This is a genomic window from Streptomyces sp. NPDC058401, assembly GCF_042722885.1.
In the GTDB taxonomy this organism is placed as follows: Bacteria; Actinomycetota; Actinomycetes; order Streptomycetales; family Streptomycetaceae; genus Streptomyces.
This window is the reverse complement of the sequence record NZ_JBHXKA010000034.1, coordinates 1-56,594: the sequence shown is the minus strand read 5'-3', so window position 1 is coordinate 56,594 and position 56,594 is coordinate 1. Positions and strand designations below refer to the sequence as shown.

Sequence of the window (56,594 nt, the reverse complement as noted above, 5' to 3'; positions counted from 1 at the left end):
CGAGGCCGGCGGCGGCGCCGTCGGCGTTGTGCAGGGCGTTGTGGATCCGGCCGAGGGAGGTGCCGGCGTCGAGGGTGGCGCTGACCCCGCGGGCGGCGCCGACCGCGATCTCGCCGTACTCGGTGCGCAGTTCGACCGTGCCGCTCAGGGCTTCGGCGATGTGCAGGTCGCCCTTCTGGGTACTGATCCGGGCGGGGCCGCCGAGGCGGCCGACCGAGACGTCACCGGCCGCGAGGGTCAGTTGGGCGCTCGCTGCCTCGTCGAGCTTGACCGAGCCGCGCGCTCCCTCGAAGACGACGTCGCCGAGGCGTCCGACGCCCCGCAGTTCGGCGTCGGCCACCTTCGCCTCGACGCGGGAGCCGGCGGGCAGCTGGACGGTCACCTCGACGGCACCGGAGGCGCCCAGGAGCTGGTTCTTCGCCGGGACGGCGATCCGCAGGATCCCGTCGCCGAACTCGACCGAGGTCTGCTCGGCCGCCTTCACGTCGCGGCCCTTCGAGGCATCGGCGGGCCGGACCTCGACCGCGGTGTCCGCGCGGTCCGAGGCGATGAAGCGGATGCTGCCGGCGGGGATGTCCAGCACGGCGGAGATCGGGGTGGCGGTGGCGAACTTCTGCATGATTCTCTCCTGCGACTTGTTGTTTCCGATAGATGGAAAGCTACGTTGCTTTCCATATCCCAACAAGTAACTGACTACCGAGAAAGTCCATCTATGCAGTTCAAGGCCATCAAATCGTTGCGAAGGCTGAGAGTTAAATGCAACGACGAGGGCCCAAGCGTTGCAATGAACTAGAAGTGAAAGCTACAGACCCTCACCACGCGGCGATGAGGGGCAACTCCGGTTCGTGCTGCCGCCAGGCCTCGGCGAGCCGGACGAGGCGGGCGGGGCGGCGATCCCGCGCACGGCTGCGATCTTGTCTTCGCCGACGTCGAACGCCACGGCGCCCAGGACTCGGTCGCCTCCTCGACGATCCGGCGGGCGGACGCGGGGTCGACTTCGCCGCCGCCGCGGCGCGTGGCGGTGATGCGGCCCCGGGCCCGGTGGAGGTGCTGCTGGCTCGCGGACTCGGTGATGTCGAGGATGCCGGCGATCTCGGCGTGGCCGTAGGAGAACGTCTCGCGCAGGATGTAGACGGCCCGCTCGACGGGTGACAGTCGCTCCATGACGGTCAGCACGGCCAGGGAGACCGATTCGCGCTGCTCGAAGGTGTCGGCCGGCCCGAGCACCGGGTCGCCGTAGAGAACCGACCGGTGTCGAAGCGATCCACGGCAGCGCTGTCCATGCGGGTCACCCTAGGCAGCTACGCGACCGCCTTCTCGGCGGGGGCGATCGGCGCGGCGGCCAGGTGGCGCTTGCGCTGTGGCATGCAGAAGGTCGGGTGCGAGGTGGTCCACAGCGAGACCTTGAGGATGCCCGCCTTGATCCGCGCGGCCTTCCGGCCACCCGTGTACGTCGGCTTCGCCTGCGCTTCGGCATCGACCAGCTGCAGGATCCCGTCCCGCCGCCCGAGGCTGATGTGGTTGCCCGGGTACGCCAGCCTGACGTGTCCGGTGTCGCCGCCGGTCAGCGTTCCCACGATGGCCTTCGCGGCCTGCATGCCGGTGAAGCCGGCCGAAGCGCAGGACATCGGCAGCGGGTGGCCGTTCTCGCCGAGCGTGAAGACGCTGTCGCCGGCGGCGTAGACGTTCGGGTGCGAGAGCGAGCGCATGGTGCGGTCGACGAGGATCCGGCCGCTCTCGGTGACCGCCAGCCCGGCGGCGGCGGCGATGGGGTCGACCGCGAACCCGGCCGTCCACACGGTCGCGTCGGACGCCAGGGCGGCGCCGCCGGCGCACAGCACCCGCGCCGCCTCGACGGCTTCGACGCCGGTGTGCTCCAGGACGGTGATGCCCAGCCGGTCACAGGCCCGGCGCAGGTGACTGCGGGCTCCGGCGGAGAGCCGGTGGCCCAGCTCGCCGCGGGCGACCAGGGTGACCGACAGGCCGGGCCGGGATTCGGCGATCTCGGTGGCGGTCTCGATGCCGGTCAGCCCGTCGCCGACGACCACCACGCTCCCGCCCTCCCGCAGACCGTCCAGGCGTTCGCGCAGGCGCAGCGCCGAGGGGCGGGAGGCTACGTCGAAGGCGTGCTCGGCCGCGCCGGGGACGCCGCGGTCGTCGCCGTGGCTGCCGAGGGCGTAGAGGAGCGTGTCGTAGCCGAGTTCATCGGCGCCGCCGTCGGTGGTGAGGTCGGTGCCGCCGTCGGCGCCGGCCACGGCGACGACCCGGCGGTCGGGGTCGACGGCCGTGACCCGGGCCACGCGCAGCCGTATCCCCGTGCCCGCGAAGACGTCCGCGAGCCTGCGGGTCCCGATCTCCCGCCCGGCCGCGAGCTGGTGCAGCCGCAGCCGCTCGACGAAGTCCGGGACGGCGTTGACCACGGTGATCCCGGTGTCCGCCGGGGACAACCGGCGGGCCAGGGTCCCGGCCACGTAGGCCCCGGCATAGCCGGCACCGAGGACGACGATGCGGTGCTTCATGTGATGCTCCTGTCGGGTCGCTTGGCTCTCGGGGAGTCGAGCGGGACAGCGCCCCGATTCCCGACAGGAACGCCATGTGACACGGGTCACATGGCGGGAGAACGCGCGGGGACCGATGAGTTTCCCGGCGGTCCGCAGTCTTAGATCATGAAAGGTGCGCCACGGCGGCCCCGTACACAGGGCCGCGGTGCGCGCCGGACAGATCCGCCGAGAGCCGGCCACGAGATTCCGAGGAACCGCAGATGCGCACCCTGATCAGCTCCGCCTTCATCTCCCTCGACGGTGTCGTCGAGGCCCCCGGCGGCGAGCCCGGGTACCGGAACTCGGGCTGGACCTTCAAGGACGTCGAGTTCCTGCCCGAGGCGTTCGAGATCAAGGGGCGGGAGCAGAAGGAGGCCTCGGCGATGCTGCTGGGGCGGACGAGTTACGAGGCGTTCAGCCCGGTGTGGCCCGCCATGGAGGACTTCGCGGACTACAAGGTGATGCCGAAGTACGTCGTCTCCACGACCCTCGCCGAGGACGAACTGGTGGCGGACTGGGGCGACACCACGATCCTGCGCTCGCTCGACGAGGTCGCCGCGCTGAAGGAGACCGAGGGCGGCCCGATCATCGTCCACGGCAGCGCCGCTCTGAACCGGGCGCTCTCCGACGCCGGCCTGATCGACCGTTACCACCTGCTGGTCTTCCCGCTGCTGCTCGGTGCGGGCAAGCGGCTCTTCAGCGCCACCGACAAGGACGCGCAGAAGCTGAAGCTCGTCGAGCACGCGGCCTACGCCAACGGCCTGCAGCTGAACGTCTTCGACGTCATCCGCTGAGCCGTCCGCAGGCCGGAGCGCGAACGAACGAAAACGGCGCCCCGCCGGTGACGGCAGGGGCGCCGTTCGCGTACGCACGCAGGCGCGCGACTCAGCCGAACAGCCGGTGCAGCTCCTCGTGGAACCCGGGGAAGGTCTTGGCCACGCAGGCCGGGTCGTCGAGGGTGATGCCGGGGGCGCGCAGGCCCAGTACCGAGAAGGACATCGCGATGCGGTGGTCCCGGTGGCAGTCGACCGTCGCCGGGGCGGGGGTGCCCGGGTGGACGGTGATGCGGTCCGGTCCCTCCTCGACCCGGATGCCCAGCGCGCGCAGGTTCCCCGCGACGGCGGCGATGCGGTCGGACTCCTTCAGCCGGGCGTGCGCGATGTCGGTGATGGTGACCGGGGCGTCCGCGAGCGGGGCGATCGCGGCCATGGTCATGAAGGTGTCCGAGATGTCGCCCATGTCGACGGTGAATCCGCCGCGCAGCGCGCCGGTGCCGGTGACCTCGGTCCAGTCCGCGCCCCGGGTGACCCGGGCCCCGGCGCGCCGCAGCACCTCCACGAACGCGGTGTCGCCCTGCAGGCTGCCGGCGCCCAGGGACCGGACCCGTACGGTGCGGCCGGTGACGGCCGCAGCCGCGAAGAAGTACGAGGCGGTCGAGGCGTCGGGCTCGATGTCGAGGTCGGTGGGCCGGTAGCCGCCCGGGTGGACCGTGATCGCGCTGCCCTCCTCCTCGACCCGGGCGCCGAAGTGCCGCATCAGGGACAGGGTCATGTCGACGTACGGACGGCTGACCAGCCGCGGCACGTCCACCGTGAGCGGCCCGCCCATCAGCGGGGCGGCCATCAGCAGCCCGGAGAGGTACTGGCTGCTGAGCCCGGAGTCCAGCTCGATGCGGCCGCCGGCCAGCCCCCGCGCGGTCAGGGTGAAGGGCAGGCCGGAACCGCGCACCCGCGCCCCGAGCCCGCTGAGCGCCTCCAGCAGCGGCCCCAGCGGGCGCGCCCGCAACTGTTCGGAGCCGTCGAAGGCGATCTCCCCGCGCCCGGTGGCCGCGAAGGGCGGCAGGAAGCGCGCCGCGGTGCCGGCGTCGGCGCACCAGACCCGGCCGGGGCCGGCCGGTCCGGAGCCGCGCCCGGTGACCTCCCAGACCTCGCCCGATCCGTCGCCGTACCCGGAGCCGTCCCCGTAGCCGTATCCGCTGTCGCCGATGTCGCGCACCCCGGTGCCCAGGTCCGTCAGCGCGGCCCGGAAGGCGAGGGTGTCGTCGCTGATCAGGGGCGCGCCGAGGCGGCTGCGGCCGGGGGCGGCGGCCGCGAGGAGCAGCGCCCGGTTGGTGATGCTCTTGGACCCGGGGATCCGGGCCTCCAGCACGGTGGTGGCGGCGCTCATCTGGCGTCGGCCTTTCTCTGGGACCTCTGCTGGGCCCGCTGCGCGCGCTCGACGCTCGCGCGGGCGGCCGCGGCGACCTTCGGCGCCGTCAGGCCGTGGAGTTCGTACAGGGACTGGTACGGGGCGGACGCGCCGAAGGAGTCGATGCCCAGCGAGGTGCCGGCCGCGCCGACGAGAGCGTACCAACCGAGGCTGGACCCGGCCTCGACGGAGACCCGGGCGGCCACCTCGGCGGGGAGCACCTCCTCGCGGTAGGCCTCCTCCTGTGCCTGGAACCACTCCAGGCAGGGCATGGACACGACGCGGGTGGCGAGGCCCCCGTCCTGCAGGATGCGGCGGGCGTCGAGCGCGATGGGCACCTCGCTGCCGGTGGCGATGAGGATGGCCTCGGGGCGCCCGCCCTCGGCCTCGGCCAGGACGTACCCGCCGCGCGCGGCGCCTTCGGCGGGGGACAGCCCGCTCTCCTCGGTGCGCTCCAGCACGGGCAGGTTCTGCCGGGACAGGCACAGGCCCGCCGGGCGGTCGTCGTTCTCCAGGATGGTGCGCCAGGCGACGACGGTCTCGTTCGCGTCGGCGGGCCGGACCACGTCCAGGCCGGGGATGGCGCGCAGCGACCAGAGGTGCTCGATCGGCTGGTGGGTGGGACCGTCCTCGCCGAGCCCGATGGAGTCGTGGGTCCAGACGTAGGTGACGGGCAGCTTCATCATGGCCGCGAGGCGGACGGCGGGGCGCATGTAGTCGGAGAAGACGAGGAAGGTGCCGCCGTAGGGGCGGGTCCCGCCGTGCAGGGCGATGCCGTTGAGGATGGCGCCCATGGCGTGCTCGCGGATGCCGAAGTGCAGGGTGCGCCCGTACTGGTGGCCGGAGTAGGCCTCCGTCGCCAGCTCCTCGGGGATGAAGGAGGGTTCGCCCTTCATGGTGGTGAGGTTGGACTCGGCGAGGTCGGCGGAGCCGCCCCACAGTTCGGGCAGGACGGAGGCGAGGGCGTTCAGCACCTCGCCGGACGCCTTGCGGGTGGCGATCTGGCCGCCGCCGGGGAACACCGGCAGGTTCTCCTGCCAGCCCTCGGGCAGCCGGCGCTCGGAGAGCCGGTCGAAGAGCTCGGCGCGCGCGGGGTCGAGGGCGCGCCAGTCGGCGAGGGTCTTGTCCCACTGGCGGTGGGCTTCGGCCCCGCGGTCGGCGACCTTGCGGGCGTGGGCCAGGACCTCGGCGGGGACCTGGAAGGAGAGCGCGGGGTCGAGGCCCATCGCGGCCTTGGCGGCGGCGGCCTCCTCGGCGCCGAGGGCGGATCCGTGGATGCCGCCGGTGTTGCGCTTCTTCGGCGCGGGCCAGCCGATGATCGTGCGCAGCGATACGAGGGAGGGCCGGTCGGTGGTCTCGCGGGCGGTGACGAGCGCCCGGTGCAGGGCCTCGACGTCCTCGCGGTATTCACCGCCCGCCGTCCAGTCGACCTCCTGCACGTGCCAGCCGTACGCCCGGTAGCGGGCGAGGGTGTCCTCGGAGTGCGCGATCTGCCGGTCGTCCTCGATGGAGATGCGGTTCTCGTCGTAGAGGACGACGAGGTTGCCGAGGCGCTGGTGCCCGGCGAGCGAGCTGGCCTCGTGCGCGACGCCCTCCTCCAGGTCGCCCTCGGAGGCGATGGCCCAGACGGTGTGGTCGAAGGGGGAGGCGCCGGGGGCGGCCTCCGGGTCGAACAGGCCGCGCTCGCGGCGGGCGGCCATGGCCATGCCGACCGCGTTGGCGAGGCCCTGGCCCAGCGGACCCGTGGTGGTCTCCACGCCCGGGGTGTGCCCGTACTCGGGGTGCGCGGGGGTCAGACTGCCCTCGGTGCGCAGGCCCTTGAGGTCGTCGAGGGTGAGCCCGTAGCCCGACAGGTAGAGCTGCGTGTAGAGGGTCAGGCTGGCGTGGCCGCAGGAGAGCACGAACCGGTCGCGGCCGGCCCAGCGCGGGTCCTGGGGGTCGTGCCGCAGCAGCCGCTGGAAGAGCAGGTAGGCGGCCGGCGCGAGGCTCATGGCGGTACCGGGGTGTCCGTGTCCGGCCGCCTCGACCGCGTCCACGGTCAGGGCGCGGGCGACCTCGACGGCCCGGCGGTCGGCGTCCCCCCAGAGCAGGGCGGACGCGGTGCCCTGCGGGGCGGTGGCGACGGTCATGACGGGCCTTCCTGTTCGGGGGATTCGGGTACGGGTGTGCGTGCGGGTCCCGCAGGTCCCACCGCTTCTTCGGGTACGGGGCCTGCGGTGCGTTCGGTTGCTGCGCCCCCGACGCCCCGCCCCGCCGGGCGGACCGATCCGCCGTGGCGGACCGCGCGGGCACACCGGATCGCGCGGGCCCGGGCGTAGCGGACGGGGGCGCACTTCACCGGGAGATCCGCTCGTAGGCGGCCCGGAGCAGGTCCTCGTCCGGGGCGGCGAGCAGGGCGGGGCGGCCGATGGCGTCGAGCACGACGAACCGCAGCCGGTTGCCCCGGGTCTTCTTGTCGATGCCCATCGCGTCGCGCAGCGGGGCCCAGGCCCCGCCGTGGGTGGTGGGCAGGCCGGCGGCGCCGAGGAGGTCGCGGTGGCGCTCGGTGTCGGCGGCGGACAGCCGGCCGTCGAGCCGGGCGAGTTCGGCGGCGAAGACCATGCCGGCGGCCACCGCGTGGCCGTGCCGGACCCGGTAGCCGGCGACCCGCTCGATGGCGTGGCCCAGGGTGTGGCCGTAGTTGAGGTGCTCGCGGCGGCCGTCCTCCCGGAAGTCCTCGGTGACGACCTCCGCCTTGACGCGGATGGCGCGCTCGACGAGCTCCCGGGTGTGGACGGCCGCGGCGGGGTCCTCCTCGACCAGGCGCAGGATCTCCGGGTCGGCGATGAACCCGGCCTTGATGACCTCGGCGAGGCCGCTGACGTAGTCGGCGGGCGGCAGGGTGTCCAGCAGGTCCAGGTCGCACAGCACCCCGGCGGGCGGGTGGAAGGCCCCGACGAGGTTCTTGCCCTGGGGCAGGTTGACGGCGGTCTTCCCGCCGATGGCGGCGTCGACCATGCCGAGCAGGGTGGTCGGCACCAGAACCAGCCGTACCCCGCGCAGCCAGCCGGCGGCGGCGAACCCGGCGAGGTCGGTGGTGGCCCCGCCGCCGACGGCCACGACGGCGTCGGAGCGGGTGAACCCGGCGTCCGCGAGGGCCCGCCACAGGCCCACCACGACGGTCATGTCCTTGGCGGCTTCGCCCTCGGGCACTTCGAGGGAGACGACGATGCGTCCCTCGTCGGTGAGCTCGCGGGCGATCCGCCGGGCCGTCGGCAGCAGCGTGCGGGAGTGCACGACGGCCACCCGCAGCGGTTCGGAGCCGAGGACGCGGCCGGTCTCGCCGGTCAGCCCGTGGCCGACGACGGCCTCGTAGGGCCGTTCGCCGCCGACGGGTATCCGGGTGCTCCCCGCCAGCACCGGCGTGTTCAGCGTCGGGGCGCTCACCGGACGGCCAGGTTCTCGAGGTAGCCCCGGTGGTTGCGGGCGGTCTCGGCGACGGAGTCCCCGCCGAACTTCTCCAGCGCGGCGTGCGCGAGGACCAGCGCCGTCATCGCCTCGGCCACGACGGCCGCGGCGGGCACCGCGCAGACGTCGGAGCGCTGGTGGTGGGCGACGGCCGGCTCGCCGGTGGCGACGTCGATGGTCGCCAGGGCGCGCGGCACGGTGGCGATGGGCTTCATGGCGGCGCGCACCCGCAGGGGTTCGCCGGTGGTCATCCCGCCCTCGACCCCGCCGGAGCGGGCGGTGCGGCGGCGGACGGCCCCTTCCGCGTCCCGCTCGATCTCGTCGTGGGCGAGGGAGCCGGGGACCTTGGCGAGGCCGAAGCCGTCGCCGAACTCGACGCCCTTGATGGCCTGGATGCCCATGAGGGCGGCCGCCAGGCGGGAGTCGATGCGCCGGTCGCCGTGGACGTAGCTGCCCAGGCCCGGCGGAAGTCCGTACACGAGCACCTCGACGACTCCGCCGAGGGTGTCGCCGTTCTCGTGGGCCCGGTCGACCTCGGCGACCATCGCGGCGGAGGCCTCCGGGTCCAGGCAGCGCACCGGATCGGCGTCGACGCGTTCGGTGTCGCCGGGTCCCGGGACCACGCCCTCGGGGGCGGCGGCGGCGCCGAGGGAGACGACGTGGCTGACGATGGTGATCCCGTACGCCTGCTGGAGGAAGGCGCGGGCGACCTCGCCGACGGCGACGCGGGCGGCGGTCTCGCGGGCGCTGGCCCGCTCCAGTACCGGCCGGGCGTCGTCGAAGCCGTACTTCTGCATCCCGGCGAGGTCGGCGTGGCCGGGGCGGGGCCGCGAGAGCGGGGCGTTGCGCGCCCGGCCGGCCAGCACCTCGGGGTCCACGCCGTCGGCGGCCATCACCGTCTCCCACTTGGGCCATTCGGTGTTGCCGACCTGGACCGACACGGGCCCGCCCTGGGTGAGGCCGTGGCGGACGCCGCCGAGGAAGGTCACCTCGTCCCGCTCGAAGGCCATCCGGGCGCCCCGGCCGTGGCCGAGGCGGCGCCGGGCGAGGGAGTCGGCGACGGCCTTGGTGGAGATCTCCACCCCGGCGGGCAGGCCTTCGAGGACGGCGGTGAGGGCGGGGCCGTGCGATTCGCCCGCGGTGAGCCATCGCAAAGTACTCAAGGGTGATCCTCTGTCATGCGGCGTGGTGGGCCGGCGGGGTGGGCGTGCGGACCCGGCCGGTGGGGCGGCCGGGTCCCCGTGGAGGGGGAAGGACGGCGGAACGGGTCGTACGGGGATCCGCGGGCCGGGGTCAGACCCCGACGGCCACCGGCGGGGCCTCGATGGGCCCCATCCGCTGAACCCGCCACCCGGCGCCCAACAGGCCCTGGGCCACGGTGACGGCGGTCCCGCGGGCGACCATCAGCTCGACCAGGCCGCTCTCGTCGCCGGGCGAGTGGTCGATGGTCATGTCCTCGATGTTGACGCCCAGTTCGGCGGCGTTCGCCAGGAGCCGGGCGAGTTCGCCGGGCTGGTCCCCGATCAGGACCCGGACCGGCGCGCAGGCGGGCACGGGGTGGCCGTGCTTGCCGGGGATGCGGTCGCGGCCGCTGATGCCGCGGCCGAGCAGGTCGGCCAGGAGCGTGGTGCCCTGGGCGCGTTCGTCGGCGTCGTTGGTGGCGAGGCCCCGCAGGGCGGCCACGGTGACCTGGAGGTCCTCGGCGAGTTCGGTCAGCACGTCGGCGACCGCGGTGGCGTTGGACTCCAGGATGTCGCTCCACAGCCGGGGGTCGCCCCCGGCGATCCGGGTCACGTCGCGCAGCCCCTGCCCGGCGAGGCGGCAGGCGTCCTCCGGGAGGTGCTGGAGGCGGGCGGCCATCAGGGAGGCGACCACGTGCGGGGTGTGCGAGACGCGGGCGACGGCCCGGTCGTGGACGTCGCTGTCCATGACGACGGGCACCGCCCCGCACAGGGAGACCATCATGAGCGCCATGTTGAGCGCCTCGCGGCTGGTGTGGGCCGTGGGGGTCAGCACCCAGGAGCGGCCCTCGAAGAGGGTGGCGCAGGCGGCGAGCGGGCCGGAGCGCTCCCGGCCGGCCATGGGATGTCCGCCGATGAAGCTGACGGGGTCGGCGCCCGCGGCGAGGACCCCGATCTCCGGCTCGGTCTTGACGCTGGCGACGTCGGTGTACGAGTGGGCGAGGCCCAGCTTCTGCTGGGCGGCGAGCACGGTGCCGACCTGGGCCGGCGGGACGGCCAGTACGGCCAGGTCCACGGTGTTCTTCGGGGCGCCGACGGTGCCGGCGCCGAGCGAGGCGGCGGTGCGGGCGGCCGAATCGTTCTCGTCGATGAGGTGGACGGCCACCCCGCGACGGGACAGGGCCAGTGCGATGGAGGTTCCGATGAGGCCCGTCCCCACCACCGCGGCGGAGCGGATCATCTGGGATCCCCGGCGGTGACCAGGTCTCGGCGCAGGGCTGCCGCACCGCCCAGGTAGACGTGCTTGATCTCGCGCTTGGTCAGCTCCGTCTCGGCGTACGCGAGGATCCGCACGACCCGGGGCAGGGCCCCGGCGATGTCCAGTTCCTGCGCGCACATCATGGGCACGTCGGTCACGCCCAGTTCGCGGGCGGCGACCGCCGGGAACTCGCTGACCAGGTCGGGGGTCGCCGTGAAGAACAGGCTGACCAGTTCCTCGTGGTCGAGCCCGTTGGCGGCGAGCATCTCCTGGAACAGCGTTCGGACCCCGTCCAGCAGGTGGCCCCGCTCGTCGACTTCCAGCTGGATGGCACCGCGCAGGGCACGCACGGACATGGGCTTCTCCCTTTGCTTCAGAACGGTACGTCGATCGGTCGCGCGGGATCAGGCGGCGGCCGGTACGGCTTCGCGGCGGGGCTCGCCGGCCACCTGGCGGTTGCGGTACAGCTCGGCGACGCGGAAGGCCAGGTCGAGCGACTGCTTGCGGTTCAGGCGCGGGTCGCAGGCGGACTCGTAACGCTGTCCGAGGTCGGTGAGCCGGACCTCGGCGCCGCCGCCGACGCATTCGGTGACGTCGTCGCCGGTCAGCTCGATGTGGATGCCGCCGGGGTGGGTGCCGAGCGCGCGGTGGACCTCGAAGAAGCCGGTGACCTCGTCGAGCACGTCGTCGAAGTGCCGGGTCTTGTGGCCGCTGGGCGCCTCGAAGGTGTTGCCGTGCATCGGGTCGCAGATCCACGCGGGGCGCGCGCCCTCGGCGGTGACCTTGCCGATGAGCTCGGGGAGGATCTCGCGGATGTTGCGGGCGCCCATCCGGGTGATGAAGGTGAGGCGGCCGGGCTGGCGCTCCGGGTCCAGCTTGTCGATGAGGCGCAGGGCCTCGTCGGCGGAGGTCGTGGGGCCGAGCTTGACTCCGATGGGGTTCTGCACCGTGGAGGCGAACTCGATGTGGGCGCCGTCGAGCTGACGGGTGCGCTCGCCGATCCAGATCATGTGGCCGGAGACGTCGTACGGCCGGCCGGTACGGGCGTCGACGCGGGTGAGCGCGGCCTCGTAGTCCAGGAGCAGTGCCTCGTGGCTGGCGAAGATCTCGGAGGAGTGCACGGCGGCCGGGTCGGCGCCGCAGGCGGCGAGGAAGGTGAGCGCGTCGTCGATGTCCCCGGCGAGGCGCTCGTAGCGCTCGCCGACCGGGGAGGCGGCGACGAAGTCGCGGTTCCACTCGTGGACCTGGCGCAGGTCGGCGTAGCCGCCGGTGGTGAAGGCCCGTACCAGGTTCAGGGTGGCGGCGGAGGAGTGGTACATCCGCTTGAGGCGCTCCGGGTCCGGGGTGCGGGACTCGGGCGTGAAGGCGAGGCCGTTGACGGAGTCGCCGCGGTAGACGGGCAGTTCGACACCGTCGCGGATCTCGGTGGGCTTGGAGCGGGGCTTGGAGTACTGCCCGGCGATCCGGCCGATCTTCACCACGGGCACCGAGCTCGCGTAGGTGAGGACGGCGGCCATCTGGAGCAGGGTCTGCACCTTGTCGCGGACCTGGTCGGAACTGACGGCGTCGAAGGTCTCGGCGCAGTCCCCGCCCTGGAGGACGAAGGCCTCGCCGCGGGCGACGTCGGCGAGCCGGTCGCGCAGCCGGTCGCACTCGCCGGCGAAGACCAGGGGCGGGTAGGAGGCGAGGTCGTCGAGCGCGGAGCGCAGGGCGACGGGATCGGGGTAGGTCGGCTGCTGGGCGGCGGGCAGCAGCCGCCAGGTGTCGACGGCCGTGGCGTGCGTGGCGAGGGTCATGGTGGCTGTGCCTCGATCGGTTTCGGTGGGAAAGGGAAGAGGTGTGGGCCTGTCGCCGCCCGGGATGGCGGCCCCGGGTGCCGGGGGTCCGTACGGTGGTGCGGCCGTACGGACCCCCGGTGGGCAATCCGTTTCAGGAGCCTGTCTCGCCAGGTGCCTAGACCGGCTCGTGGACCTCGGAGGTCCGGGCCGAAGGCGCCTGGGCCTCGGACGGCTGGGCCTCGGCTTCCTCACCGGCGGCCTTGTGGCCCTTGGTGAGGCCGAAGAAGAGCAGGCCGCCGACGCCGAGGACGGCGATGACGATGCCCATCGGCACGGCGCTGTCCTCGCCGGCGAGGCCGACGAGCGGGACCACGGCCGCGCCGATCAGGTGCTGGGACAGGCCCAGCAGTGCGGCGGCCGAACCGGCCACGTCGCCGTGGTCCTGGAGGGCCAGGGCGAAGGAGTTCGGCAGGACGAGGCCGACGCTGGAGACGACCAGGAAGAGCGCGACGAGCAGCGGGGCCAGACCGGCGTCGGTGAGGACGACGGCGAGCAGTGCGAGGCCGCCGACCGCGGAGACGGCCAGACCGGTGGCGAGCAGGGCGCGCGGGCCGGTCTTGTGCACGATGCGGCCGCTGACCTGCGCGGCGATGACCAGGCCGAGGGCGTTGACGCCGAAGACGACGCTGTAGCCCTGCGGGGACATCCCGTGGATGGACTGGAGCACGAAGGTCGAGCCGGAGATGTACGCGAACATCGCGGCGAAGGCGAAGCCGCAGGCCAGGTTGTAGCCGACGAACACCCGGTCGCTGAGCAGCCGGCGGAAGATCGGCCCGGTGGCCTTGAGGCCGCCGCTCACGCGCCGTTCGGCGGGGTGCGTCTCGGGCAGGGCGCCGGCGACGCCGATGAGCATCAGGGCGCCGATGATGGCGAGGGCGACGAAGATGCCCTTCCACGAGGTGACGAGCATCAGCTGGCCGCCGAGGACGGGGGCCAGGATCGGCGCGATGCCGGTGATGAGCATCAGCATCGCGAAGAACCGGGCCGCGGCGGGCCCGGTGTGCCGGTCGCGCACGACCGCGGAGGCGATGACGATGCCGGTGGCGCCGCCGAGGCCCTGGAGGGCGCGCAGCCCGACCAGCGTCCAGATGTTGGGGGCGAAGGCGCACAGCAGGGCGGTGACGGCGAACAGCGCCAGACCGGCGATGAGCGGGCGGCGGCGGCCGAGCGCGTCACTGACGGGTCCGGCGATGAGCTGGCCGATGCCGAGGCCGAGCAGGCAGGCGGTGAGGCTGAGCTGGGCTGCCGAGGCGCTGGTGCTCAGGTCCTCGGCGATCTGCGGAAGACCCGGCATGTAGGCGTCGTTGGCCAGCGGGCCGAGAGCGGTGAGTGCACCGAGGATGATGGCGAACCGGACGATGCCGGCGCTCTTCGGTGTAGCGGATGAAGTCATGTGTCTGATCCCCTCCGGGGGACGCGGAATCAGTAGGCGACGGTGATGCGGGCCTGGATCGCGTCGCCGCGCTCCAGTTCGTCCACGAAGGCGACCGCGTAGTCCGCGATGCTGATCTGGCTCTTGCCTTCGGCGTCCACCAGGAGCTGCTCACCGCCGACTCGATAGGTCCCGGTGCGCTCACCGGGCTCGATCTGGGCGGCGGGGGAGATGAACGTCCAGTCCAGGGAGCCGGCCTGGCGGTAGAGGGCGAGCGCCTCGCTCTGGGCGAGCGCGTTCTGCTTCCACACGGCCGGGAAGTTCGGGTTGTCGATGACCTTGACGCCCGGGGAGACCTCCAGGCTGCCGGCGCCGCCGAGGACCACGACACGGCGTACGCCGCTGCGGGTGAGGCCCTCGATGAGTGCGGTGGCCGCACCGACGATGATCTTGTGGTCGTCGTCGACGCCGAGCTTGGGGCCGACGGCCGAGGCGACCGCGTCGTAGCCCTGCGCGGACAGTTCGGCCACGGTGTCCGCGTTGGTGGCGTCGCCGGCGATCACCTTGAGGCCTTCGTGGCTGGTGCCCGCGATCTCGCCGGTGCGGGTCACGCCGGTGACGGCGTGGCCGCGGGAGAGCAGTTCGCCGGCGATGGCGCTGCCGATGTGTCCGCTGGCTCCGAAAAGCAGGATGTTCATGGTGGTGCCTCTTCTTCCTCGGTGATTCTTCGGGGGTGGTACCGGACGAGGAGTCGTTGCGAGGGCTAGTCCTCTTCGAGGAAGTCGGGCTGCTCGCGGATGATCTCGTCCCAGAGCAGCTGGAAGCTGAACCAGCCCAGCTGCTCGTTGCCGAAGCCGTCCCCAGCGGCGACGGCCTGCTCATGGGTGAAGCTCTTGGGCGTGCCCGCCGCCCGGGCGAGCAGCTGCACCTGGGCGCAGCTGTCGTAGGTGAAGAACCAGTGCACGGCCTCGTCGAGCGATCCGCCGACGGTTATCAGGCCGTGGTGGCGCAGGAGGATCGCGCGGTTGTCTCCCAGCTTCTCCGCGATGTCGCGGCCGAGTTCGGCCGAGACCGAGGGGCCCTCGTACTCCTCGTAGAGGACCTGGCGGTTGTAGAAGGCGGCGGACTCCTGGTCGATGGGGTCCAGCAGGCGGCCCAGGGCTCCCAGCGCGCGGGAGTGCGCGGTGTGGCCGTGGGCGGCCGCGGTGGCGCCCGGCGCCAGCTCGTGGATGGCCGAGTGGATGACGAAGGCACTGGGGTTGACCCGGTGCTTGCCCTCGACGACGGTGCCCGCCGAGTCCACGCAGATGAGGTCGGCGACGCGGACCAGGTTGAAGGAGACGCCGAAGGGGTTCACCCAGAAGCGGTCCTCGTGCTCCGGGTCGCGGACCGAGATGTGGCCCGAGATGCCCTCACCGAAGCCGTACTTGCCGAACAGGCGCAGCGCGGCGGCGAGCCGCTGCTTGCGGTGACGGCGCGTCTCCTCGTGGGTGGCGAAGACCGGCTCGCTCGGGATCGGCAGGCCGGTGTGCGTGTCCGCCAGGTAGGCGGGCCGGTCGGTCTCGGTGACGCTCATGCTCGGGGGTCCTCATCTCCGGAATCTCCGGGTCGTTTTCCGGTGTCGGTACGGGTGCGGGTGCGGGCGGCGGCCCGGCCGGGAGCGGGGTGGTCCCCCGCTCGCGGCTAGACCGTGAGCAGGACGTCCTCGTTCTCCTGGGTCGCGGCCGTGACGGTCTCGGCGTGCTGCAGGATCGCGCCGACGATGTCCTGGCTGCGGTCGACCAGGGAGGGGATCCCGAAGGTGAAGAAGAGCGAGCCGGCGGCGATGTTGCCGAGCCCGTAGAGGCGCGGGTCGGGCCGGCCGTTGGTGGTCAGCTGGCTGGTCGGGCGCGCTATGTGCAGGCCGCCGTGCGGGTGGCGGCTGGCGACGCGGCTGCGCATCAGTGAGGTGACCAGGGGCGCGGCGCTGGTGGGGATGCGCCCCTCGGAGGCGTTGACCGCGCTGATGACGCGGTCGGCCGTGAAGTCGTGTCCCTCGGCGGTGACGACGTCGAAGCCGGCCTCGGGGTTGGGGGTGATGTTCTGCAGGCCGGCGACGATCTCCAGCTTGTCCGCCTCGACGAGGTCGAGGAGGACGCCGGCGCTGCCGGGCGGCATGGGGCAGCACAGGCTCATGATCGTGCGGTAGTGGGCGCGCAGCAGCTGGACCTTGTCCTGTTCGCGCAGCATCGGCCAGACGTCGGGGCCGGTCTCGGGGACGGCGCGCTGGAGGATGCGCAGGCCCATGTGGGGGGAGTCGACCTCTTCGATCTGCCGGCGCAGCCGGTCGACCGGGTCCTCCAGGTCGACGCGGATGATCTCCGAGACCACGGCGTCGAGGTCGGCGCCCACGTCGCGGAACTCGGCCCGCATGATGGTGGCGATGTCCTCGAGGGAGATCTCGGGGTGGACCGCGGCCAGCTCCTCCATCCGGTGCGGGGTGAAGTGCCGCAGCTCGAAGGGGACCGCCTTCTGCCGTACGCCGGGCAGGACCCCGCGCCGGGACAGCAGGCTGATCTTGCCCTGGTGTCCCTGGGCGGCCAGCGACAGGATGATGTCGATGGCGGTCAGGCCGCTGCCGATGATCGCGACGTGCTCCCGCTCGCCGACGTCCGCCAGCTTGTTGACGATCGGGTACGGGTCCCCGACGAAGCCGGGGGTGTCGCCGAGACCGTAGACGTCCTTGGGGCTGTCGCCGCCGACGCACAGGATGGCGTAGTCGAAGGCGCGGGCGCGGCCGTTGCCGGTGCGCAGCAGCACGCGGTTGGCGGCGCGGCTCGCGGAGGTGACGCCCTCGCCGACGAGGTCGACCCGCCAGCCCTGGCGGCGCAGTTCACCGAGCGCGGCGTAGGCCGTCTGCTCCAGGTACTCGCCGTACACGGTGCGGGGCGCGAAGCGGCTCCCGGACCAGCGGTCGACTCCGGTGCGGACCCCTATGACCTTGTCCCGCGTCTCCAGCCAGTTCTCGAAGTGCTGGAGGTCGCCGGCGCGCACGGACATGTCGTCGGGGGTCGCGTTGACCTTGAGGGTCTCGGTGTCGACCTGGTAGGCACGCCCGCGCCACAGGTGCGGCGACGGTTCGAAGACCGTGAGGCTGCCGGGTTCGCTTTGTGTTCGCGACAACGCGTCGATCAAGCAGACTGCAGCCGCGCCTCCTCCGACGATACCGATCGAGAATCCACGGGACATGTGTCAGTCACCTATCAATTCGTGGAAGGCGCGGGGTCGTCGTGCGCCGGCCTTGCTGTCCGCGATCACGGTGGCCCTTTCCTCGCCTACTCCGGGGATTCAGTGGGAGCCGCCGGCCGCCCCCGGTGCGGCGGGGGCGGAGCCGGTCGGCCAATGGTTTGGGTCTCTGCTACCGGGGTCAGTGCGACTTGGGTCTGTGCGACTTGGGTCTGTGCGACTCAGGCGGCGGAGTTCTTGAAGTTCTTCATCGAGACGGTGTAGTCACCGCGGTTGGCGCGGTAGTCGATGCAGTACTCCTGCGGGTACCAGCCGCCGATCTGCCACTGCTGCGGCTGCTTGATGGGCCAGCAGCGGCTCGGGTTGACCCCGGTGGCGATGCCCTCGAACCAGGCCTTCGTGATCATCGGCTCGAGGAAGCTGATCTTGGCGTCGTAGGCGCCGTAGATGAAGGTCTGGGTGAAGGCGGTGGAGTGCCATTCGGGCGAGTTCAGGTCGACCAGGTGGTTGCCCATGGCCGCCTCGGCCACGTTGTTGTTCACGTAGTCCGCCGGCAGGTACTGCGGGGGGATCGGCTCGATGGCCGTCGCGTAGTCGTCGCAGTTGATGGCCAGGCCGCACGGACCGCTGCGGATGGCGTCGCGCTCCGCCTTGGACTGCGTGTAGAAGTGGAAGTCGAAGTGCGGGACGGTGTAGATGTGCTCCGGCCCGTGGCCCATCGGGTTGTAGTTCAGCAGGGCCCACTTGAGCGGCATCCCGGGCAGCGAGGTCAGCTGCGAGGGCAGCTCCAGCGGGCGCTCGTGGCCGCCGACGCACTCGGTGTGCTCGTTGACCGTGCCGTTGCCGTCCATGTCGTAGCAGTGGTGGCCGTCGGTCATGGTGGTCGGCAGGTTGGTCAGCGTGTTCTTGGGGAAGACGAAGCCGACGGTCTGCGGGGTGGTGCCGTTGATCTGCGCGTACGTGCGCACGGTGCCGTTGCCGAGCGCGCTCGGGGCGCCGTACGAGGCGCAGGGCCCCGCGTAGGAGAGCGTCTCCTGGAGCAGGACCTGCGCGGCCCACTGCGCGACCTTGACGGTGCGCTCGCGGGTCGGGGCGTCCCGCGTCACCAGGCAGACGGTCACCGAGCCCGAGGTGCGTGCCGCGGCCTCAGCGGTGGAATCCGTGGCCTGGGCCGGGTTCCCGGGCAGGATCAGCAGGGTCAGGGCTGATATGGCCAGGGCGGCTCCGAGGAGCACCCGCCAGCTCAACAGCTTCTTCGCGCGCACTTCACACCTGTTCCAGTTCGAATCTGTGGAATCCGCCCTGAAGGAAGATCAGGGGGGTCTGGGTCTCGCGGGCACCCATGGCGACGACTTCGCCGATGACCATCACGTGGTCGCCCGCCACCACGTGGTCGCGCAGGCTGCACTCCATCCAGGCGGCCGCGTCGAACAGCAGCGTCCCGGTGGCCTCGCCCGGCGCTCCCGCCACCTCGGTCAGCGCCTGGTCGCGCTCGGGCCGCCGGCGCGCGAACGCGCGGGCCGTGGACTCCCCCTCGGCGCCGAGGATCGAGATCCCGACGACTCCGGTCCGCAGCAGCTCGGCGAAGAACTCCGAGTCGTGACGGAAGCTCAGGGACACCAGCGGCGGTTCCAGGGAGACGGAGGTGAGCGAGTTGACGGTGATCGCGTTGTGGGTGCGCACGCCGTCCTGGTCGGTGTAGGTGCTGACGACGCACACCCCGGTGGCGAAGGAACGCATCACATCGCGCAGGTCGTGGTTCATGGCCGGGCCTCTCTGCTGGGCGCGGACGGGTGCGCGCGGCGCGTCGGCCGCGGGCACCCGTCCGTACGCGGGCTTAACGGTCAGTTGTCCTGGGCCCAGCGGCCGCGGGTCCAGCCGTCGAGGTCGTAGTCGTCCAGGGCCCGCTGGACGAGGTCGCCGTAGTTGTCCAGCAGACCGGCGCCGCGCGACCAGTTCAGGGTGTCGAGGCGCACCTGGTCGGGACCGCCGGCGTAGTTGAGCTCGTACAGCTCGTGGCGGGCGCCGAACTCGGTGCCGATCGCGTCCCAGGCCAGCTTGAAGAGCTTGGTGCGCTCCTCGGCGGTGGCGCCGGTGCCGCGGTAGTAGCGGTCGAGCAGCGGACGCAGCTCGGGGTTCTGCAGGTCCTTGGCGCTGGACGGGGTCATCAGCAGCGCGCCCGCGAGGTGCTCCTCGAAGAAGCGGTGCGTGCGCTCCCAGCTGAGCGGGGCGAGCGCCCGGTAGCCGGCCGAGTAGTCCATGCGCGGCAGGACGGTGCCGGCGGGGCCGGCCTCCGGGTCCAGGGCCATGGCGGTGGTGACGGCCCAGGTCTGGTGGCGCCAGGCGAGCAGCTCGCCGAGGCCGGCCTGGACGCCGCGGAAGCCGTCGGTGCCGTTGATGCGGGTGCCGCGGTCGAGGACGCCCGCCATGAACTCGAGCTTGACCGACATGCGGATGGCGCCCTGGAAGAAGCCGCGGGAGAGCAGGCCGGAGCGCGGGAAGTACTGGTGGATCTTCTCGGTGTCCCGGTAGATCAGGACGTTCTCCCACGGGATGAAGGCCTTGTCGAAGACCAGCACCGCGTCGTTCTCGTCGAACCGGCTGGAGAGCGGGTTGTCGAACGGGCTGGTGGCCTGGCCCTCGTAGGAGGTGCGGCAGACGACCTTCATGCCGGGGGTGTTCAGCGGGGCCAGGAAGGCCAGCGCCATGTCCTCGGCCTTGCCCTTTTCGAGGTTGGCCAGGTGGATCTGGCCGACGAAGGCGACGTTGCTGAGCGCCGAGGCGGTGGCCATGAGCTTGGCGCCCTCGACGACGATGCCGTCCTCGCGCTCCTCGACGACCTTGAGGTAGACGTCGCGGATCTCGTGCGCCGACTTGTTGCGGTCGACCGGCGGGTTGACGATCGCGTGGCTGATCGAGAGGCCCTGGCGGGCGTACTTCTCGTACCAGGCGCGGGCATTGTCGCCGAAGGGCTCGTAGAAGTCGTGGGTGACGGCCAGGCCGGCCATGAACGACGCCTTGTAGTCGGGCGTGCGGTTCATGAAGCCGTAGCTCAGGCGGGCCCAGTGCTCGATGGCGTCGCGGGCCTTGATGAGGTCCTCGCCCGAGTGCGCCGGGGTGAAGAAGCGGTGGACGCGGTACCCCGTGTACCGGTCGACCGTCGTCATCAGGTCCTTGGTGTCCGGGTGGTGGAGCGCGTCATAGAGGTGCGCGGTCGACCGCGCGGCCATGGCGAAGGCCGGGTGCGTCGTCACGTCCTTGACGAGCTCGCCGTCCACGAAGACCTGGCGGCCGTCACGCAGGCTCTCCAGGTAGGAGTCGCCCGTCATGAGGTCGTTCGGAGCCTCATCCACTATCGGGACCTGACCCATTTTGGTGTCCTCTCCAGGGGTAATACACGCGACCGCTGCCGGGCGCACAGTTCGATTGATCCGAGCGTAGGCTCGGCCGCCGATCCGCTCTTGCGGGGCTGCGCACGGACAATTGCCCATCTACGCCAACCCTGGCGCCATCACATTCCAGGGGGTACGTCAACAACCAGGCAAGGAAGCCTTGTTGACCTCACGGAGAAGGGGCAGTCGCGCTTCTCAATATTGCGGAATGATGAATTCCGAATGCCCTGAAATAACTTCGGCCCGACCTTGATCCAGATAATTCGGATACGCAGCCGGGCCCAAAGAAAAAGAATTGCAAAAGATGTCCGGCGGCTGGTCAGGCGGCGGGACGGGTCTGACCGGCGGAGGCTGCGTCGATACAGGCGGCCTCGGCTATCAGGATGATCTTCTCTACGTGCGGCAGCAGCCGCATGCCCGCTTCGGTGAGCTGGACCCGGCCGCCGGCGCGATGGAACAGCGAGGCCCCGATGTAGTCCTCGAGGTTCTTGATGTGCGCGGTGACGCTGGGCTGCGAGTAGTGGAGGTTGCGAGCGGCACGAGTAAAGCTCATCTCGGCGGCTACTTCACGGAACGAGCGTAACTGCTGGAACTGCACGGCAGGGGCTCCCTTCTGCGAGGCTCAGAGCCTCGGAGAGTAGAAACATACCACGGTGCAGGTATAACTGCAGTACGACGATTCGCCGTTCACCTTCCCGTACGACTGCGGACATACCTGTGGCCATGCCCGCAGGGAGGGCATGGCCACAGGTCAGCCGCTGCTTCGTGGTTGACAGCGGGTTGGGCGTAGTGGACTAGTCGGACATCTCCATCGGCGAGAGGAGGTCCCGGGCGATCTGCGGGAGCAGACGGTCGATGAGGAGCCCCGTGCGCGCGGATCCGTCGGCCGCGCGCGGGATCGCGTCGACGGCCACCGCGTGCGAGAGCACCCACGGCATGCGCCGCTCACAGGCGGCCAGCGCGGCCTGGCGTCCGCCGGCCTCCTGGTCCTCCTCCAGGAGCGGTACGAAGGCCACCACCAGCGTCTCGCCCACCTCGGGCAGCCGGGTGCGCATCACCGCGATGTCCTGGACGCAGGGCAGGTCGAGGAGTTCGAGTTCGAGCGCGAAGAAGGCCGTCTCGAAGTCCTCCACCAGCACTTCGTCGTACTGCTGGTCGTCGAAGGAGGGCAGGTTCACGCGGACATCTCCTGTTGCATCGACTGCTCCAGCTGCAGGTTCAGGGTGATGATGGGCAGCACCGCGTCGAGGAGGTCCCCGGTGCGGATGCGGCCCGTCGGGCTGTACGGGATGGTGTCGACGGCGATGACGTGCGCGGGCAGCGACGGCACCCGGCGGGCGCAGGCCGCGCTGAGCGCCTGGTAGCCGGTGGCCTCGCGGCCGACCGCCACGGCGATGAAGGGCACCACGATCGCGTCGCCCAGCACCGCGCTGCTGACCCGCATGACGGCGGTGTCGCGCAGGCAGGGCAGGTTGAGCAGGTCCGACTCCAGCCGGAACAGCTCGGTGTCGACCGCCGAATCGCGGACCACCACGGGCACTTCGGTGACCCGCCCGGTGACCAGCAGCCGCCCGGTCTCGTCCACGTACCCGGAGTCGTCGGTGACGAGGAAGCGCTCCGCGCCCCAGCCGAGGTCCAGCTCGGCGACCTGGGTCTCGCCGTCCAGGTAGCCGTCCATGACCTGGTGTCCCGCGAAGGCGAGGCGGCCGCTCTCGCCCTGCTGCACCGGCTGCCCGTCCTCGCCGAGGACGGCGACGGTGGTGCCGAGCGTGGTGTGGCCCGAGCGCGGCGGCGAGACCAGCAGCTCCTCCGGGCCCATGACCGCGGTCAGCCCGGTCTCCGCGCTGCCGAGCGCGGTGTGCAGCACCGGGCCGAGCCGCTCCCAGGCCGTGTTGACGGTCCACCGGCCCAGGTGGGCGCCGGGGGTGAGGAGGAAGCGCAGGTGACGGGTGCGCGGCGAGGGCTCGGCGTTCTCCGGCAGTCCGAGCACTCCGTGCAGGGCGGAGGGGGTGATCACACCGGTGCTGACGCGCTCGGCGACGAGCAGGGAGGCCAGGGTGTCCGGGCCGGCTCCCTCCGCGAGGACGACGGTGGCGCCGATGCCGAGCATCGTGCGGGCCAGCGCGAGGGCCGTGGGCTCGGTCGGCGGGGCGGAGGCCAGGTGGACGTCGTCCCGGTTGAGCCCGAACTCGTCGACGAGGTCGACCAGGTGGCGGCCCTCGGAGGGGGTGCGGCGCACGGCGATCCGGGAGGGACCCTCACTGCGGGCACTGACCGCGAAGGACTCGTACGGCCGGGGCGCGGGCAGGGTGCGCAGGGGTTCGGCCGAGGTCAGCAGGTCGAAGTTGAGCGCCTGGTGCTTGCCGGGGGCGGCCGGGGCGCCGGGAGCCGTGATCCCGTCCAGCAGGACGTGCACGGCCTGCGGGCCGCTGGGCCACACGAGCTGGTCGAGGGTGGCCCGGTGCTCCGAGGTCACGAAGACCACGGACGGCTCCAGCCAGGACAGCACCTGGCCCAGATCGTCCGTGCCGCTCTGCGGGTCGAGACCCGTGCAGGAGACGCCGAGGGTGGCGCAGGCGCTCATCGCGACGGTGAGCTGCCAGCTGTTCCCGGCGAGGAAGACCGCCCGGACCGCGCCCTCGGCGGGCAGGTGTTCGGTGAGTCCGGCCGCCGTCCGCTCCACGGTCTCGGCGAACTGGCCCCAGGTCAGCCGCACCTGGCCGTCGACCAAGGCATCCCGCGTCACGCCGCCCGCCGCGTGCCGGCGGATGTCATCGAGCTTGATCATGTGGGTTCTCCGTGGTCGGTCAAGAGCCTCGTATGTGGCTCGGGGCCGCGCCCATGGAAACAAACCTGCATGAAGGTAGGCAACCGTCATCGGAAGATCTGATGTCGTCGCCCGAAGCACCGAATCGGTTGCGGAAATGCCTCCGCCGGGCGTCGAGGACGCCCGGCGGAGGTGAGGCAGGGGGAAAACTGGTTCCACAGGACGGATCGTCCGCGGGAGGCGCTAGTCCTGAAGATCGTCCGGATCGACGAGTTCGGTCTCCGCCCGCTCCCGCAGGTGCTTCTCCAGATCGGCCACGACCCGCTCGGCACGGCCCGGGGCCATGTCCAGTTCGGCCAGCACCGTCGGCAGGGCGATGATCGGCATGATGTGCCTGAGCAGCACGGATACCCGTACTTCCAGGTCCTCCCAGTCGGTCAGCACCTCGGAGAGCACCTGCACTCCGGTGAAGGCGCCGACGAAGAGGTTGGCTACCGCGTCCAGGTCCACGTGCGCGTGGAGTTCACCGCACTCCCGGGCCTGCCCGAGGGCGAAACGGTTGTGCTCGATCCAGTCCTGGTAGGGCCGCAGGCGGTCCGCGTGGTGACTTCCGCGCTCCAGCGAGAGCCTCAGGCTGCCCTGCACGATCGGGTCACTGCGGATCTGAACAGCGAAGAGCATGCCCTTGTCGATCAGTTCCTGGAGCCGGGTGCTCCGCGGCACGAGCGGGAAGCCGAGCGTGTCGATCTGGCTGGCCAAAACGGCCTGGGCCAGCTCTTCTTTGCCCTTGAAGTAGTAGTAGAAGGCGCCCTTCGTGAGACCGAGCCGCTGGTACACGTCCGCGATCGTGGACCCGTTGAAGCCCTTCTCCGCGAACACGGCGCCGGCCGCCTCGACGATGAGCTGCCGGGTGCGCCGAGAAGCCTCTCTCTGAGACACCCTCGCTCCTTCCACGATGCTGGCGGCCAATCATGCACCTCCTCGGGGGTACGAGCATGTCACCGAAAACAGCCGTTGCAAATTATACCAGGCAGCACGTATCTTGCGGCGACCGGGACATACCATCAGCGGCTCGAATCTGCCTTGGAGCCCGAGGGGGAGTTCATGTTAATCACGTCATTTCCGACTGAAAACGCCCAAAGACCATCGGTCGGGGTCTCAGATACAAGGCCTCCGGCCGTACCGAACTGGCTTGTACACCGCCCAGACACCTCCGAGGTGTTCCTCTCCGACTGGGAACGAACCGGTACCGACCGGTTCAATGTGTCACTGCGTTGGCCGGAAAACCATCCTTTCCATACCGCGCTGCACGGTTTTCGTTCGCCGGCCGTGATAGCGGAGGCCATCCGCCAGACGGGGATCCTGCTCTCGCACGCCGAGTACGGCGTCCCCCTCGGGCACCAGTTCCTCATGTCCGACATCCACTACCGGGTCGATCCCGAACTCCTCGGTACGGACGGTGATTCCCCCGTCCACATCGACGTGACCTGCACGAACATCAAGCGCCGGGGCAACCGGCTGTCCGGCATGATCTGCCACATGACCGTGGTGCAGGACGGCCGGGTCATCGCCACCGGGGGCGGCAGCCTGACGTGCACCTCTCCCGGCGCATACCGGCGCATGCGGGGCGAACACGCCGATGCCCGGCCGCTCCTGCCGGTACCGGAACCGGTACATCCCGCCCTCGTGCTGCGGACCGACCCCGCTCACGTCCTGCTGGCTCCCACCAGGGATCCCCGGTGCTGGACGCTGCGGCCGCACACCACGAGCAGGACGCTGTTCGCACATGAAAACGATCATGTGCCCGGCATGGTCCTCCTGGAGGCCTCCCACCAGGCCGCCTTCGCCGTCGCCGGCACGACCCGGATGTACCCGACCGCGCTCCGCCTGATCTTCGACCGGTACGCGGAGTTCAACACGCCGTGCCTGGTGCAGGCCCAGCCGGTCACGCGGAGCCGGGACAACACCCTCTCCCTGAGCGTCACCGGCCACCAGAGCGGCCGCCGCGTCTTCCTCGCCGTGCTCGAGGCAATTCCCGTTTCGGCCTGATCTCCTCCCTTTCCAGCGAAATGGGAGCCTGTTTCTCTTGATCCACTGTGCGAGACACCCACGCTCGAAGTGGCGGGAAGGGCGTCGGCATGCCAGCCTGTGACGTCATCCGACTTACCGTCACCAGCAGTTGTAGGGGGGATACTCCTGTGAGCAGGCAGTGCCCGTTCGTCATCGATCCGCTCGGCCAGGACATTCACGGAGAAATCAAGGAAATACGCTCCCTCGGGCGCGCGGTCAAAATCGTGCTTCCCGGTGGTGTGGAGGCGTGGTCCGTCACGGACTACGCGCTCGTGAAGCGCCTGCTCACCGATCCCCGGGTGTCGAAGGACGCCTACCGGCACTGGCCGGCGTGGATCAGCGGAGAAGTCGACCAGGAGTGGCCGCTGGCCATTTGGGTCTCGGTGCAGAACATGGTCACCGCCTACGGCGACGAGCACGCGCGCCTGCGCAAGCCGGTGGCGGGGGAGTTCACCATGCGCCGGGTGGCCGCCCTGCGGCCCCGGGTCGAGGAGATCGCCGACGGATTGCTGGACCGCCTGGAACAACTCCCGGCGGAACAGTCCGTGGACCTCCGCAAGGAATTCGCCCACGTACTGCCGCACGCGGTCGTCTGCGAGCTTTTCGGAATTCCGCATTCCGCGCGTGATCCGCTCCAGGTGATCATCGACAGTTTCTTCGCCACCTCGATCACCCCCGAGGAGGCGATGGCGAATGGCATAGCCATGTACGAGATCCTGAACGAGGTCGTCGCGCACAAGAGGAAGAATCCTGCCGACGACCTGACCTCGGGGCTCGTCGCCGCACGCGACTCGGGCGCGGCGGACATGAGCGAGAAGGAACTGCTCGACAACCTCATCCTCCTCTTCACCGCCGGGTACGAGACGACGGTCAACCTCATCGACAACGCGGTCGTCTCCCTCCTCACCCACCCCGAGCAGCTCGAACTCGTACGGGCCGGCAAGGCCTCGTGGGAGGACGTGATCGACGAGTCCCTGCGCGTGGACCCGCCCGGCGCGCACAGCATCCTGCGGTACGCCGTCGAGGCCATCGAGATCGACGACGACGTGCGGATCCCGCAGGGCGACCCGATCGTCATCTGCTTCGCCGGAGCGGGCCGCGACCCCCTCCAGCACGGGGCCGGGGCGGATCTCTTCGACATCACTCGCGACACCCGCGCCGACCACGTCTCCTTCGGGTACGGGGCCCATCACTGCCTCGGCGTGAACCTGGCCCGGATGGAGGTCGCCATCGCGCTGTCGGCGCTCTTCGAGCGGTTCCCCGACATCGCCCTGGCCGTGCCGGGCGCCGAACTCCGCCCGAAGTTCTCGTTCGTCTCGAACGGCCACCGGACGGTTCCCGTGATCCTCGGCCCGTCCAGCCCTCGCCAGGGGACTGTTTCCAGCCAATAGTGCCGGAGCTACCCCTCCCTGAACACTCCACCGGACCGCGGCAGACAGAAGACTCACCATGACGGAAAAGACCGGCCTCCTCACGGGCCGGCGCGCCCTCATCACCGGCGCGAGCAGCGGTATCGGGGCGGCCGCCGCCCGGGTGTTCTGCGAGAACGGGGCCTCGGTGCTCCTCACCGCCCGGCGCGAGGAGGAACTGGCCACCCTCACCCGCGAACTGACGGACCAGGGTTTCACCGCCGCCTACGCGGTGGTGGACGTGGCCCGCGCCGAAGAGGTCAAGGCGGCGGTGGACAAGGCGGTGGAGCTCTTCGGAGGCCTGGACGCCGCCTTCAACAACGCGGGGCTGGGCACCGTGCCCGCGCCGCTGCACCTCACCGAGGACGCGGACTTCGAGGCCGTCATGGCCACCAATGTCCGCGGCACGTGGAACTGCATGAAGTACGAGATCGCCACGATGCTGCCGAACGGCGGGGCGATCGTGAACAACAGCAGCGTCGCGGGCCTCGTCAGCACTCCGGCGGCCGCCGCGTACATCGCCTCCAAGCACGCGATCATCGGACTGACGAAGGCCGCCTCCGAGTACTCCGCCCAGGGCGTCCGGGTCAACGCCATCGCTCCCGGCACCACCCGCAGCGAAATGATGGCCCAGTGGTTCGACCTGAACCCGGGCCTGGAGGAACATCTGCACACCATGGCCCCGCTCCCGCGCACGGCGGACCCGCGCGAGATCGCGCACGCGGCCGCATGGCTACTGAGCGACCAGGCCTCCTTCGTGGTCGGCGCGACCGTCCCGGTGGACGGCGGCTGGACCGCCCGCTGACGGCCCCGCACCGCGGTGTCCGACGTCCGGCCGGAAGGCGGCGGAACACCGCGGAACCCCGGGGCGAAGAAGAGAAGAAGAGCTGTACGGGCACCCCGGGCCGCCCCACCGGGCCACCCGGGCGCCGATAAAATCACCCCATGCAGATGTACGAGAGACCCAGAGTGATCGTCCTGACGGGAGCCACCGGTTTCATCGGCTCGGCCGCACTGGACGCCCTGGCCCGCCGTCCCGGCGTCCTGGTGCGGGCCCTGGCCCGCACCCCCGGTGCGGAGCGCGAAGGCGTGGAGTGGGTGCGTGCGGACCTGGGCGAACCGGGCTCGCTGCGCGGGGTCTGCGAGGGCGCGGCCGCGCTGGTGAACCTGGCCTCCTACATCGGGCGGGACGAGGAGCGCTGCCACACGGTCAACGTCCTGGGCGGCGGGGCCCTCCTCGCGGAGGCCGTGCGGGCGGGCGTGCGCCGGATCGTCCACCTGTCCACGGCCGCGGTCTACGGGAACCTCCCGCACCGCGGGATCGAGGTCGACGAGGTGGTCCCGGATCCGGTGTCCGCCGCGAGCCGCTCCCGGCTGGTGGCCGAGGCCCCGGTGCTGGCCGCAGGCGGCATCGTCCTGCGGCCGGGCCTGGTGCTGGGCGCCGGTGACCGCTGGGTGGTACCGGCCCTGGCCGAGCTGATCGAACGGGTCCCGGCCAGCTGGAACGGCGGCCGCGCGCTGCTGTCCGTGGTCGACGTCGGCGAGCTGGCCCGCCTGATCGACGCCCTGGCCACGGACCCGGACGCCGTCGCGGGCGGGATCCACCACGCGAGCCACCCCGCCGCGGTGACCAGCGCCGACCTCGTGTCGGCCCTGGCCGACGAAGGGATCGTGCCGGCGGTGCGGGAGGAGTGGTCGTGGGAACGCTGCCTGGAACAGCTCCGCAGGCGTCCCGGCCGGGTGACGGAGCGGCAGTTCTCCCTGCTGGCCCGCGACTACCACCAGCGCGCCGAGTCCATCTGGCGGCTGACCAGGCTGCGCCCCACGTCCACGCCCCTCGCGCTGCTCCCCTCGGCCGCTCCCTGGTACCGCGCCCACCTGGCCGGCGCCTGAAGCACGCCGCCGCCCGGCCGCCTCAGCCGGCGCCCTCCCCGTAGAGGATCCGGAAGCGGCCGATGTCCGCCGGATCCCGGTCGACCACCCGGACCGGCGTCCAGGCCCACTGCCAGACGCTGATCCCCGGCGCCCGGGAGAACCGGATCGGCCCGCGGCTGCCCTCGACTTCCACCCGCGGCCATGCCGCGGCGACGGCCGCCCGGTCCGTGCCGTACGAACGGAACACCTCCGCGAGGACGGTGACGCTGTCCCAGCCCTCGAAGGCCACGAACGAGGGCTCCTCGCCCAGCCGCTCGCGGAGCTCCTTCCCCACCCGCTCCCCGAGCGGACCGAGCCGCTCGGGCAGGTAGCGCAGGAAGGGGATCCCGGCGCCGTCCTCGCCCAGCGCCCCGGCCCATCCGGCGAACTCCGGCTGCCCGGCCGGAGCCCCGATCAGCAGCTCCCCGAGCCGCCGGTCGCCCCGTACGGCCCTGACGATCGCCGCCGCCGGCTCCGGATACCCGACCAGCAGGAGGAGCGCGGTACTCCCCTCCTCCACGAGCCTGTCGCACAGCCCCCCGACAGAGCCCTCCCCCACACCGATCTCGACGACGTCGCCGCCGCGGGCGGCAAAGCACTCCCGCAGGATGCGGGTCCCGGAAGCCCAGTACACGCTCGGCTGGGTCGCCACCGCGATCCGGCGGTGGCCCGCCCCGAGCAGGAACTCCGCGTACGTCCGCCACCCGTGGGACTGCGCCGGGGCGATCCGCGCGACCCACTGCGTCGGCTCTTCGGTGAGCGCGTCGAGCACCGCGGAGGAGCACAGGAACGGCACCCCGAGGGCATCGGCCCGCGCGGCCGCGGCCCGGGCGACGACACTGTGGTACTCCCCCACCACGGCGGCCACCCCCAGCCCGGCCAGCTCCTCCACGGCCGCCGCGGCCCGCTCCGGATCGGCCGCGGTATCCCGTACCAAAACCTCCAGCGGCAGCCCACCCACCCCACCCGCGTCATTGACCTCGCGCACGCCGAGCTCGATCCCCGCAAGCAGTTGCCTCCCCGCGTCAACCCACCCGGGCCGAGCCAACGGCACAAGAACCCCCAGCCGCACAACCGACGACGCCGGCAAACCCAAGGCATTCACAGCGCGACACCCCTCATTCCCCAAGCCAACTCGATCACCCCGCCCATTGGGACCCACCCCACCACCCCCAAGCAACCGATTACCCCCCACCCCACCCGAAAGCAAACCCCGACAAACCCCAAGTCAGCCCCCAGGACCCGAGGCAGACTCAGAACAGAACCCGAGGCAGAGCCCCAGCCCCAGCCCCAGCCCCCGAGGCAGACTCCCAAACAGAACCCGGGCGGAGCTCCGGGGTTCGGGGGCCAGGGCGGAGCCCTGGTTTCGGGGGCCCGGGGCGGAGCCCCGGTTTCGGGAAGGGGTGGGGTGGGGGGAACGGCCCCGCAGGGCCCCACCCCGACCCGGCTCTACCGGGTCCCACCTACCCCCAGCCGCACACCCCCACTGGAACCGGGTCCCCCGCCACCGACGTCGTCGTACCAGCCACACCACACACCACGGCCCCACACTCCGAACAGACAGACAGGAACGGCCCCATGACCCAGCCAGACCCGGTCCCGGGCCCGCCCCACACCCCCGCCTCCCGACCCCACCCCCACCCACCTCGCGCCCTCCCCCACGCCCGCGCCCTCACCTGGCCCGCGCTCCTCCCCGCCCTCCTCTCCCTACTCCTCGCCGCACTCCTCACCCGCCCCTCCCTCGTCCCCAACACCCCCGGCCACCCAGGCAGCTTGCTGGAGACGTTCCTCCCCTGGCTCGGCCTGGCCGTCCCCCTCCTCCTCGTCCTGGCCCTCCGACGCCGCTCCGCGGCCACCGCCCTGGCCCTCCTGCTCCCCACCGCCGCCTGGCTGTTCCAGTTCGGCACCCTCCTCCCGCACGCCGCCGCGCACGCCGCCGCCGCCCACACACCCCATCCCACCCTCACCGCCGTCCAGCACAACATCAGCGACGAGAACCAGAACCCCTCCCGCACGGCCAAGGCCCTCGCCGCCCCGCACCCCGCCCTCATCGCCGTCGAGGAGCTCACCCCCGCCGCCCTCGCGGCCTTCACCGGCGCCCTCGGCGCCGACTACCCCCACCACGCCACCCACGGCACGGTCGGCCTCTGGTCGGCATATCCGCTCACCGACGTCCGCCCCCTCGACATCAAACCGGCAGCCATGGCCGACGACCCGAACTGGAACCGCGCCCTGCGCGCCACCGCCGCCACCCCCAACGGCCCGGTCGCCGTCTACGTCGTCCACCTGCCCTCCCTCCGCCTCGGCCTCGGCGGCTTCGGCTCCGCCCGCCGCGACGAGAGCGCCGTCCTCCTCGGCACCGTCCTCGCCGCGGAACCCGCCGACCGCGTCGTCCTGCTCGGGGACCTCAACGGCACCGCCGACGACCGCGGCCTGGCCCCCATCCGCACCGCCCTGGCGACAAAGGCCACTCCCACCACGGCCACCACCACCCCCGGCTTCGCCTTCACCTGGCCCGCGGCCTTCCCCCTGGCCCGGATCGACCAGATCCTGGCCCGCTCAGGCACGGTCACCCACGTCCGCACGCTGCCCGCCACCTCCAGCGATCACCTGCCCCTCACCGCCGACATCCGGTTCGATTAACGTACGTTCATGACTGAATTCGTACTGGTGGCAGGCGCCTGGCTGGGAGCGGCGGCATGGGACGAGGTGGCCGCCGAACTCCGCACCGAACTCCGCACGACGGGTGGCGACCACGAGGTCCACGCACTGACCCTCTCCGGCCTCGCGGACAAGCAGGGCGTCTCAGCCGGCCAGCAGACGCACGTCACGGACATAGTCGACGCCATCGATGAGCTCGGCCTGCGCGATGTGGTCCTCGTCGGCCACAGCTACTCCGGCATCCCGGTCGGCCAGGCCGCCGAGCGGATCGGCGCCCGCCTGAACCGGGTGGTCTTCGTCGATGCCAACGTCCCCGCCCACGACGAATCCTTCGTCTCCGGCTGGCCGGACGGCCGCTCCGCCGTGGAGGCCTCGATCGCCGCGAACGACGGTTTCTGGCCACCCCTGCAGGCCGACGACTGCCAGGGCCAGGGCCTCACCGAGGAACAGACCGCCCGGCTGCTCGCCGGTGCCACCCCGCATCCGGGCGCCACGCTCACCGAGCCGGCCGTACTGACCCACCCGCTCGCCGAGCTCCCCGCGACCTACGTCAAATGCCTGCTGGACGGCGCCGAACCCCACCCCGAGGTGGCGAAGCTCCTGGCCACCGGCCCGGACTGGCAGTGGGTCACCCTGGACACGGGCCACTGGCCGATGTTCTCCGCCCCGTCCGCCCTGGTCCGCATCCTCCTCGACGCCGCCGCGCAGGACACCCCGCCGCCGGCTTCCGCCCTCCGCATCCACCCGGTGAACGCCGCTTCCGAAGCCGCCCTGAGCGGCTGGCAGTACGTCCACAACGCCGTCATCCCGACGGCTGTCCTCTCCCTGGAAGAGGTACGGGAGCGCTCCGCACGCCACATCCTGCACCTCGCCCACCTCGGCGACACCCTCGTCGGGTGCACCACGGTCCGGCCCCCCGCCGCCGGCTCCACGACCGCCACCGTGATCGCGCGCGTCCTGCCCGCGTACCGGGGGCGGGGCTTCGGCCGGGAGCTGTACTCCTCGGCTCTCGCCCTGGCACGGTCCCTCGGCGCCGAGGTGATCGAAACCGTGGTCCTCGCATCCAACCCCGAGGGCCTGAGCTTCGCGCACCGAGCGGGCTTCGTCGAGTTCGACCGCTACGTCCTCCCCGGCGACACCGTGCCCTTCGTGGACCTGCGCCTCGCGTGAGCGTCTCCTGGGTCCGCCTCGAACTCACGGTCCGTACCTTCGGCTCCGCACGGTTCACCCCGTACGTCGACCGGTGCCGGACGGCGGGCTTCAGCTTCACGACCCTCGCCCGACTCGGCGACGCAGAGCACGCGCGCCGCAGCCTGTACGACCTGAACAAGGAGTGCTCGGCCGACATCCCCGAACGGGGCGCCTTCTACCTACTCCTACGAGGCGTACGCACGCCTGCGCTTCGCTTCCCCCTTCTACGACCCGGCCGGCATCATCGTCGCCCGGGACCAGAACGGCGCATGGACCGGCATGGCGGCAACCTCCCTCCCTCTCTCGTACGGCTTCGCGTTCAACGAGATGACCGGCGTCCGGGCCCCCGACCGGGGCCGGGGCATCTCCCTGGCCGTGAAGACCCTCGGCATCGCCTTCGCCGCCGACCACGCAGCCCCCGTCATCCGCACGATGCACCACCCCGCGAACACCTCGGCCATCTCCATGAACCGCACCCTCGGCTACGTGGATGCGGACTGGCACCGGGAGGCGCCCCGGCCTTCTAGGCCGGACTCCGGCGCTTCCGGGAGACCGCGACCCCGGCCAGGCAGACCGCACCACCGAGCAGGGTCAGCGCGGCCGGAACCTCGTCGAGGGCGATCCAGGCGATGAGCACCACAACGGCGGGCACCGCGTAGGTGGTCGCGCCCATCTTCCCCGCGGTGGTCCGCGACAGCGCGTACGTCCAGGTGGTGAAGGCGAGCGCGGTCGGGAAGAGTCCCAGGTAGAGCATGTTGAGGACGGCGGCGAGCGGCGCCCCGGGGAGCTGGTCGACGAGCTGCCCGACGAAGGGCAGGGTGACGGCCGTACCCACGAAGCAGCCGTACGTGGTCACCTGGAGCGGACTCGCATGGGCCAGTGCCGGCTTCTGCGCGACCACCCCGGCCCCATACGTGAGCGCGGCGACCAGGCAGAGCAGGACCCCTCCCAGCGAGGCGGACCCACCGTTCGAGGTGGACAGTCCGACCAGCACCGCTCCGGCGAAGGAGACCGCCATGCCCGCCAGCAGCAACGGCGGGAAGCCCTCCTTGAGCAGCCAGCCGCTGAGCAGCGCGATCACGATCGGGCCGATGTTGACGATCATGGCCGCGGTGCCGGCGTCCACGAGCTGCTCGCCCCAGTTGAGCGTCACCATGTAGAGCCCGAACCAGAGCACCCCTGAGATCAGGATCCCGGGCCACGCCTGCCTCGGCGGCGGCGGCACCCGCTTGACGACCAGTACCAGCCCGAGCACCAGCGAAGCGGTCAGCAAGCGTCCGAACGCGAGCGCTCCGGGCCCGAAGTGTGCGGCCGCCGAGCGGATGGAAACGAACGCGGAGGCCCACAGCACGACGGTCACTCCAGCGGCTATCAGAGCCCGGCGATCGACCCTGACCTGATCAGACGTCTTGTCCATGCGAGCAAGCTACCTGCCCCACCCGAAAGGCCCGTTGCTCTTTTTCCGAGCGCCTACGCGCCGGCCGGAGCCAGCAGCTTCCGCAGCCGCTCCGCATAGCCCCGGGGGTGCGTGGTGTTGCCGTTGTGGCCGCCCGGGAAGACCTGTATCTCCGTGCACAGGAGGGCCGCCAGTTCCGTCGCGCACCGATGGTCGAAGACGGTGGACGGGGTGGCGGCGCCCAGCGCGGGGATGATGCGCGTCGGGGTCCGGGTCAGGGCGTCCACGTCGAGGGTGTCCTCCACGACCGCGGTGAAGTCGTGCTCGATGAAGTAGCCGAAGTTGGCACGCCGCCGCTCGTCCAGGGGCTGCGGGGTCAGGCCCGGCTCCGCATCGCGCCGCGCGAGGTCTATCCCGAGGACCCGCGCCATCTCCGGAAAGACGGCTTCGAGCCCGCCCGTGCGGTAGATCCCCTGCAGTTCCCCGAGCTCCGCTTCGTGTCGGGCCCGCTCCCCCTCGGGCAGCAGCCTCGGGGCCACCGGCTCGTGCGCGATGAGGGTGCTCACCTGCTCCGGGTGCCGAACGGCCAGGTGCAGGCCGATGACGGCCCCCATGCTGCAACCGAGCATCATCACCGGCTCGTCGGTGACGGCCGCCAGCAGCCGGTGCACGTCTTCGGCGTGCTCGGCGAGCGACGCGCTCAGCCCGGGCTCCTCCGGCCGGCTGCGCGAGAGTCCGCGGCGGTCGTAGGTCAGTACGGTGAAGTCATCGGTGAGGTGCGGGACGAGATCCACGGTGCGGTCGGCGTCCCCCTCCCCGCTCTGCGCGATGAGCAGCATCGGGCCGGAGCCCTGCAGTTGATGGTGGAGTACAGCACTCATGGCAACTCCTTGCTCGCGGCTCCGGACCCCCAGTCCGTCACTCTCTGCAATCACCCTAACCCATCGAATCAGATACATCAAGAGAGATGGATCGAAAAAGATGCATCTTCTTCGATGGTTCGGCGGGTTCCGATGTACCGTGCTCCCGTGGACGGAATCGAACTCTTCCTGCTGGGCCGCGCCTTGATGAAGCTCGGCGAGGAGGCCCTGCCCGAGCCCCCCGGCGGCCCGGACCAGTACGCCGGCGGCACCCGCTCCGTCGTGATCGTGGCCGGCGACATCGCCGCGCACCCCGACACCACGGTCGGCGAGACCGCCCAGCGCACGGGCCTCCCGCAGAGCCAGGTCTCCGGCGCCGTCGCCCGCCTGCGCGAGGCCGGCTCCGTGCAGACCGCGCCCGACCCGGCCGACCGCCGCCGCACGCTCGTCCGCCAGGCCCCCGGAACCTCCGCGCGCGTGGCCGCCGTACGCGCCGCCGGGGCGTCCAAGGTCGAGGACGCCCTCGCCCGTGCCCTCGGCGAGACCGGGGCGGAACGGCTGCCGGAGCTGACCCGGGCCCTGGAAGTCCTGGCCCGTCACCTGGTGCCCCGCGACACCGCCTGACCGCACGCCTGACCGCAGTCCCCGAAGAGGGCCCTCGCCGTCAGGCGTCGCCCAGCAACAGCAGCTTCTTCTGCGGTTTGCCCATCGCATTGCGCGGGATCGCCGCCACGAACCGCACCTCCCGCGGCCGCTTGTGCACCGACAGGTGCGCGGCGACGAAGTCCGTCAGTTCCGGCCCCGTCACGCCCTCGGCCACCACGAAGGCCACGATCCGCTGCCCGAGATCCGCGTCCGGCAGCCCCACCACCGCCGCCTCGCTCACCTTGGGGTGGTCCAGCAGCGCGTTCTCGATCTCGCCGGCGCCGATCCGGTAGCCGCCCGACTTGATCATGTCGATGGAGGCCCGGCCGACGATCCGGTGGACCCCGTCGGCCTCGTCGACGGCCGCGATGTCACCCGTACGGAACCACCCGTCCTCGGTGTAGGCCGCGGCCGTGGCCTCGGGCCGGCCCAGGTACCCGGAGAACAGCGTCGGCCCGGTGAGCTGGAGCTCGCCGATCTCCGCGCCCGCCTCCGCCGCGATCCGCGTACGGATGCCCCGGAGCGGAGTGCCGACCGTTCCGGGCCGCACCTCCCCGCCCGCGCGCCCGCTCACGGTGATCAGCGTCTCGGTCATCCCGTACCGCTCCACGGGCCGCAGCCCGGTCAGCCGCTCCAGGTCCCGGAAGACCGGCGCGGGCAGCGCGGCGCTGCCGGAGACGAGCAACCGGGCCCCGCCCAGCGCGGCGGCCGCCGCCGGCGCCCCCGCGATACGGGACCACACGGTCGGCACCCCGAAGTACAGGCTGCCCCCGGCCTCCGCGTAGGCCTCGGGGGTGGGCCGCCCCGTGTGCACGAGACGGCTGCCGGTACGCAGCGCTCCGAGCACTCCGAGGACGAGGCCGTGCACGTGGAACAGCGGCAGCCCGTGCACGAGGGTGTCGTCGGCGCTCCACTGCCAGGCCTCGGCGAGGGCGTCGAGGTCGGCGGCCACGGCCTCGGCGGTGAGAACGACCCCCTTGGGCGGCCCGGTGGTCCCGGAGGTGTACAGAATCAGCGCCGGCCGCCCGGACCCGCCCGCGACCCCGGGCTCGCCTCCCTCGTCGCCACGCCGTGCGAAGTCCACGTCGACGAGCACCGCGCCGGAGTCCCGCAGGATGTGCTCCCGCTCGGCGGGCCCCGCGTCGGGCGGCAGCGGTACGAAGGGCACCCCGGCGAGCAGCCCGCCGACGACGGCGGCGACGGTCTCCAGCGAGGCCGTCGCGGTCACCGCGAAGGCGGGCGCCCCGGCGACATCGGCGGCCACGGCCCGGGCAGCGCCGAGCAGGTCCTCGTAGGAGGCGTCCCGCCCGGCCACCCGCAGGGCATCGGGCCGGTCGCCATACACCCCGGTGAGCGCGGTCAGCACAGATCCCCCTACGGAGTCGATCACATCCAACCGCCCCACCCTACGACCGCCCCAGCCCCGCCGGCGTTTGAGGCGGGGGTCCGGGCGGAGCCCACCCCCAGCCCCGCCAACGCTCGAGGCGGGGGTCCGGGCGGAGCCCACCCCCAGCCCCGCCGGCGTTTGAGGCGCGGGGTCCGGGGCGAAGCCCACCCCCAGCCCCGCCGGCGTTTGAGGCGCGGGGTCCGGGGCGGAGCCCCGGGGAACGGAGGAAGGGCGGGTCGGGGACCACCTCACGCAGCGCCGCCCACAACCGGCACCCCGTACCCCGCACCCACCCCACCCCTCATCGCATCAACGCGTCAGATCACGCCCTGCGCCAGCATCGCGTCCGCCACCCGCTCGAACCCCGCGATGTTCGCCCCGGTCACGTAGTCCCCGGCGGAGCCGTACCGCTCGGCGGTCGCGTACGACACCGCGTGGATGTCCCGCATGATCCCCGCCAGCTCCGCCTCGACCCGCTCCGCGCTCCACGCCACGCGTCCCGCGTTCTGCGCCATCTCCAGCGCGCTGACCGCGACACCGCCCGCGTTCGCCGCCTTGCCCGGCCCGAAGGACACCCCGGCCGCCTGCAGCAGGTGCACCGCCTCCGGCGTGGTCGGCATGTTCGCGCCCTCGGAGACCGCCCTGACCCCGTTCGCGATCAGGGTCCGCGCGTCATCGGCGGTCAGCTCGTTCTGCGTGGCCGACGGGAAGGCCACCTCCGCCGCCACGTCCCAGACGCGCCCGCCCGGCACGAACCGCGCCGACGGCCCGCGACGCTGCGCGTACTCGCTCACGCGCCCGCGCTCGACCTCCTTGATCTGCTTCAGCAGTGCGAGGTCGATGCCCTTCTCGTCCACCACGTAGCCCTGGGAGTCGGACGCCGTCAGCGGGTTCGCACCGAGCTGCTGCAGCTTCTCGATCGTGTACAGCGCCACGTTGCCCGAGCCGGACACGACCGCCGTCAGCCCGTCCAGCGACAGGCCCTTGACCGCCAGCATCTCGGCGGCGAACAGCACGCTGCCGTAGCCCGTGGCCTCCGGACGGATCAGCGAGCCGCCCCAGCCCTGGCCCTTGCCGGTCAGGACGCCGGCCTCCCAGCGGTTGGTGATGCGCCGGTACTGGCCGAAGAGGTACCCGATCTCGCGGCCGCCGACGCCGATGTCGCCCGCGGGGACGTCCGTGTGCTCGCCGATGTGACGGTAGAGCTCGGTCATGAAGGACTGACAGAAGCGCATGACCTCGGCCTCGGACCGCCCGTGCGGGTCGAAGTCGCTGCCGCCCTTGCCGCCGCCGATGCCGAGCCCGGTCAGCGCGTTCTTGAAGATCTGCTCGAAGCCGAGGAACTTCACCACGCCGATGTCCACGGACGGGTGGAAGCGCAGGCCGCCCTTGTACGGGCCCAGCGCGCTGTTGAATTCGACGCGGTAGCCACGGTTGACGTGGACGCGACCACGGTCGTCCTGCCACGGCACCCGGAAGATGATCTGCCGCTCCGGCTCGGTGAGCCGCTCCAGCAGGGCCACACCCGGCTCCGCGTACTCGGGGCGTGCCGCGAAGACGGGGGCCAGGGTGTCCAGGACCTCCCGTACGGCCTGGTGGAACTCGGGCTGGGCGGGGTTCCGGCGCTCGATGTCGGCACGCAGCGCGTCCAGCCGGCCCTGCGGGTCCTTGGGGTCCGTCACGGTCTGTTCCTCCAGGTCTCGATGCGGGGACCGGCCTCGAGATGCGGCTCGAAGCTCCGGACAAAATTTCCGCATGGCGGAAATTATTATCCGAAAACAGTCCCCAGCGGGAGGGTACTCCTCCTGCCGACCACCGCCACGAGCCTTTCCGGCCTGCTCCCATCGGCGCCCACTCCACCATGGATGACTCGACCCCTGCTCCACCACGGACAGACCGTGCTCCACCGCGCACAGTCCGCGCTCGCCCACGGACGGACCGTCTCTCCACCACGGACAGGCCCCGCCCCTCCATGGACAGAACCACGAGGTAGGACATAGACAGGCCTTATGGACATCGCACGGGTTGCCGCCCTCGTCGCCGCGACGCTCACCACGGGCCTGATGGCGGGCCTCTTCTTCGCCTTCGACGTCTCGGTGATGCCGGCACTGAAGCGCTCCGACGACCGGACCCTCATCTCCGTCATGCAGCGCGTGAACACGTCCATCATCAATGGCTGGTTCATGCTGGCGTTCCTGGGCGCGCTCCTGTTCACCGCCCTCGCACTGGCCCTGCACCTGCCCTCCGGCGAGCACGCACCGGTGCCCGCACTGGCGGGCGCCCTCGTCCTCTACGTGCTCGCCGTCGCCGTCACCGGCCGGGTGAACATCCCCCTCAACAACGCCCTGGAGGCGGCCGGCCCCGCCGAGCAGATCGCGGACCCGGCCGCCGTCCGCGCGGCGTTCGAGAGGAAGTGGGTACCCGCCAACCGCTGGCGCACCGCACTGTGCACGGCCGCCCTGGCCTGCCAGTCCTGGGCCCTCCTGGCGACCGCCGCCTAGACTGCCAACCTCTCAGCGGCCGGCCCCGGACGGAGCAGCCGCCCCCGTCGCCCGCCCGTACAGCACGCGCGCCCGCGCCAGGGCGGTCCGGTCAGCGCCGCCGCACAGCCCCCTCCAACTCCCATGTAACGCACACGTACGCTGCGCGGATGAGCACACGCACCACCTCCCTCCGCCTCGCCCCGGTCACCCCCGACAACTTCGACGCCGTCTGCGCGCTGTCGGTCCGCCCCGACCAGGAGCACCTCGTCTCCCCGGTCGTGAAGTCACTGGCCGAGGCCTACGTCCACGGGGAGACGGCCTGGCCCCGGGCGATCGTCGACGGCGACGAGATCGTCGGCTTCGTGATGGCCTTCCTCGACATCGCCTGGAACCCGGCCGAGGACCCGAAGGACATCCGTTCCGGCCTCTGGCGCCTGAACATCTCGGCCGCCCACCAGTCCAAGGGCTACGGCCGCTTCGCGGTCACGGCGCTCACCGACGAACTCCGCCGCCGGGGCGCCTCCCACGCCTACGTCACCTGGCACACGGGCCCCGGCACCCCCGAACCCTTCTACCTCTCCCTCGGCTTCCGCCCGACGGGCGAACAGAGCGACGGCGAAACCGTGGCCGTTCTGGAACTCGCAAACCTGTAATGACCCGTGCGGTCTGGCCGTTCTCCTGACCCCCGGCCGCGCCCAGGGCACGGACTTCCCAACCCCATCCCCTACCCCGCAGCGGGGGCGGCGGCCGCCGCCCCCGCCCGGTACTCCCGCGGGCTGACGCCCCGTACCCGCTTGAAGGCCGTCGACAGGGCGAACGCCGAGCTGTAGCCGACCCGGTGAGCGGCCGAGGCGAGCGTCGTGGACGGGTCGCGCAGCAGGTCGGCCGCCAGTGCCAGCCGCCAGCCCGTCAGATAGGACATCGGCGGCTCGCCGACCAGCTCGGTGAAGCGCCGGGCCAACGCGGCCCGCGAGACGCCGACTTTGCGGGCCAGCGACTCCACGGTCCAGCCGTAGGCGGGGTTCTCGTGCAGCAGCCTCAGCGCCGGACCGGTCACGGGGTCGTTCTCTGCGCCGCCGCGCTCCGCGAGCCAGCCGCGTACGACGCCGATCAGCAGCAGGTCCAGGATCCGGTTCAGGACGAGTTCCTGGGCCGGCTCCGTTCGGGAGATCTCCACGCCCAGCAGCCCGACCAGCGTGGGGTCGACCGGCCCGACCAGCACCCGCGGCAGCGTGGTGAGCAGGCGGCTGCCGATCTCGCCCGGGTCCTGGTAGGTACCGCTCAGCAGGACCGCCGAGCCTTCCGCCGCGCCCCAGGTCCGTACTCCGAGGGCCATGGAGTCCGACACGTCCTCGCCGCCGTCCACCCTGCTGCACCGCTGGTCCGGACCCACCCTGATCTGCGGGGGCGTATCCCTGGCGTCGGCAAGCGTGTACGGAAGCGGTCCCCGCACGAGGGCCGCCTCGCCCGGCGCGACGAGCACCGGCTCGTCGCCGTCCGGCAGCAGCCACGCCGATCCGTGCACCATCGTCATCACCGACAGCGGGGCCCGGTCCTCGATCCGCACCGACCAGGGCGGGTTGAACACGCACTTGATGAGGAAGGCCGATGTGGCCTTGGGGCCTTCGAGCAGAGCCGTCAGCGTATCCATCGGCCCATTCTCCCCACCCGTTCCCCACCCGTTCCTTACACGTCCCAGACCCCGCGGGCGGCCGCTTCCCGCGCGAAGTCCGAGAAGTCCCGCGGCTTGCGGCCCAGCACTTCCTCGACGCCGTCCACCAGGTGCGCGTTGCGCCCGTCCAGGATCAGCGCGAACAGCTCCGCGAACTCCTCCGGCAGCCCGTTCTCCCGCAGCACCGCCCGGTAGGCCTCGTCCGAGACCGGGACGTACGCGATCTCGCGCCCGGTCGCCTTCGACAGCTCGGCCGCGACCTCGGCGAAGCTGAGCAGCCGCGGACCGGAGAGCTCGTAGGTACGGCCGATGTGCTGGTCCCCGGTCAGCGCGGCGACCACCACGTCGGCGATGTCCTCGGTGTCGACGAACGGCTCGACGGCGTCGGCCGTCGGCAGGGCGATCTCGCCGGCGAGCACCGGCTCCAGGAAGAAGCTCTCGTCGAAGTTCTGGTTGAACCAGGCGGCGCGCACCACCGTCCAGTCGGCCCCGGACTCCTTCAGCGCCTCCTCGCTCCGCTGCGCCGCCTCCTCGCCGCGCCCCGAGAGCAGCACGAGCCGGCGGACCCCGGCGGCCACCGCCGCCCGGGCGAAGGCTCCGACGTGCTCGGCGGCGCCGGGGAAGCCGAGGTCGGGGTAGTACGTGACGTACGCCCGGTCCACGCCCTCCAGGGCCGGGCCCCAGCTCGCGGGTTCGTTCCAGTCGAAGGCCGGCTCACCGGAGCGCGACCCGATGCGGACCGGACGTCCCAGGGCGGTGAGCTTCTCGGCCACGCGTCGGCCGGTCTTGCCCGTGCCGCCGATGACCAGCGTGCGGAGGGTGGTGTCGTTCTGCGTCTGCTGCGTCGTGTTCGTCATGGGAACCAGTCAACTCCGCCGACCTGAGACGGAACATCGCCGAGAAGCTCAACCACATACGCCTGCGTCTACAGCCCCACCCCCGCACCCCACCGCTACTGCTCGGTGAGCGTGTGCTTCACGAGCGCGTTGGCATGCCCGTGCCCGAGCCCGTGCTCGGTCTTGAGCCAGCCGACGAGCTCCATGTGCTTGGTCAGCGGCGAGGCCCGGATGAGCTCCTGCCACTCCGCGATCGGACGGCCGTACTTCTTCTCGATGGAAGGGAAGTAGCTGGCGGGGCCCTTCACCGGCTCGCTCATGACGGTCCTCTTCTCTCTGTCGCACACCATCTGTCGCACACACGCTGCGCCGTACGAGAGGTAGACCGGAGCCCCCGCGAAAACTCATCGGCCCCACCGCGCAAATATTGGATGATCTCCGCATGATGCGGACCGAGCGCACCGTCACCCGAGCCGGCGTCCGCCTGACCTGCCGCGACTGACCTCGTACGGGGCCTCGGCCTGGAGCAGCGCGCGGACGGCTGGTTCCCGCGCTTCGAGCCCTCGGTGATGGTCGCGGCCATCACCGAGAACGCTGCTGTCGGCATTCCTCGCGGATTCCGGACCGGGTTCCGGCAACCGGGTGGCCGTAGTGACCCCCGTGCGAGCACGTCGTTCACCAGGGCATGATCAAGCGCATCGTCACCACGGCCCTCATCGCCGGTACCGCGGCCCTCGCCGTCGCCGCCCCCGCCATGGCGGCCGAGCCGCCGCTCGCCGACTCCGTCACCAGCACCGTCGGCGCCGACGACCAGGACTTCGCGGCCCTCGTGCCCGGCCGGCCCGGCGACGACCTGACCGACTTCTCCGGTGCCTTCGACGCGTTCACCGCGGGCAGCGCCCAGCAGACCCTCACCAACCGCTGACCCGTACCAACGGCTGACCCGTACCAGCAGCCGACCCGCACCCGCGGCCGGCCCGCACCTTCGCCCCCGGACCGAACCCCCGAACCCGGTCCGGGGGTTCGTCACGTCAGCACCTCGTGCACGGCGGCTGACGTGCCCTCGGTCAACCACAGGTCAAGCAATATGATCACATTGCGGTATGACCACGACGAAGACCCTCTACCTGCTCTGCTCCGCCGCCCCGCCCGTCTTCGACGTGGCCCACGTCATCGAGGACGCCCAGTCCCGCGGCTGGGACGTCTGCCTCGGACTCACCCCCACGGCCGCGCACTGGCTGTCCGGCAGCCTCGACGGTCTCGCCGCGCTCACCGGCCACCCCGTCCGCTGGCAGTACAAGCTGCCCGGGGAGCCTGACGTTTGGCCGACGGCCGACGCCCTGCTCTTCGCCCCGGCCACGTTCAACTCCGTGAACGCCTGGGCCCTCGGCCTGACCGACCGGTTCGTCGTCGGGATCGCCGCCGAGGCCATCGGCAAGGGCACCCCCGTCGTCACCATGCCCTGCACGAACGCCGCCCTCGCCGCCCACCCGCAGTTCGACCAGTCCCTGGCCGTCCTGCGCGGCGCCGGAGCGAAGGTCCTCTTCGGCGAGGGCGGATTCGTACCCGGCCCGGCCGGACCGGACGCCCCGGCGCACTTCCCCTGGGCGGCGGCCCTGGACGAGGTGGACCGCACCACGGCCTCCGCCGCCTAGTCCGGCCGGGGGCGCCGCCCCTCCCCCGCAGTCAGCTACTCCCCCGTGGTCCCGTCGATCGCCTCGCGCAGCAGGTCCGCGTGCCCGTTGTGCCGGGCGTACTCCTCGATCATGTGGGCCAGTACGTAGTGCAGGGAGTACTTCTGGTCTTCGTAGGAGCCGGTCACGTCCAGGGACTCGGCCGCGGCCACGATCTCCCGCGAGCGCGCACAGGTCTCCTCCCAGACTTTGAACGAGCCGGCGACATCGGTGTCGTCCACGTGGAACTCCCTCCACTCCCCGGCCTCGTTCTTCCCGAAGTACCCGCGCACGTCCTCGCCGCCCACGACGTTACGGAACCAGCTGCGCTCGACCTCCGCGAGATGCCGTACCAGCCCGAGCAAGCTCAGCCCCGACGGAGCCACCGCCCGGCGCCGCAGCTGCTCGTCCGAGAGCCCGGCGCACTTCATCATCAGGGTGTCCCGCTGCCACTGGAGGATGCTGGTGAGGGTGGCGCGCTCGTCGCCCACCCGTACGGGCCGGGTCCGCTGTTCGTCGATCATCGGATGATGATCACAGTCCTGCGGCGGCCCGCGTGCGGCAATTTCACATCCCGGACGCCCCGCCCACGGACCGGCCCACCAGCCCTGCCGGCTCCCCCAGACCCACCAGCCCTGCCAGCCCCGCCACCTTCTCCGGATTCACCTGCAACCGCAGGTTCACGACCCGCCCGTCCACCGCGTCCAGGTCATAGGTCAACGCCGCCCGCGCGACGCCCCCGTACACGAACACCACCGACTCCTCCCCGTTGACCCGCGCCGACTCCAGGGTCACCGCCCGCAGCGAGGGCTTGGCCAGCATCCCCAGCAGCCAGCGCGCCACGTGGTCGGCCCCGTGCAGCGGCCGCCGGGCCGCCGTCACCTTGCCGCCGCCGTCCGACCAGGCCGTCACCCCGGGGGCGAGCAGTTCCATCACCGCGTTCAGGTCCCCGCCCGCGCACGCGGCCAGGAACCGCCGGGTCACCTCTCGCCGTTGCCCCGGCTCGGTGGCGAACCTCGGCCGCCGGGCCCGTACGTGGGCGCGTGCCCGGTGCCCGGTCTGCCGTACGGTCGCCTCCGCGCGGTCCAGTACCCCAGCGACCTCCGCGTACGAGTACCCGAACACCTCCCGCAGCACGAACACGGCGCGCTCCAGCGGACTCAGGCTCTCCAGCACCACCAGCATCGCGGTCGACACCGTCTCGGCCCTCTCCACCTGCTCCGCACCGTCGGGCACGGTCGGCAGGGACGCGGCCGACAGGGATCCGGCCGGCAGGGTCTCGGTCAGCAGCGGCTCGGGCAGCCACGGCCCGATGTAGGTCTCCCGGGCGGCACGGGCCGAGGTGAGCCGGTTCAACGACAGGTTGGTGACCGTGCGCACCAGGTAGGCCCGCGGGTTGAGGACCGCGGACCGGTCCGCCCGGTCCCAGCTCAGCCACGCGTCCTGGAGGACGTCCTCGGCGTCGACGACGCTGCCGAGCATCCGGTAGGCGACGTCGAACAGCAGCCGGCGATGGGCGGCGAAGGGGCCGAGGGCATCAGAAGGAGCATCCGGGAGGTACGCGGCAGAGGTCACGAACGATCATGCTGCCGTCGCCCCCGCGGCTTCCGCAAGCGCTACCGCCCCGGCCGCGCTGCTCGGGTACGCCGGAGCCCAGCCCAGCTCACGCCCCGCCTTGGCGTTCGACAGGCGCAGGTCCGTGGCCATGATGGTGTGCGCGAGCGGGGCCGGCTTCAGCACCCACAGCGGTACGGTCATGGGCGCGGGCGCCCCGAACGCCGCGGCCACCGCCCGCATGTGCGCGTCCCAGCCCAGCGGCTCGTCGTCGGCGATGTTGTAGGCCTGCCCGGGCCGCCCCGACTCCACGCCGGCGACCACGGCGTCCGCCGCGTCGGCCACGTCGACCCAGCTCAGCGCCCGCCCCTTGCCCGCCACCACGGGCAGGGCGCGCTTGCGCAGCATCGGCACCACGTGGACGTCCGTCACACCCGCCCCGTAGAACAGCCCGAAGCGCAGGCTCACCCCCTCGATCCCGTCGGCGGTGAAGGCCAGTTCCTCCTTGGTCCGCATCGCGCCGACGTGCCGCTCCAGCCAGACGTTCGCCCCCTGCGGCCCGAAGCCGTCGTCCTCGCCGAGCACGGCCCCGCCGTGGTCCCCGTACCCGTAGCCGAACATCATCGACTCCACGACGAACCGCCGCGCCCCGGTCTCCCGTGCGGCGGCCAGCAGATTGGCGGTGCCCTCGGTGCGCAGCGCGTTCGTCCCCGCCATGTCCTGGTGCCGGGCCATGGCCTTCCCCGACAGCGCCGTGGCCGCGTGCACCACCACGTCGAAGCCGAGTCCGTCCACGGCGCGCAGCAGACCCTCGCGGTCGAGCAGGTCGGCCCGGACGTCCATCCCGGCGCCCCGGCCGAGACCGGCGACCTCGTGCCCGGCCGCACGCAGGGCCAGTACCGCCCGCTGTCCCAGAACCCCGCTCGCCCCCGCCAGCAGAACCTTCATGTCCGTCTCCTTCTCCGCTCGCCCCTTGCGCTGTCGTCCATGGGACAGACGGGAGCCCCGAAACGTGACACGACACCAAAGCGACCTGGGTCACAAGGAGCGGAAGAAGGCCCGGACGTCGTCCACCAGCAGCTCCGGAACCTCCATCGCGGGAAAGTGCCCGCCCTTCTCGTACGAGGTCCAGCGCACGATGCGGTCCGTCCGCGCGGCGATGTGCCGCAGCGGTACGAAGTTGTCCCGCGGGAAGTCGGCGAGCGCGGTCGGGGTGCTCGACACCTCGGGCGCCGCGCCCTGGTAGTCGGCGTGGGCGCGCTCGTAGTAGATGCGGGCGGCGGAGCCCACGGTCCCGGTCAGCCAGTACAGCGTCACGTTGGTCAGCATCTGATCGCGGTCCACGGGGCAGCGCGGGTCCGCCCACTCCGCGAACTTCTCGCCGATCCAGGCGAGCAGCCCGACCGGCGAGTCGTTCAGCCCGTACGCGAGCGTCTGCGGCCGGGTCGCCTGGATGTCGGCGTAGCCCTGCCGCTCGCGCGCCCAGACCCGGTACCGCTCCCAGGAGGCGAGCGTGCGCTCCCGCTCGGCCGGGCTCAGCGGGGCCAGTTCCTCCGGCCGGGGCTCGGCAGTGGCCCCGCCGCCGGGGAGCAGGTTCAGGTGCACCCCGCACACGTTCCCGGGCCGGATCCGCCCCAACTCCCGCGAGACGGCGGCGCCCCAGTCGCCGCCCTGGACCCCGTACTCCTCGTACCCGAGCCTCTCCATCAGCGTTCCGAAGGCCCGCGCGACCCGCTTGAACTCCCACCCCCGCTCGGTGGTCGGCCCGGACAGGGCGAAGCCGGGTATGTGGGGCAGCACCAGGTGGAAGGCGTCCCCCGGATCCCCACCGTGCGCCCGCGGATCCGTCAACGGCCCGGCGACCTTCTGGAACTCCACGAAGGAACCCGGCCAGCCGTGGGTCATGAGCAGCGGCGTCGCGTCCGGCTCGGGCGAGCGCAGGTGCGCGAAGTGCACCCGGGCCCCGTCGATGACGGTGGTGTACTGCGGCCATTCGTTCAACCGCGCCTCGGCGGCCCGCCAGTCGTAGCCGGTACGCCAGTACCCCGCGAGCTCACGGAGCTCCCCGAGCGGCATCCCGTACTCCCGCCCCGCCCCCGGCAGCTCGTCGGGCCACCGCGCCAGCTCCAGCCGCCGCCCCAGATCGTCCAACTCGCCCTGCGCCACGTCCAGCCGGAACGGCACCGCCCACTGCTCCACGTCACCCATGCCCTCGCACCTTCCACCCACGACCGACCCCCACCACCAAGCCCCCGGCGTTAACGCCGTTAATGCCCAGCCCCCGACCAGACCCCGACCAGACCCACACCCTCCCAGCATTAACGCCGTTAACGCCTCCCGCGCCCACGCACCGCGACCCCGGCCACCCTCAGCGTTAACGCCGTTAATGCCTCCCACCCCGGCCACCCTCAGCGTTAACGCCGTTAATGCCCCCGCCCCGCCCTCGCCCGAGCGTTAACGCCGTTAATGCCTGGACCCGCCCACCCGGACCCGCCCCACCCGCCGGCGTTAACGCCGTTAATGATCCACTTCCGTAAAAAGTACTGGCCGACTGGTTTTCTTCACAGTCATCTGCCTAGATTGATCCCGGCCGAACCACGGTGAGCACCTCCCCCGGTTCCGCCCAACCACCGCGATCCCAGGGAGAACCCGCATGGCGAGAGCCAGACAGGAACGAGCCGAGGTCACCCGGCAGGCCATCCTCGACGGCGCGGCCATCGCCTTCGACCGGACCGGCTTCCACGGCACCAGCCTGACCGACGTGGTCGGGCACGCCGGCGTCACCAAGGGCGCCCTCTACTTCCACTTCTCGTCCAAGGAAGCCCTCGCCCAGACCCTGATGGACGAGCAGTTCCAGGTCTCCGAGGGCCTGCCCGCCATCGAGGAGCCGGGGCTCCAGACTGCCATCGACCTGACCCACCGGATGGCCTTCGGGCTCCGCTCCAACGTCCGGATCCGCGCCGGGATCCGTCTGGTCATCGAGTTCGGCTCCTTCACCGACCCGGACCCGAGCCCGTACAACGCCTGGATCGACACCTGCCACAGCTGCCTCGTGCCGGCCCAGGAGCGCGGCGACGTCCTGCCCTCGGTCGACGCCTACGACGCGGCGACCCTGCTCGTCGGCGCGTTCACCGGCATCCAGGTGACCTCACACGTCCGCACCCAGCGCGAGGACCTGCACGCCCGGGTCGTCGACCTGTGGAACTTCCTGCTCCCGGGCATCGTGCCCGCGGACCGCATCTCCCGCTTCGACCCGGCCGGCTCGCCCGAGTGCCGGTCCGAACTCGGGCTGTCCGCCCCGGACTCCGCCCCGTCCACGATCGGCTGACGACGCGTCCAGGGCGGCCTCGCACACGCCGTGGTGAACCACGGGGGTGCTTACCACGGCGTGTGCGAGGCCGCCCTGTCCCAACACCCCGCCGCCGCCCGGGGGGCGATTCCCGGCCGATCCTCACCACTTCGTTAGCAAAACTCAAGCGTGGCGCCCACGAACACCCTTGAACGTTAGTAAAGTCCCTCGCATGACTTCACCCTCGTCACCGAGCGACCGTGAGAAGGTCGTCTCCAAACTCCCTCCGTGGCTCCGCCAGGAGCTCAAGATCCGCACCGCCCAGCTGCGCGTGGACATCCAGGACGCCGTCCACCAGGGCATCGCCCACTGGAACGCGCTCGCCTCCTCCCCCTCCCCCGTCGACACCTCCGGCGCCGAATCCTTCTCCACCTGGCTGCCCGCCGGTCAGTGGGAGTCCTTCCGTACCGGCTCCAAGGACCGCGGCGTCTCCCTCATCCAGGGACTGGCCCAAGCCGTCTCCCTCTGGCTGGAGATGAACCCGGCCCCCACCGTGAAGCGCCCCTCGGTCGTACGGCGCATCGTGGTGTGCAACCAGAAGGGCGGTGTCGGCAAGACCGCCATCACCGCCGGCACCGCCGAGGCCCTCGCGGAAGACCCCGACACCCTGCACCCGGTCCGCGTGGCCCGCCAACTGGCCCGTCTCTCGGCCGTCGAGGACGGCGACGAGACGGCCCCGGACGCCCTCGCATCCGCCGCATCCGCCCCGCCGGTGGACCTGGAAGACCTGCCCGGCCTCGGCATGCGCGTCCTGCTCGTCGACTTCGACCCCCAGGGCCACCTCACCAAGCAGCTGGGCCGCCAGCCTCTGCCCATCGGCGGCGACAGCCTGACCTGCCACATGGCGGGCGAGGCCAAGGGCCCCCTCGCCGACCTGATCGTCCCCATCCCGGACGAGCGCTTCGGCGACCGCCTGCACATCCTCCCGGCCTGCACGGACGCGTTCCTCCTCGACGTCCGCCTCTCCACGGTCCGCGCCCGCGAGGCCGCGCTCGAACGGGCCCTCGCCCCCGTCGAGGCCGACTACGACGTCATCCTGATCGACTGCCCGCCGAGCCTCGGCCTCAGCATGGACGCCGCCATCTACTACGGGCGCCGCCGCGACGCCGAACAGCCGGGCGCCTCCGGCGCGCTGATCGTGGTCCAGGCGGAGGACTCCTCGGCAGACGCCTACGACCTCCTCACCTCCCAGATCAACGACCTCCGCGACGACCTCAGCCTCGACATCGACTACCTCGGTCTCGTCGTCAACCTCTACGACGGCCGGCGCGGCTACATCGCGACCTCCTCCCTCCAGGCCTGGATGGACATAAAGGATCCGCGCGTGGTGGCCATCGTTCCCGACCTCAAGGAACAGCGCGAAGCGGTCCGCGTGAAGCAGCCGCTGTTCGTCTACGCACCCAAGGGCGAGCAGGCGGTCGCCCTGCGCGCCCTCGCAAGGGAGATCTCATGAGCAAGGCCGACAAACTCGGAGTCTCGAGCTCCTTCGCCCGCGCCCAGCCCGTCGGCGTCAGTTCCCGCCGCACGGCCATCGCCGAAGCCACCGGCGCCCCCACCTCCGGCGTGGTCCCGCCCTCGGAGGTGCCGATCGAGGCCCTCGCCCACAACCCGTTCAACCTCCGCGAGGACCTCACCGAGCTCGAAGAGCTGGCCGCGTCCCTCACGGTCCGGGGCCAGCTCCAGCCCCTGGCCGTCGCCACCCGGATGGCCTTCATGGAGGCCCACCCCGGCAACGCCGAGGGCCTGGGCCGCGCCCCGTACGTGGTCATCGACGGCAACCGGCGCCTGGCGGCGGCCCAGCGCGCCGGCCTTCGCACCATGCACATCCACGTCAACGACTCCCTCGCCTCCTCGGCGGCGGACATCCTGGAGTCGGCGCTCATCGCCAACGTCCACCGCGTCGACGTCGCGCCCATGGACCAGGCCCGCGCCCTGCAGGAACTCGTCGAGGTCCACGGCTCCCAGGCCCAGGTCGCCAAGCGCCTCGGCAAGACCCCGGCCTGGGTCTCCCAGCGCCTGACCCTCCTGAACCTCACCCCGGAACTCCAGGACAAGGTGGAGACCGGCGAACTCAAGGTGGAACCGGCCCGCCGCATCGGCCGCCTCCCCCACGAGGACCAGGCGTCCGCGGCGGAGGAAGCCGTTAACGCCGTTAACCCCCCGCGCCAGCGCACCCGTCCGGCGCCGGAGCCCACCCCCGAGCCCCACTCCTCCTCCGCCACGTCCCCCCGCCGCATCACCATCGCGGCGGATTCCCCGGACACGATCGCCGACGCCCTCACCGCCCACCTCACCCCGGACGACCTGAAGGCGGTAACGGAGCTCCTCCTGACCCGCATCTGACCAGACCCGCCCCACCCCCGGCCCGACACGAAGGGGGCGTTGGCCCAGCCGGGACCACCACCGCCCCCACGTGTGTTTCACGTGCGTTCCATGGTGCGGTTCGCATAAGCTGCGCCTGGAGGTGCCCATGCCCAACGCGCACGAAAACGAACAGACCACGCTCTTCGCCGCGGTCGATGCCCTGCTCGAAGAGGCCGCTGCCCAGGACGCCCTCCCGCACCCGGACGAGCGCAAGCGCCTCCGCGAAGCAGCGGGCCTGAGCCAGGACCAGATCGCCCAGGCCCTGGCCGTCCGCCGCGAAACGGTCACCTCCTGGGAAACCGGCCGCACGGCCCCCCGCCCCCCGAAGCGCGCCGCCTACGCCCGCCTCCTCAACGGCCTGGCCGACCTCCACGGCATTAACGCCGTTAACGCCCCCACCGCCGGCCCCACCCCTATTAACGCCGTTAACACCCCCCAGCCCGCCCCAACGCTGCCCACCCCACCGCTGCCCGCCGCCCCACAGGCCGCCGTACCGCAGATCGCCGCCAAGCCCACCCCCATCGGCGCCGCACCCATTAACGCCGTTAACGCCACCCCCGCCGCGGACACCGCCCCCGAGACCGCAACCCCGTACCCGGGGCCTGGGGCGGAGCCCCAGTTTCGGGAAGGGGCGGGTAGGGAAACAGCCCCGCAGGGCACCCCCACCCACCCGGACGCCGCACCCCCCACCCCCCGCGCTCAGCCGGAAGCGGCAACGGTCACGCCCACCCCCCACACCCAGCCGGCCACCTCCACGGCCACCACCCGAACCGCCCGCCGCCCGGGTGTCGCCAAGCCCACCCCCCCACCCCACCCGGAGGGCAACGGCCCCCTGGCCGTACTGGACGGCGCAGGCAAGGCCCACGCCGCCCACGGCGCAGTCCTCACACCCCCCACCACCCTCCCCGCCCTCATCGAATGGGCCCTCACCCCCGACGCCGACCTCCGCTCCCCCCGCCTCCACCGCAACGGCAAGGACGGCGACCCCCTCCTCGTCCTCACCCCCGCCGCCACCGAGGCACTCGGACTCCCCCTGATCCTCGAAGACCGCCGCGGCCTGCGCCTCCCCGACGACCACCCGGTCATCAAGCAGCTCACCAAATCCAAATGGCAGCTGACCCGCCGCGGCTTCGGCCCGTGGCCCCGCATCTACCGCCCCGCCACGCCCACCACGGGCCGCCAGTGCGTCCAGCTCGCGATCCTCCCCTGGGGCGCCCTCGATCCCCGCGCCTGGGGCGAGCACACCGCCGAACTCCCCGCACCAGAACTCGCCGACCTGCTCACCGCCTACGCGACCCGCGTCCTCACCCCCCGCGGCTCCACGGCCGTGTCCGGCCTGGAGCTGATGACCGCGCTGCGCCCGCCCACCCGCGCCGCCCGCGACGAGTCCACGAACACCTGGGTCTCCGCCCCGGTCCCGGGTTCCCTCACCCGCCCCGTCGACCCCGCGCCCCCGGAGGCACCCGACGAGCACCCGGTCGTCGCGGCCCTCTACCCCCGCTCCCACCAGCGCACCCCGGACCAGGTCCTCGACGAGGAGGCGTACGACTGGATCCGCGATCCCCAGCTCCTCTCCGACGCCGAGTGCACCCGCACCCACGCCGTCGGCATCGACGTGAACATGGCCTTCGCCGCGGCCGCCAACCGCCTCCTCGTCGGCACCGGCCCCGCGGTCCACACCGACGGCCCCCGCTTCGACCCGAAGCTCCCCGGCTCCTGGCTGGTGGACCTCTCCGCCCAGGCCACCGCCATGGACCCCCGGCTCCCCAGCCCCTTCACCCCGCACGGCCTCCCGCCCACCGGCCCCGCCTGGTACGCCACTCCGACCCTCGCCTACGCCCAGGAGCTCGGCCTCACCGTCCGGCCCACCGAGGCCTGGCTCCGCCCGGAACACGGCCCGTACCTCGACGCCTGGTACACCCGCCTGCGCGACGCGTACATGGCCACGATGGCCGAACTCGGCGTCCACTCGTCCCTCACGGACTCCGCCTTCCTCGAGGCGATGGCGGGGTACAAGGGCGACCCGGACCACCCCCTCCCCCAGACCGGGGTCCTCTCGGCGATCAAGGCCACCGTCAAGGGCGGCATCGGCAAGCTCCGCGAGCGTCCGCAGGGCGCCGGTTACCGCCCCGGCGAGAGCTGGCCCGCCCTCGAACGCCCCACCTGGCGCCCCGACATCCGCGCCGCCGTCATCTCCACGGCCCGCGTCAACATGCACCGCAAGATGCAGAAGCTCGCCACAGCAGCAGACCTCTACCCGATCGCGGTCCTCTCCGACTGCGCGGTCTACCTCTCCGACGGCCCCAGCCCCCTCGACTTCCTCCCCCGCACCCCCGAGGGCAAGCCGGTGCCCGGCGGCTTCCGCCTGGGCGTCAGCCCCGGCATGGTCAAGCACGAGGGCACCCAACCCCTCCTGTGGGCCGTTCAGCTGCTCGACGAACGCCACAACCCCGCCCGCCACATCAAGGGCCACGACGCCGCGGCCGACGGAGAGTAAGAGCCACCCATGTCCGAGATCAGCGACAGCCTCGACCGCGCCGACGAGCAGAACTTCACCCGTCCCATCCCCAAGTCGGCGGGCGCCCAGATCCGTTACCTCGTCAAACAGCTCAAATCGACCAAGGCCGTGGCAGACCTCCTCGCCATCTCCCGGCGCACCGTCGAGCGGTACGTGAAGGACCAGATCAAGCAGCCCAAGCCGGCCCTCTCCGCCCGCCTGGAGCGCGAAGTCCGCCGCCGCTGGCAGCCCCTCGTCCGCAAGCGCGCCCGCGACAAGGCCTCACAGCAGACCGGCCTGGTCATCGAGACCCGCGCCCGCTTCGGCTTCAGCGCCGCCCCCGGCACCACCGACGACGGCCGGATGCGCCGGATCACCCAGCACCTCCCCCCGGAGTACGCCTCCCGCCTCTTCACCGCCCACGAGGCCGGCGCCGGCGAGGCCCAGCTCCGCTCCATCACCGCCGAAGGGCTCCAGGAGATCTACTTCAAGGACAACGGCGCCCGCGCCCAGGGCCTCCTCGTCGAGTTCACCGACATCGACTACGTGGAGCTCAACTTCTGAAGGAACTTCGAGGGCACCCGCCTCCCACACGAGGCCGACCCCTCACGCCCCCCTGAGCCCCCCAGACACCACAAAGGGCCCCGGAGTACTCCGGGGCCCCCACAAGCCCCTGAGCACCCCTCAGAAGCCCTTCAACGCCGCACCCTCAGCCCACCGCGTGCAGCGCCCTACGCCGCTTCGATTCGGCCGCCTTCTTCGCGTCGGCCTGAGCCGCCCGCTTCTTGCGCTGCTCGGCGAGCTGGTCCTGATACGCCGCCACCGCCCGGTGGTAGCTGGCCACATAGCCCCGCGCGTCCAGCCGCTCCTCCGCGTCCATCTCGTTCACGGCCGCGACCGCATCCTCGAACGAGGTGTACCCGGCAAGCATCGGGTTGATCTGGTAGACCCCGTTCCGGATCTTCCTGACCAACTTCGCCAACTCCAGGCTCCGCAGCGCGGCATTCACGCTCGGCCGGCTCAGGTCCAGCATCCCGCCGACCGTCGCCTGGTCGATGAGGATCCGACCACCCGGCTCGCTGAGCGAACGCAGCTTGAGCAGTACCCGGTACGCCGCCGGCGGCAGGTCGAGGTCGGAGAGCAGCCCGTCGGCGTTGACCGCGGCGAATCGCAAGGTGCTCACTGAGCCGTCCCTTCTCCCGTGCGCTTCGTCCGGCTCACCCGACGCTCAGCGCGCTCTCTTGCCCGTTCGGCCCGCAGTTCCGCGATGGCCTGCCTCATGTGGTCCAGCGAAGGGAACCGCACCAAGTCCGGCAGGCTCGTATCACTGCGAATCTGCGAGATGGTCCCGTGCTGCTCCACCTTCACGAACTCACCCGTCATCTCGGTACCCGGGATGAACTCCGCCACCCGGTAACTGTAGGGCGGGTTGAACTGATACACACCCCGCCGCACCTTGAAGACGATCCCATGAGACATCACCGTGTGCAGCGCTTCCGAGGTCTTCGTCCGGCTGACATCCAGGATGGTAGCCATCTCCTCCTGGGTAAGTGGAATCCGCCCCCCCGCCCGCTGGCAGGCGATGAGCAGCAGAATCAGCCGCAGAGGCAGCGCTTCGCGGAAGTACTGGGCGATCACGAGGAAGAACTCGAGGCTGTCCATCGAGAACGCATTCGGCTGATTCTCGGTCCCGTAGAACTCCAGTGGCTTGCGCTCGCCGTCCAAGGTCAGCTTCCGCGTCGGGTACCGCTTCGCGAGGCTGTCCAGATCCTTGACCGGAGCCAGGGGCTGACTCCACGCGGAGATCGCGTCGTCCACCGGCAGATCGGGACGCGGAGTCCCTACCGGATTGCCCCGGCGGCGCTGTGGCTCTGATGACACGAGGCTGCTCTCCACTCCGTTGATCTGCGGAGATCAGTATGTCAACAAGGGTGACACAAGTGTCACGCTCGTTGACGTTCGGCGTGTCTTGTGTCCCCTCACAGGTGACATATCTCAGCCACACCCTCCCCGGACCCCCCTCCCGACCCTCCCCGGCCAACCCCACCCACCCCACCACCAGTTAGCCGGCAGATCTCCCCCCATACGTCAGCCCCCCTGACGTTTTAGCGCATTTTACGTCAACGCTGCTGACGTTTTGCAGTCGTTGTGTCCCCCTAGCAGCGACACAACCCCCGAGATATGTCCCTCCTGAGGGGACATATCTTTTCCCCCGCACCCCCTCTGACCTGCGACGACGCATCTCCGTACCTTCTATAGGCCGGTGGACGCTCCCGCCCAAGCTTTCAAGGCCGTCTGAACCGCCGGGCGAGACGCCACTCCGGCCCCAAAACCAACCTCGTTCTCACCGGCACGACCCCCACCGGAACCCCCCACTCCTCAGCCACAAGCCCGCAGAATCTGACTGATTCCCGTCTCTATCCACTCTCCATTTTGAATCAAGGTCTCCCAGCAACCCTTAACGCCGTTAACACCCTCGGCGCCCAGCCCTGTTAACGCCGTTAATCCCACGCTCAAAACCGCAGGTCACCGACTCTCGAACTAACCCACCTCAGTCAGCACTCCAGAAGCTCGACCTTCGCCACTGTGAAGCCATGTCCCAGCCTGCCGAACACGCCCAAACCCCCAAAGAACACCTTTGGCCGATTCCAAACCCAGCAACCCAGGCGCAACAAAACCAACCTGGAGCCCCATCAAACGGAACCCACCCTCCCTAGGACTCAAGGACTCGACCTCCAAAGTGAAGCCAGCGTCTTACCAGGCAACCAAAGCCCGCGGAACTACGACCGGCGCCGGCCAACAGGCGTTCCTCACAACGGAAACTGGGTGCAGCGCTTCACTGTCCTAGCGGAGCTGCAGCACCGACTCACCCCCAGGCCCAGCCCGCGCCAAGCGAGAGCCTCTGGGGCCTGCGTAGCAGGCCCTCTCGGGTGGAGCGCAGCGGAACCCGAGCCAGTCCGGAGCGAAGCTCAGGAACTTCGGCCCGAAGGGCCCCGGCGGAACGCAGCGAGGCCGTTCGATCCCAAGCGCGCAGCGCTTGGCCATCCTTGGGGCCGAAGGCACCAAGCCCCGGAGCCAAGCCTCATCTCTGAGAACAGAGGAGCCTTCTCAATCGGAAGCGCGCAACGCTTCAGCACCGCTTGGGGTCGAGGTCCCAGGCCCTGGACCCCAAGCCCCCACCCCGAGCGCAGCAAAGCGGCTTCAGTCCGAAGCACGCAGCACTTCAGCACCCTTGGGCCGAAGCCCCAAGCCCCGGAGCGAAGCGGAGGGGCCCCTCCCCGAAGGAGAGGCCCTGGCCGCGAAGCGCCCACGCCAAGCGCAGCGCGGCGCCTCAGTCCGAAGCGCGCAGCGCTTCGGTACCCCTGGGCGCCAGAAGCGCCCAGCCCCGGAGCGAAGCGGAGGGGCTCCTCCCCGAAGGGGAGGCCC

At 71.5% G+C, this 56,594-nt stretch carries 51 protein-coding genes and 2 pseudogenes (1 of these 53 running past the window's edge); 18 read left to right on the top strand and 35 right to left on the bottom strand.

What is annotated here, in order from left to right:
* The 3 genes and pseudogenes from ACFWNV_RS15530 to ACFWNV_RS15520 form a co-directional block, all read right to left on the bottom strand.
* Positions 1-619, bottom strand: the 5' portion of a protein-coding gene (locus tag ACFWNV_RS15530) for a DUF4097 family beta strand repeat-containing protein (RefSeq protein ID WP_383946247.1). 50 nt of this gene lie to the left of the window's left edge; only the first 619 of its 669 coding nucleotides appear in the window; the start codon lies at positions 617-619; the stop codon falls past the left edge of the window.
* A 193-nt stretch (positions 620-812) separates the two neighbouring features.
* A pseudogene (locus ACFWNV_RS15525) lies at positions 813-1,278 on the bottom strand (sigma factor-like helix-turn-helix DNA-binding protein); the annotation flags it as partial.
* 23 nt (positions 1,279-1,301) lie between these two features.
* On the bottom strand, positions 1,302-2,519 hold the full coding sequence (locus tag ACFWNV_RS15520) for an NAD(P)/FAD-dependent oxidoreductase (protein WP_383946244.1): 1,218 nt from the start codon (positions 2,517-2,519) through the stop codon (positions 1,302-1,304).
* A gap of 242 nt (positions 2,520-2,761) precedes the next feature.
* Between ACFWNV_RS15520 and ACFWNV_RS15515 the strand changes: the two genes are divergently transcribed.
* Positions 2,762-3,334 carry a dihydrofolate reductase family protein gene (locus ACFWNV_RS15515; RefSeq protein WP_383946241.1) on the top strand — a complete coding sequence of 191 codons (573 nt, stop codon included), beginning with the start codon at positions 2,762-2,764 and terminating at the stop codon, positions 3,332-3,334.
* Between the two features lie 91 nt (positions 3,335-3,425).
* Here the strand turns inward: ACFWNV_RS15515 and aroA are convergent, their stop codons facing one another.
* The 18 genes from aroA to ACFWNV_RS15425 all read right to left on the bottom strand — a co-directional run bounded on the left by aroA (position 3,426) and on the right by ACFWNV_RS15425 (position 24,146).
* A complete protein-coding gene (gene aroA, locus ACFWNV_RS15510) occupies positions 3,426-4,706 on the bottom strand; it encodes a 3-phosphoshikimate 1-carboxyvinyltransferase (protein WP_383946238.1) in 1,281 nt (426 codons plus the stop codon).
* Positions 4,703-6,856, bottom strand: a complete 2,154-nt coding sequence (tkt, locus tag ACFWNV_RS15505; RefSeq protein WP_383946235.1) for a transketolase — start codon at positions 6,854-6,856, stop codon at positions 4,703-4,705. The genes aroA and tkt overlap by 4 nt, the downstream gene beginning before the upstream one ends.
* A gap of 205 nt (positions 6,857-7,061) precedes the next feature.
* On the bottom strand, positions 7,062-8,153 hold the full coding sequence (aroB, locus tag ACFWNV_RS15500; protein ID WP_383946232.1) for a 3-dehydroquinate synthase: 1,092 nt from the start codon (positions 8,151-8,153) through the stop codon (positions 7,062-7,064).
* Positions 8,150-9,337: a chorismate synthase gene (aroC, locus tag ACFWNV_RS15495; RefSeq protein ID WP_383946229.1), complete on the bottom strand. Its 1,188-nt coding sequence runs from the start codon at positions 9,335-9,337 to the stop codon at positions 8,150-8,152. Before aroC ends, aroB begins: the two co-directional genes overlap by 4 nt.
* 130 nt (positions 9,338-9,467) lie before the next feature.
* Positions 9,468-10,592 (bottom strand): prephenate dehydrogenase, encoded by a 1,125-nt coding sequence (locus ACFWNV_RS15490; protein WP_383946293.1) that lies wholly within the window; start codon positions 10,590-10,592, stop codon positions 9,468-9,470.
* Positions 10,592-10,969: a chorismate mutase gene (aroH, locus tag ACFWNV_RS15485; RefSeq protein WP_383946226.1), complete on the bottom strand. Its 378-nt coding sequence runs from the start codon at positions 10,967-10,969 to the stop codon at positions 10,592-10,594. The genes ACFWNV_RS15490 and aroH overlap by 1 nt, the downstream gene beginning before the upstream one ends.
* 48 nt (positions 10,970-11,017) lie before the next feature.
* Entirely contained in the window at positions 11,018-12,409 is a 1,392-nt protein-coding gene (locus ACFWNV_RS15480) for a class II 3-deoxy-7-phosphoheptulonate synthase (RefSeq protein WP_383946224.1), read from the bottom strand.
* 157 nt (positions 12,410-12,566) lie between these two features.
* Entirely contained in the window at positions 12,567-13,844 is a 1,278-nt protein-coding gene (locus tag ACFWNV_RS15475; RefSeq protein ID WP_383946221.1) for a multidrug effflux MFS transporter, read from the bottom strand.
* 29 nt (positions 13,845-13,873) lie between these two features.
* Positions 13,874-14,521, bottom strand: coding sequence for an NAD(P)-dependent oxidoreductase (locus tag ACFWNV_RS15470; protein WP_383946218.1), 648 nt, complete (start codon positions 14,519-14,521; stop codon positions 13,874-13,876).
* A 65-nt stretch (positions 14,522-14,586) separates the two neighbouring features.
* On the bottom strand, positions 14,587-15,399 hold the full coding sequence (locus tag ACFWNV_RS15465; RefSeq protein ID WP_383946215.1) for a class II aldolase/adducin family protein: 813 nt from the start codon (positions 15,397-15,399) through the stop codon (positions 14,587-14,589).
* Positions 15,400-15,506: 107 nt separating this feature from the next.
* The gene (locus ACFWNV_RS15460; RefSeq protein ID WP_383946213.1) at positions 15,507-17,051 is read right to left on the bottom strand and encodes an FAD/NAD(P)-binding protein; all 1,545 of its coding nucleotides are present in this window, start codon (positions 17,049-17,051) and stop codon (positions 15,507-15,509) included.
* Between the two features lie 218 nt (positions 17,052-17,269).
* On the bottom strand, positions 17,270-18,313 hold the full coding sequence (locus ACFWNV_RS15455) for a hypothetical protein (RefSeq protein ID WP_383946211.1): 1,044 nt from the start codon (positions 18,311-18,313) through the stop codon (positions 17,270-17,272).
* A 1-nt stretch (position 18,314) separates the two neighbouring features.
* Positions 18,315-18,812: a flavin reductase family protein gene (locus tag ACFWNV_RS15450; protein WP_266914258.1), complete on the bottom strand. Its 498-nt coding sequence runs from the start codon at positions 18,810-18,812 to the stop codon at positions 18,315-18,317.
* A gap of 80 nt (positions 18,813-18,892) precedes the next feature.
* Positions 18,893-20,401, bottom strand: coding sequence for a 4-hydroxyphenylacetate 3-hydroxylase family protein (locus tag ACFWNV_RS15445; RefSeq protein ID WP_383946207.1), 1,509 nt, complete (start codon positions 20,399-20,401; stop codon positions 18,893-18,895).
* Between the two features lie 358 nt (positions 20,402-20,759).
* Complete coding sequence (locus ACFWNV_RS15440) at positions 20,760-20,993, bottom strand: LysR family transcriptional regulator (protein WP_383946204.1); 234 nt, start codon at positions 20,991-20,993, stop codon at positions 20,760-20,762.
* Between the two features lie 241 nt (positions 20,994-21,234).
* Positions 21,235-21,618 (bottom strand): hypothetical protein, encoded by a 384-nt coding sequence (locus ACFWNV_RS15435; protein ID WP_383946201.1) that lies wholly within the window; start codon positions 21,616-21,618, stop codon positions 21,235-21,237.
* Positions 21,615-23,228, bottom strand: a complete 1,614-nt coding sequence (locus ACFWNV_RS15430; protein ID WP_383946198.1) for a class I adenylate-forming enzyme family protein — start codon at positions 23,226-23,228, stop codon at positions 21,615-21,617. Before ACFWNV_RS15430 ends, ACFWNV_RS15435 begins: the two co-directional genes overlap by 4 nt.
* A 222-nt stretch (positions 23,229-23,450) precedes the next feature.
* Positions 23,451-24,146: a ScbR family autoregulator-binding transcription factor gene (locus ACFWNV_RS15425; protein WP_383946195.1), complete on the bottom strand. Its 696-nt coding sequence runs from the start codon at positions 24,144-24,146 to the stop codon at positions 23,451-23,453.
* A 165-nt stretch (positions 24,147-24,311) separates the two neighbouring features.
* Here ACFWNV_RS15425 and ACFWNV_RS15420 point away from each other — a divergent pair, with 165 nt between their 5' ends.
* The 4 genes from ACFWNV_RS15420 (at position 24,312) to ACFWNV_RS15405 (ending at position 28,579) form a co-directional block, all read left to right on the top strand.
* The gene (locus ACFWNV_RS15420) at positions 24,312-25,256 is read left to right on the top strand and encodes a ScbA/BarX family gamma-butyrolactone biosynthesis protein (protein WP_383946192.1); all 945 of its coding nucleotides are present in this window, start codon (positions 24,312-24,314) and stop codon (positions 25,254-25,256) included.
* 149 nt (positions 25,257-25,405) lie between these two features.
* On the top strand, positions 25,406-26,668 hold the full coding sequence (locus tag ACFWNV_RS15415; RefSeq protein ID WP_383946190.1) for a cytochrome P450: 1,263 nt from the start codon (positions 25,406-25,408) through the stop codon (positions 26,666-26,668).
* 58 nt (positions 26,669-26,726) lie between these two features.
* On the top strand, positions 26,727-27,491 hold the full coding sequence (locus ACFWNV_RS15410) for an SDR family NAD(P)-dependent oxidoreductase (RefSeq protein WP_383946187.1): 765 nt from the start codon (positions 26,727-26,729) through the stop codon (positions 27,489-27,491).
* Between the two features lie 140 nt (positions 27,492-27,631).
* Positions 27,632-28,579, top strand: coding sequence for an NAD-dependent epimerase/dehydratase family protein (locus ACFWNV_RS15405; protein ID WP_383946184.1), 948 nt, complete (start codon positions 27,632-27,634; stop codon positions 28,577-28,579).
* Between the two features lie 22 nt (positions 28,580-28,601).
* Here ACFWNV_RS15405 and ACFWNV_RS15400 read toward each other — a convergent pair whose 3' ends face one another.
* Entirely contained in the window at positions 28,602-29,666 is a 1,065-nt protein-coding gene (locus ACFWNV_RS15400; protein ID WP_383946290.1) for an ABC transporter substrate-binding protein, read from the bottom strand.
* A 512-nt stretch (positions 29,667-30,178) separates the two neighbouring features.
* Here ACFWNV_RS15400 and ACFWNV_RS15395 point away from each other — a divergent pair.
* The 3 genes and pseudogenes from ACFWNV_RS15395 (at position 30,179) to ACFWNV_RS15385 (ending at position 32,431) form a co-directional block, all read left to right on the top strand.
* Positions 30,179-31,243 (top strand): endonuclease/exonuclease/phosphatase family protein, encoded by a 1,065-nt coding sequence (locus tag ACFWNV_RS15395; RefSeq protein ID WP_383946182.1) that lies wholly within the window; start codon positions 30,179-30,181, stop codon positions 31,241-31,243.
* A gap of 9 nt (positions 31,244-31,252) precedes the next feature.
* Positions 31,253-31,969, top strand: a pseudogene (locus ACFWNV_RS15390) (alpha/beta fold hydrolase); the annotation flags it as partial.
* 30 nt (positions 31,970-31,999) lie between these two features.
* Positions 32,000-32,431, top strand: a complete 432-nt coding sequence (locus ACFWNV_RS15385; RefSeq protein ID WP_383946287.1) for a GNAT family N-acetyltransferase — start codon at positions 32,000-32,002, stop codon at positions 32,429-32,431.
* Positions 32,432-32,975: 544 nt separating this feature from the next.
* Here ACFWNV_RS15385 and ACFWNV_RS15380 read toward each other — a convergent pair.
* Positions 32,976-33,869, bottom strand: a complete 894-nt coding sequence (locus ACFWNV_RS15380; protein ID WP_383946179.1) for a DMT family transporter — start codon at positions 33,867-33,869, stop codon at positions 32,976-32,978.
* A gap of 53 nt (positions 33,870-33,922) precedes the next feature.
* A complete protein-coding gene (locus tag ACFWNV_RS15375) occupies positions 33,923-34,729 on the bottom strand; it encodes an alpha/beta fold hydrolase (RefSeq protein WP_383946176.1) in 807 nt (268 codons plus the stop codon).
* 186 nt (positions 34,730-34,915) lie between these two features.
* On the opposite strand from ACFWNV_RS15375, the gene ACFWNV_RS15370 reads away from it, so the two are divergent.
* A complete protein-coding gene (locus ACFWNV_RS15370) occupies positions 34,916-35,332 on the top strand; it encodes a MarR family transcriptional regulator (RefSeq protein WP_383946285.1) in 417 nt (138 codons plus the stop codon).
* A gap of 40 nt (positions 35,333-35,372) precedes the next feature.
* Here ACFWNV_RS15370 and ACFWNV_RS15365 read toward each other — a convergent pair whose 3' ends face one another.
* On the bottom strand, positions 35,373-36,719 hold the full coding sequence (locus tag ACFWNV_RS15365) for an AMP-binding protein (RefSeq protein ID WP_383946282.1): 1,347 nt from the start codon (positions 36,717-36,719) through the stop codon (positions 35,373-35,375).
* A gap of 338 nt (positions 36,720-37,057) precedes the next feature.
* Entirely contained in the window at positions 37,058-38,422 is a 1,365-nt protein-coding gene (gdhA, locus tag ACFWNV_RS15360; protein WP_383946173.1) for an NADP-specific glutamate dehydrogenase, read from the bottom strand.
* A gap of 327 nt (positions 38,423-38,749) precedes the next feature.
* On the opposite strand from gdhA, the gene ACFWNV_RS15355 reads away from it, so the two are divergent.
* Both ACFWNV_RS15355 and ACFWNV_RS15350 read left to right on the top strand, forming a co-directional pair.
* Positions 38,750-39,241: a DUF1772 domain-containing protein gene (locus tag ACFWNV_RS15355; protein WP_383946170.1), complete on the top strand. Its 492-nt coding sequence runs from the start codon at positions 38,750-38,752 to the stop codon at positions 39,239-39,241.
* Positions 39,242-39,390: 149 nt separating this feature from the next.
* Entirely contained in the window at positions 39,391-39,876 is a 486-nt protein-coding gene (locus ACFWNV_RS15350) for a GNAT family N-acetyltransferase (RefSeq protein ID WP_383946167.1), read from the top strand.
* 71 nt (positions 39,877-39,947) lie between these two features.
* On the opposite strand, the gene ACFWNV_RS15345 is transcribed toward ACFWNV_RS15350, so the two are convergent.
* The 3 genes from ACFWNV_RS15345 to ACFWNV_RS15335 all read right to left on the bottom strand — a co-directional run bounded on the left by ACFWNV_RS15345 (position 39,948) and on the right by ACFWNV_RS15335 (position 42,051).
* Positions 39,948-40,874 carry an AraC family transcriptional regulator gene (locus ACFWNV_RS15345; protein WP_383946164.1) on the bottom strand — a complete coding sequence of 309 codons (927 nt, stop codon included), beginning with the start codon at positions 40,872-40,874 and terminating at the stop codon, positions 39,948-39,950.
* 35 nt (positions 40,875-40,909) lie between these two features.
* On the bottom strand, positions 40,910-41,752 hold the full coding sequence (locus ACFWNV_RS15340; protein WP_383946162.1) for an NAD(P)H-binding protein: 843 nt from the start codon (positions 41,750-41,752) through the stop codon (positions 40,910-40,912).
* Positions 41,753-41,847: 95 nt separating this feature from the next.
* Positions 41,848-42,051: a DUF4287 domain-containing protein gene (locus ACFWNV_RS15335; protein ID WP_383946159.1), complete on the bottom strand. Its 204-nt coding sequence runs from the start codon at positions 42,049-42,051 to the stop codon at positions 41,848-41,850.
* A gap of 365 nt (positions 42,052-42,416) precedes the next feature.
* On the opposite strand from ACFWNV_RS15335, the gene ACFWNV_RS15330 reads away from it, so the two are divergent.
* On the top strand, positions 42,417-42,656 hold the full coding sequence (locus ACFWNV_RS15330; RefSeq protein ID WP_383946156.1) for a hypothetical protein: 240 nt from the start codon (positions 42,417-42,419) through the stop codon (positions 42,654-42,656).
* A gap of 178 nt (positions 42,657-42,834) precedes the next feature.
* Positions 42,835-43,386: a flavoprotein gene (locus ACFWNV_RS15325; protein WP_383946153.1), complete on the top strand. Its 552-nt coding sequence runs from the start codon at positions 42,835-42,837 to the stop codon at positions 43,384-43,386.
* A 35-nt stretch (positions 43,387-43,421) separates the two neighbouring features.
* On the opposite strand, the gene ACFWNV_RS15320 is transcribed toward ACFWNV_RS15325, so the two are convergent.
* The 4 genes from ACFWNV_RS15320 to ACFWNV_RS15305 form a co-directional block, all read right to left on the bottom strand.
* Positions 43,422-43,928, bottom strand: a complete 507-nt coding sequence (locus ACFWNV_RS15320) for a DinB family protein (RefSeq protein WP_383946150.1) — start codon at positions 43,926-43,928, stop codon at positions 43,422-43,424.
* A 43-nt stretch (positions 43,929-43,971) separates the two neighbouring features.
* Positions 43,972-44,979 carry an RNA polymerase sigma factor SigJ gene (sigJ, locus tag ACFWNV_RS15315; protein ID WP_383946148.1) on the bottom strand — a complete coding sequence of 336 codons (1,008 nt, stop codon included), beginning with the start codon at positions 44,977-44,979 and terminating at the stop codon, positions 43,972-43,974.
* 6 nt (positions 44,980-44,985) lie between these two features.
* Positions 44,986-45,906, bottom strand: coding sequence for an NAD-dependent epimerase/dehydratase family protein (locus ACFWNV_RS15310; RefSeq protein ID WP_383946146.1), 921 nt, complete (start codon positions 45,904-45,906; stop codon positions 44,986-44,988).
* Positions 45,907-45,996: 90 nt separating this feature from the next.
* On the bottom strand, positions 45,997-47,166 hold the full coding sequence (locus ACFWNV_RS15305) for an epoxide hydrolase family protein (RefSeq protein ID WP_383946143.1): 1,170 nt from the start codon (positions 47,164-47,166) through the stop codon (positions 45,997-45,999).
* Positions 47,167-47,611: 445 nt separating this feature from the next.
* On the opposite strand from ACFWNV_RS15305, the gene ACFWNV_RS15300 reads away from it, so the two are divergent.
* The 5 genes from ACFWNV_RS15300 to tpg all read left to right on the top strand — a co-directional run bounded on the left by ACFWNV_RS15300 (position 47,612) and on the right by tpg (position 53,732).
* On the top strand, positions 47,612-48,286 hold the full coding sequence (locus ACFWNV_RS15300) for a ScbR family autoregulator-binding transcription factor (protein WP_383946141.1): 675 nt from the start codon (positions 47,612-47,614) through the stop codon (positions 48,284-48,286).
* A 193-nt stretch (positions 48,287-48,479) separates the two neighbouring features.
* Positions 48,480-49,760, top strand: coding sequence for a ParA family protein (locus tag ACFWNV_RS15295; protein WP_383946138.1), 1,281 nt, complete (start codon positions 48,480-48,482; stop codon positions 49,758-49,760).
* The gene (locus ACFWNV_RS15290) at positions 49,757-50,650 is read left to right on the top strand and encodes a ParB/RepB/Spo0J family partition protein (RefSeq protein ID WP_383946135.1); all 894 of its coding nucleotides are present in this window, start codon (positions 49,757-49,759) and stop codon (positions 50,648-50,650) included. Before ACFWNV_RS15295 ends, ACFWNV_RS15290 begins: the two co-directional genes overlap by 4 nt.
* Positions 50,651-50,777: 127 nt before the next feature.
* A complete protein-coding gene (gene tap / locus ACFWNV_RS15285) occupies positions 50,778-53,168 on the top strand; it encodes a telomere-associated protein Tap (RefSeq protein ID WP_383946132.1) in 2,391 nt (796 codons plus the stop codon).
* A gap of 9 nt (positions 53,169-53,177) precedes the next feature.
* Positions 53,178-53,732, top strand: coding sequence for a telomere-protecting terminal protein Tpg (gene tpg, locus ACFWNV_RS15280; RefSeq protein ID WP_383946129.1), 555 nt, complete (start codon positions 53,178-53,180; stop codon positions 53,730-53,732).
* Positions 53,733-53,877: 145 nt separating this feature from the next.
* Here the strand turns inward: tpg and ACFWNV_RS15275 are convergent, their stop codons facing one another.
* Both ACFWNV_RS15275 and ACFWNV_RS15270 read right to left on the bottom strand, forming a co-directional pair.
* The gene (locus ACFWNV_RS15275; RefSeq protein WP_383946126.1) at positions 53,878-54,351 is read right to left on the bottom strand and encodes a MarR family transcriptional regulator; all 474 of its coding nucleotides are present in this window, start codon (positions 54,349-54,351) and stop codon (positions 53,878-53,880) included.
* Positions 54,348-54,986 carry a hypothetical protein gene (locus ACFWNV_RS15270; protein ID WP_383946123.1) on the bottom strand — a complete coding sequence of 213 codons (639 nt, stop codon included), beginning with the start codon at positions 54,984-54,986 and terminating at the stop codon, positions 54,348-54,350. Before ACFWNV_RS15270 ends, ACFWNV_RS15275 begins: the two co-directional genes overlap by 4 nt.
* Positions 54,987-56,594 lie beyond the last annotated feature (1,608 nt).

Excerpts from the sequence above, each read along its gene's own strand:
- ACFWNV_RS15345 (WP_383946164.1), bottom strand. The coding sequence starts at position 40,874 with ATGGATACGCTGACGGCTCTGCTCGAAGGCCCCAAGGCCACATCGGCC.
- ACFWNV_RS15420 (WP_383946192.1), top strand. The coding sequence starts at position 24,312 with ATGTTAATCACGTCATTTCCGACTGAAAACGCCCAAAGACCATCGGTC.
- ACFWNV_RS15340 (WP_383946162.1), bottom strand. The coding sequence starts at position 41,752 with ATGACGAACACGACGCAGCAGACGCAGAACGACACCACCCTCCGCACG.
- ACFWNV_RS15465 (WP_383946215.1), bottom strand. The coding sequence starts at position 15,399 with ATGAGCGTCACCGAGACCGACCGGCCCGCCTACCTGGCGGACACGCAC.
- ACFWNV_RS15395 (WP_383946182.1), top strand. The coding sequence starts at position 30,179 with ATGACCCAGCCAGACCCGGTCCCGGGCCCGCCCCACACCCCCGCCTCC.
- ACFWNV_RS15475 (WP_383946221.1), bottom strand. The coding sequence starts at position 13,844 with ATGACTTCATCCGCTACACCGAAGAGCGCCGGCATCGTCCGGTTCGCC.
- ACFWNV_RS15480 (WP_383946224.1), bottom strand. The coding sequence starts at position 12,409 with ATGACCCTCGCCACGCACGCCACGGCCGTCGACACCTGGCGGCTGCTG.
- ACFWNV_RS15325 (WP_383946153.1), top strand. The coding sequence starts at position 42,835 with ATGACCACGACGAAGACCCTCTACCTGCTCTGCTCCGCCGCCCCGCCC.
- ACFWNV_RS15515 (WP_383946241.1), top strand. The coding sequence starts at position 2,762 with ATGCGCACCCTGATCAGCTCCGCCTTCATCTCCCTCGACGGTGTCGTC.
- ACFWNV_RS15350 (WP_383946167.1), top strand. The coding sequence starts at position 39,391 with ATGAGCACACGCACCACCTCCCTCCGCCTCGCCCCGGTCACCCCCGAC.
- ACFWNV_RS15375 (WP_383946176.1), bottom strand. The coding sequence starts at position 34,729 with ATGAGTGCTGTACTCCACCATCAACTGCAGGGCTCCGGCCCGATGCTG.
- ACFWNV_RS15380 (WP_383946179.1), bottom strand. The coding sequence starts at position 33,869 with ATGGACAAGACGTCTGATCAGGTCAGGGTCGATCGCCGGGCTCTGATA.
- ACFWNV_RS15295 (WP_383946138.1), top strand. The coding sequence starts at position 48,480 with ATGACTTCACCCTCGTCACCGAGCGACCGTGAGAAGGTCGTCTCCAAA.
- ACFWNV_RS15320 (WP_383946150.1), bottom strand. The coding sequence starts at position 43,928 with ATGATCGACGAACAGCGGACCCGGCCCGTACGGGTGGGCGACGAGCGC.
- ACFWNV_RS15520 (WP_383946244.1), bottom strand. The coding sequence starts at position 2,519 with ATGAAGCACCGCATCGTCGTCCTCGGTGCCGGCTATGCCGGGGCCTAC.
- ACFWNV_RS15440 (WP_383946204.1), bottom strand. The coding sequence starts at position 20,993 with ATGAGCTTTACTCGTGCCGCTCGCAACCTCCACTACTCGCAGCCCAGC.
- tpg (WP_383946129.1), top strand. The coding sequence starts at position 53,178 with ATGTCCGAGATCAGCGACAGCCTCGACCGCGCCGACGAGCAGAACTTC.
- ACFWNV_RS15410 (WP_383946187.1), top strand. The coding sequence starts at position 26,727 with ATGACGGAAAAGACCGGCCTCCTCACGGGCCGGCGCGCCCTCATCACC.
- ACFWNV_RS15330 (WP_383946156.1), top strand. The coding sequence starts at position 42,417 with ATGATCAAGCGCATCGTCACCACGGCCCTCATCGCCGGTACCGCGGCC.
- ACFWNV_RS15405 (WP_383946184.1), top strand. The coding sequence starts at position 27,632 with ATGCAGATGTACGAGAGACCCAGAGTGATCGTCCTGACGGGAGCCACC.
- tap (WP_383946132.1), top strand. The coding sequence starts at position 50,778 with ATGCCCAACGCGCACGAAAACGAACAGACCACGCTCTTCGCCGCGGTC.
- aroA (WP_383946238.1), bottom strand. The coding sequence starts at position 4,706 with ATGAGCGCCGCCACCACCGTGCTGGAGGCCCGGATCCCCGGGTCCAAG.
- aroH (WP_383946226.1), bottom strand. The coding sequence starts at position 10,969 with ATGTCCGTGCGTGCCCTGCGCGGTGCCATCCAGCTGGAAGTCGACGAG.
- ACFWNV_RS15290 (WP_383946135.1), top strand. The coding sequence starts at position 49,757 with ATGAGCAAGGCCGACAAACTCGGAGTCTCGAGCTCCTTCGCCCGCGCC.
- ACFWNV_RS15300 (WP_383946141.1), top strand. The coding sequence starts at position 47,612 with ATGGCGAGAGCCAGACAGGAACGAGCCGAGGTCACCCGGCAGGCCATC.
- ACFWNV_RS15335 (WP_383946159.1), bottom strand. The coding sequence starts at position 42,051 with ATGAGCGAGCCGGTGAAGGGCCCCGCCAGCTACTTCCCTTCCATCGAG.
- ACFWNV_RS15470 (WP_383946218.1), bottom strand. The coding sequence starts at position 14,521 with ATGAACATCCTGCTTTTCGGAGCCAGCGGACACATCGGCAGCGCCATC.
- ACFWNV_RS15305 (WP_383946143.1), bottom strand. The coding sequence starts at position 47,166 with ATGGGTGACGTGGAGCAGTGGGCGGTGCCGTTCCGGCTGGACGTGGCG.
- ACFWNV_RS15450 (WP_266914258.1), bottom strand. The coding sequence starts at position 18,812 with ATGAACCACGACCTGCGCGATGTGATGCGTTCCTTCGCCACCGGGGTG.
- ACFWNV_RS15355 (WP_383946170.1), top strand. The coding sequence starts at position 38,750 with ATGGACATCGCACGGGTTGCCGCCCTCGTCGCCGCGACGCTCACCACG.
- tkt (WP_383946235.1), bottom strand. The coding sequence starts at position 6,856 with ATGACCGTCGCCACCGCCCCGCAGGGCACCGCGTCCGCCCTGCTCTGG.
- ACFWNV_RS15460 (WP_383946213.1), bottom strand. The coding sequence starts at position 17,051 with ATGTCCCGTGGATTCTCGATCGGTATCGTCGGAGGAGGCGCGGCTGCA.
- ACFWNV_RS15310 (WP_383946146.1), bottom strand. The coding sequence starts at position 45,906 with ATGAAGGTTCTGCTGGCGGGGGCGAGCGGGGTTCTGGGACAGCGGGCG.
- ACFWNV_RS15430 (WP_383946198.1), bottom strand. The coding sequence starts at position 23,228 with ATGATCAAGCTCGATGACATCCGCCGGCACGCGGCGGGCGGCGTGACG.
- ACFWNV_RS15370 (WP_383946285.1), top strand. The coding sequence starts at position 34,916 with ATGAAGCTCGGCGAGGAGGCCCTGCCCGAGCCCCCCGGCGGCCCGGAC.